54 protein-coding genes (1 of these 54 running past the window's edge) are annotated in these 56,264 nt (G+C 70.4%); 24 read left to right on the top strand and 30 right to left on the bottom strand.

The window, feature by feature from the left end; all coding sequences use genetic code 11:
- Positions 1-381: 381 nt before the first annotated feature.
- From ACFRKB_RS26155 to ACFRKB_RS26165, 3 genes are all read right to left on the bottom strand, one after another.
- Positions 382-504: a hypothetical protein gene (locus tag ACFRKB_RS26155; protein ID WP_383108874.1), complete on the bottom strand. Its 123-nt coding sequence runs from the start codon at positions 502-504 to the stop codon at positions 382-384.
- Positions 505-701: 197 nt separating this feature from the next.
- Entirely contained in the window at positions 702-1,034 is a 333-nt protein-coding gene (gene trxA / locus ACFRKB_RS26160; RefSeq protein WP_383108876.1) for a thioredoxin, read from the bottom strand.
- Between the two features lie 88 nt (positions 1,035-1,122).
- Positions 1,123-1,551, bottom strand: a complete 429-nt coding sequence (locus tag ACFRKB_RS26165) for a MerR family transcriptional regulator (RefSeq protein ID WP_365977615.1) — start codon at positions 1,549-1,551, stop codon at positions 1,123-1,125.
- Between the two features lie 199 nt (positions 1,552-1,750).
- Between ACFRKB_RS26165 and ACFRKB_RS26170 the strand changes: the two genes are divergently transcribed.
- Positions 1,751-3,223: a glycoside hydrolase family 16 protein gene (locus tag ACFRKB_RS26170; RefSeq protein ID WP_383108877.1), complete on the top strand. Its 1,473-nt coding sequence runs from the start codon at positions 1,751-1,753 to the stop codon at positions 3,221-3,223.
- Positions 3,224-3,482: 259 nt separating this feature from the next.
- Positions 3,483-3,770: a hypothetical protein gene (locus tag ACFRKB_RS26175; RefSeq protein ID WP_383108878.1), complete on the top strand. Its 288-nt coding sequence runs from the start codon at positions 3,483-3,485 to the stop codon at positions 3,768-3,770.
- Between the two features lie 611 nt (positions 3,771-4,381).
- Here ACFRKB_RS26175 and ACFRKB_RS26180 read toward each other — a convergent pair.
- Positions 4,382-4,540, bottom strand: a complete 159-nt coding sequence (locus ACFRKB_RS26180) for a hypothetical protein (RefSeq protein WP_383108879.1) — start codon at positions 4,538-4,540, stop codon at positions 4,382-4,384.
- A 210-nt stretch (positions 4,541-4,750) separates the two neighbouring features.
- Between ACFRKB_RS26180 and ACFRKB_RS26185 the strand changes: the two genes are divergently transcribed.
- Both ACFRKB_RS26185 and ACFRKB_RS26190 read left to right on the top strand, forming a co-directional pair.
- The gene (locus tag ACFRKB_RS26185; protein ID WP_383108881.1) at positions 4,751-5,224 is read left to right on the top strand and encodes an SUKH-3 domain-containing protein; all 474 of its coding nucleotides are present in this window, start codon (positions 4,751-4,753) and stop codon (positions 5,222-5,224) included.
- Positions 5,225-5,311: 87 nt separating this feature from the next.
- A complete protein-coding gene (locus tag ACFRKB_RS26190) occupies positions 5,312-6,289 on the top strand; it encodes an AraC-like ligand-binding domain-containing protein (RefSeq protein WP_383108882.1) in 978 nt (325 codons plus the stop codon).
- Between the two features lie 249 nt (positions 6,290-6,538).
- Here the strand turns inward: ACFRKB_RS26190 and ACFRKB_RS26195 are convergent, their stop codons facing one another.
- Both ACFRKB_RS26195 and ACFRKB_RS26200 read right to left on the bottom strand, forming a co-directional pair.
- A complete protein-coding gene (locus tag ACFRKB_RS26195) occupies positions 6,539-6,709 on the bottom strand; it encodes a hypothetical protein (protein ID WP_383108883.1) in 171 nt (56 codons plus the stop codon).
- A gap of 21 nt (positions 6,710-6,730) precedes the next feature.
- On the bottom strand, positions 6,731-7,177 hold the full coding sequence (locus ACFRKB_RS26200; protein ID WP_383108884.1) for a methyltransferase domain-containing protein: 447 nt from the start codon (positions 7,175-7,177) through the stop codon (positions 6,731-6,733).
- Between the two features lie 157 nt (positions 7,178-7,334).
- Between ACFRKB_RS26200 and ACFRKB_RS26205 the strand changes: the two genes are divergently transcribed.
- Positions 7,335-8,540, top strand: a complete 1,206-nt coding sequence (locus ACFRKB_RS26205) for a cytochrome P450 (RefSeq protein ID WP_383108886.1) — start codon at positions 7,335-7,337, stop codon at positions 8,538-8,540.
- Positions 8,541-8,714: 174 nt separating this feature from the next.
- Here the strand turns inward: ACFRKB_RS26205 and ACFRKB_RS26210 are convergent, their stop codons facing one another.
- The 3 genes from ACFRKB_RS26210 to ACFRKB_RS26220 form a co-directional block, all read right to left on the bottom strand.
- Positions 8,715-10,073, bottom strand: coding sequence for an MFS transporter (locus ACFRKB_RS26210; RefSeq protein WP_383109004.1), 1,359 nt, complete (start codon positions 10,071-10,073; stop codon positions 8,715-8,717).
- A 250-nt stretch (positions 10,074-10,323) separates the two neighbouring features.
- Positions 10,324-11,760, bottom strand: a complete 1,437-nt coding sequence (locus tag ACFRKB_RS26215; protein WP_383108887.1) for a glucarate dehydratase family protein — start codon at positions 11,758-11,760, stop codon at positions 10,324-10,326.
- The gene (locus tag ACFRKB_RS26220) at positions 11,757-12,728 is read right to left on the bottom strand and encodes a 5-dehydro-4-deoxyglucarate dehydratase (RefSeq protein ID WP_383108888.1); all 972 of its coding nucleotides are present in this window, start codon (positions 12,726-12,728) and stop codon (positions 11,757-11,759) included. The genes ACFRKB_RS26215 and ACFRKB_RS26220 overlap by 4 nt, the downstream gene beginning before the upstream one ends.
- Before the next feature lie 160 nt (positions 12,729-12,888).
- Here ACFRKB_RS26220 and ACFRKB_RS26225 point away from each other — a divergent pair, with 160 nt between their 5' ends.
- Positions 12,889-13,683, top strand: a complete 795-nt coding sequence (locus tag ACFRKB_RS26225) for an IclR family transcriptional regulator (RefSeq protein WP_383108890.1) — start codon at positions 12,889-12,891, stop codon at positions 13,681-13,683.
- A 194-nt stretch (positions 13,684-13,877) separates the two neighbouring features.
- Here the strand turns inward: ACFRKB_RS26225 and ACFRKB_RS26230 are convergent, their stop codons facing one another.
- Positions 13,878-15,248 (bottom strand): cation:dicarboxylate symporter family transporter, encoded by a 1,371-nt coding sequence (locus tag ACFRKB_RS26230; RefSeq protein ID WP_383108891.1) that lies wholly within the window; start codon positions 15,246-15,248, stop codon positions 13,878-13,880.
- Between the two features lie 136 nt (positions 15,249-15,384).
- On the opposite strand from ACFRKB_RS26230, the gene ACFRKB_RS26235 reads away from it, so the two are divergent.
- The 5 genes from ACFRKB_RS26235 (at position 15,385) to ACFRKB_RS26255 (ending at position 20,946) form a co-directional block, all read left to right on the top strand.
- Positions 15,385-17,010 (top strand): sensor histidine kinase, encoded by a 1,626-nt coding sequence (locus tag ACFRKB_RS26235; protein ID WP_383108892.1) that lies wholly within the window; start codon positions 15,385-15,387, stop codon positions 17,008-17,010.
- Entirely contained in the window at positions 17,007-17,732 is a 726-nt protein-coding gene (locus ACFRKB_RS26240; RefSeq protein ID WP_383108894.1) for a response regulator, read from the top strand. Before ACFRKB_RS26235 ends, ACFRKB_RS26240 begins: the two co-directional genes overlap by 4 nt.
- 97 nt (positions 17,733-17,829) lie before the next feature.
- Positions 17,830-19,239, top strand: coding sequence for an ABC transporter substrate-binding protein (locus ACFRKB_RS26245; protein WP_383108895.1), 1,410 nt, complete (start codon positions 17,830-17,832; stop codon positions 19,237-19,239).
- Positions 19,236-20,117 carry a carbohydrate ABC transporter permease gene (locus ACFRKB_RS26250; RefSeq protein ID WP_365977592.1) on the top strand — a complete coding sequence of 294 codons (882 nt, stop codon included), beginning with the start codon at positions 19,236-19,238 and terminating at the stop codon, positions 20,115-20,117. The genes ACFRKB_RS26245 and ACFRKB_RS26250 overlap by 4 nt, the downstream gene beginning before the upstream one ends.
- A 1-nt stretch (position 20,118) precedes the next feature.
- Positions 20,119-20,946: a carbohydrate ABC transporter permease gene (locus ACFRKB_RS26255; protein WP_365977591.1), complete on the top strand. Its 828-nt coding sequence runs from the start codon at positions 20,119-20,121 to the stop codon at positions 20,944-20,946.
- A gap of 307 nt (positions 20,947-21,253) precedes the next feature.
- On the opposite strand, the gene ACFRKB_RS26260 is transcribed toward ACFRKB_RS26255, so the two are convergent.
- Positions 21,254-22,279: an ATP-dependent 6-phosphofructokinase gene (locus tag ACFRKB_RS26260; protein WP_383108896.1), complete on the bottom strand. Its 1,026-nt coding sequence runs from the start codon at positions 22,277-22,279 to the stop codon at positions 21,254-21,256.
- Between the two features lie 394 nt (positions 22,280-22,673).
- Between ACFRKB_RS26260 and pta the strand changes: the two genes are divergently transcribed.
- The 3 genes from pta to pyk all read left to right on the top strand — a co-directional run bounded on the left by pta (position 22,674) and on the right by pyk (position 27,552).
- On the top strand, positions 22,674-24,749 hold the full coding sequence (gene pta / locus ACFRKB_RS26265; protein ID WP_383108898.1) for a phosphate acetyltransferase: 2,076 nt from the start codon (positions 22,674-22,676) through the stop codon (positions 24,747-24,749).
- Between the two features lie 32 nt (positions 24,750-24,781).
- Positions 24,782-26,047, top strand: a complete 1,266-nt coding sequence (locus ACFRKB_RS26270) for an acetate kinase (RefSeq protein ID WP_383108899.1) — start codon at positions 24,782-24,784, stop codon at positions 26,045-26,047.
- A gap of 74 nt (positions 26,048-26,121) precedes the next feature.
- Entirely contained in the window at positions 26,122-27,552 is a 1,431-nt protein-coding gene (gene pyk, locus ACFRKB_RS26275) for a pyruvate kinase (protein ID WP_365975093.1), read from the top strand.
- Between the two features lie 106 nt (positions 27,553-27,658).
- On the opposite strand, the gene ACFRKB_RS26280 is transcribed toward pyk, so the two are convergent.
- From ACFRKB_RS26280 to ACFRKB_RS26295, 4 genes are all read right to left on the bottom strand, one after another.
- Complete coding sequence (locus ACFRKB_RS26280) at positions 27,659-28,993, bottom strand: hypothetical protein (protein ID WP_383108900.1); 1,335 nt, start codon at positions 28,991-28,993, stop codon at positions 27,659-27,661.
- A complete protein-coding gene (locus ACFRKB_RS26285; RefSeq protein ID WP_383108901.1) occupies positions 28,983-29,528 on the bottom strand; it encodes a DUF6114 domain-containing protein in 546 nt (181 codons plus the stop codon). Before ACFRKB_RS26285 ends, ACFRKB_RS26280 begins: the two co-directional genes overlap by 11 nt.
- A 108-nt stretch (positions 29,529-29,636) precedes the next feature.
- A complete protein-coding gene (locus tag ACFRKB_RS26290; protein WP_383108903.1) occupies positions 29,637-30,275 on the bottom strand; it encodes a DUF6230 family protein in 639 nt (212 codons plus the stop codon).
- Positions 30,276-30,893: 618 nt separating this feature from the next.
- The gene (locus tag ACFRKB_RS26295; protein ID WP_383108904.1) at positions 30,894-31,877 is read right to left on the bottom strand and encodes a tetratricopeptide repeat protein; all 984 of its coding nucleotides are present in this window, start codon (positions 31,875-31,877) and stop codon (positions 30,894-30,896) included.
- Positions 31,878-32,060: 183 nt separating this feature from the next.
- Between ACFRKB_RS26295 and ACFRKB_RS26300 the strand changes: the two genes are divergently transcribed.
- Complete coding sequence (locus ACFRKB_RS26300) at positions 32,061-32,666, top strand: TetR/AcrR family transcriptional regulator (RefSeq protein ID WP_383108905.1); 606 nt, start codon at positions 32,061-32,063, stop codon at positions 32,664-32,666.
- Between the two features lie 66 nt (positions 32,667-32,732).
- Here the strand turns inward: ACFRKB_RS26300 and ACFRKB_RS26305 are convergent, their stop codons facing one another.
- The 7 genes from ACFRKB_RS26305 to ACFRKB_RS26335 form a co-directional block, all read right to left on the bottom strand.
- The gene (locus ACFRKB_RS26305; protein ID WP_383108906.1) at positions 32,733-33,593 is read right to left on the bottom strand and encodes an ABC transporter permease; all 861 of its coding nucleotides are present in this window, start codon (positions 33,591-33,593) and stop codon (positions 32,733-32,735) included.
- On the bottom strand, positions 33,553-34,482 hold the full coding sequence (locus ACFRKB_RS26310; protein WP_383108908.1) for an ATP-binding cassette domain-containing protein: 930 nt from the start codon (positions 34,480-34,482) through the stop codon (positions 33,553-33,555). The genes ACFRKB_RS26305 and ACFRKB_RS26310 overlap by 41 nt, the downstream gene beginning before the upstream one ends.
- Positions 34,479-34,997 (bottom strand): MarR family winged helix-turn-helix transcriptional regulator, encoded by a 519-nt coding sequence (locus tag ACFRKB_RS26315; RefSeq protein WP_383108909.1) that lies wholly within the window; start codon positions 34,995-34,997, stop codon positions 34,479-34,481. The genes ACFRKB_RS26310 and ACFRKB_RS26315 overlap by 4 nt, the downstream gene beginning before the upstream one ends.
- 112 nt (positions 34,998-35,109) lie before the next feature.
- Positions 35,110-36,804 carry an acyl-CoA mutase large subunit family protein gene (locus ACFRKB_RS26320; RefSeq protein ID WP_383108910.1) on the bottom strand — a complete coding sequence of 565 codons (1,695 nt, stop codon included), beginning with the start codon at positions 36,802-36,804 and terminating at the stop codon, positions 35,110-35,112.
- Between the two features lie 101 nt (positions 36,805-36,905).
- Positions 36,906-37,226: a DUF3817 domain-containing protein gene (locus tag ACFRKB_RS26325; protein WP_365975106.1), complete on the bottom strand. Its 321-nt coding sequence runs from the start codon at positions 37,224-37,226 to the stop codon at positions 36,906-36,908.
- A 64-nt stretch (positions 37,227-37,290) separates the two neighbouring features.
- Positions 37,291-37,803, bottom strand: a complete 513-nt coding sequence (locus ACFRKB_RS26330; protein ID WP_383108912.1) for a MarR family winged helix-turn-helix transcriptional regulator — start codon at positions 37,801-37,803, stop codon at positions 37,291-37,293.
- Between the two features lie 10 nt (positions 37,804-37,813).
- A complete protein-coding gene (locus tag ACFRKB_RS26335) occupies positions 37,814-39,121 on the bottom strand; it encodes an MFS transporter (RefSeq protein WP_383108913.1) in 1,308 nt (435 codons plus the stop codon).
- Positions 39,122-39,258: 137 nt separating this feature from the next.
- Between ACFRKB_RS26335 and ACFRKB_RS26340 the strand changes: the two genes are divergently transcribed.
- Positions 39,259-40,257 (top strand): ArsR/SmtB family transcription factor, encoded by a 999-nt coding sequence (locus ACFRKB_RS26340; protein ID WP_383108914.1) that lies wholly within the window; start codon positions 39,259-39,261, stop codon positions 40,255-40,257.
- A gap of 67 nt (positions 40,258-40,324) precedes the next feature.
- Complete coding sequence (locus tag ACFRKB_RS26345; RefSeq protein WP_383108916.1) at positions 40,325-41,452, top strand: glycoside hydrolase family 6 protein; 1,128 nt, start codon at positions 40,325-40,327, stop codon at positions 41,450-41,452.
- A gap of 32 nt (positions 41,453-41,484) precedes the next feature.
- On the opposite strand, the gene glxA is transcribed toward ACFRKB_RS26345, so the two are convergent.
- The 4 genes from glxA to ACFRKB_RS26365 form a co-directional block, all read right to left on the bottom strand.
- Complete coding sequence (glxA, locus tag ACFRKB_RS26350) at positions 41,485-43,464, bottom strand: radical copper oxidase GlxA (protein WP_383108917.1); 1,980 nt, start codon at positions 43,462-43,464, stop codon at positions 41,485-41,487.
- Between the two features lie 3 nt (positions 43,465-43,467).
- Positions 43,468-45,291 (bottom strand): glycosyltransferase family 2 protein, encoded by a 1,824-nt coding sequence (locus ACFRKB_RS26355; RefSeq protein WP_383108918.1) that lies wholly within the window; start codon positions 45,289-45,291, stop codon positions 43,468-43,470.
- 116 nt (positions 45,292-45,407) lie between these two features.
- Positions 45,408-45,701, bottom strand: coding sequence for an MTH1187 family thiamine-binding protein (locus tag ACFRKB_RS26360; RefSeq protein WP_031091528.1), 294 nt, complete (start codon positions 45,699-45,701; stop codon positions 45,408-45,410).
- Positions 45,698-46,042 (bottom strand): DUF3817 domain-containing protein, encoded by a 345-nt coding sequence (locus ACFRKB_RS26365; protein ID WP_249953461.1) that lies wholly within the window; start codon positions 46,040-46,042, stop codon positions 45,698-45,700. Before ACFRKB_RS26365 ends, ACFRKB_RS26360 begins: the two co-directional genes overlap by 4 nt.
- 210 nt (positions 46,043-46,252) lie before the next feature.
- Between ACFRKB_RS26365 and ACFRKB_RS26370 the strand changes: the two genes are divergently transcribed.
- The 4 genes from ACFRKB_RS26370 (at position 46,253) to ACFRKB_RS26385 (ending at position 48,876) form a co-directional block, all read left to right on the top strand.
- Positions 46,253-46,846 carry an AIM24 family protein gene (locus tag ACFRKB_RS26370; protein WP_383109006.1) on the top strand — a complete coding sequence of 198 codons (594 nt, stop codon included), beginning with the start codon at positions 46,253-46,255 and terminating at the stop codon, positions 46,844-46,846.
- Positions 46,846-47,496, top strand: a complete 651-nt coding sequence (locus tag ACFRKB_RS26375; protein WP_383108920.1) for an AIM24 family protein — start codon at positions 46,846-46,848, stop codon at positions 47,494-47,496. The genes ACFRKB_RS26370 and ACFRKB_RS26375 overlap by 1 nt, the downstream gene beginning before the upstream one ends.
- Positions 47,493-48,284, top strand: coding sequence for an AIM24 family protein (locus tag ACFRKB_RS26380; RefSeq protein WP_383108921.1), 792 nt, complete (start codon positions 47,493-47,495; stop codon positions 48,282-48,284). The genes ACFRKB_RS26375 and ACFRKB_RS26380 overlap by 4 nt, the downstream gene beginning before the upstream one ends.
- A 115-nt stretch (positions 48,285-48,399) precedes the next feature.
- On the top strand, positions 48,400-48,876 hold the full coding sequence (locus ACFRKB_RS26385) for a MarR family winged helix-turn-helix transcriptional regulator (protein WP_383108922.1): 477 nt from the start codon (positions 48,400-48,402) through the stop codon (positions 48,874-48,876).
- 259 nt (positions 48,877-49,135) lie between these two features.
- Here the strand turns inward: ACFRKB_RS26385 and ACFRKB_RS26390 are convergent, their stop codons facing one another.
- Positions 49,136-50,683 (bottom strand): sensor histidine kinase, encoded by a 1,548-nt coding sequence (locus ACFRKB_RS26390; RefSeq protein ID WP_383108923.1) that lies wholly within the window; start codon positions 50,681-50,683, stop codon positions 49,136-49,138.
- On the bottom strand, positions 50,680-51,342 hold the full coding sequence (locus ACFRKB_RS26395; protein WP_383108925.1) for a response regulator transcription factor: 663 nt from the start codon (positions 51,340-51,342) through the stop codon (positions 50,680-50,682). The genes ACFRKB_RS26390 and ACFRKB_RS26395 overlap by 4 nt, the downstream gene beginning before the upstream one ends.
- Positions 51,343-51,465: 123 nt before the next feature.
- Here ACFRKB_RS26395 and ACFRKB_RS26400 point away from each other — a divergent pair, with 123 nt between their 5' ends.
- A complete protein-coding gene (locus ACFRKB_RS26400) occupies positions 51,466-52,272 on the top strand; it encodes a PepSY domain-containing protein (RefSeq protein WP_383108926.1) in 807 nt (268 codons plus the stop codon).
- A gap of 127 nt (positions 52,273-52,399) precedes the next feature.
- On the opposite strand, the gene meaB is transcribed toward ACFRKB_RS26400, so the two are convergent.
- Together meaB and ACFRKB_RS26410 are read right to left on the bottom strand one after the other, a co-directional pair.
- Positions 52,400-53,359, bottom strand: a complete 960-nt coding sequence (gene meaB / locus ACFRKB_RS26405) for a methylmalonyl Co-A mutase-associated GTPase MeaB (protein WP_383109007.1) — start codon at positions 53,357-53,359, stop codon at positions 52,400-52,402.
- Positions 53,360-53,417: 58 nt separating this feature from the next.
- Complete coding sequence (locus ACFRKB_RS26410) at positions 53,418-54,617, bottom strand: acetyl-CoA C-acetyltransferase (RefSeq protein ID WP_383108927.1); 1,200 nt, start codon at positions 54,615-54,617, stop codon at positions 53,418-53,420.
- Between the two features lie 144 nt (positions 54,618-54,761).
- Between ACFRKB_RS26410 and mce the strand changes: the two genes are divergently transcribed.
- Both mce and scy read left to right on the top strand, forming a co-directional pair.
- A complete protein-coding gene (gene mce / locus ACFRKB_RS26415) occupies positions 54,762-55,190 on the top strand; it encodes a methylmalonyl-CoA epimerase (protein ID WP_365752275.1) in 429 nt (142 codons plus the stop codon).
- A gap of 159 nt (positions 55,191-55,349) precedes the next feature.
- Positions 55,350-56,264, top strand: partial view of a polarized growth protein Scy gene (gene scy / locus ACFRKB_RS26420; protein ID WP_383108928.1) — the 5' end (the start) only. It continues 2,805 nt past the right edge of the window; the window shows 915 of its 3,720 coding nt (coding positions 1-915); it begins with the start codon at positions 55,350-55,352; the stop codon falls past the right edge of the window.

Consider the following 56,264-nt stretch of genomic DNA (forward strand, 5'->3'; position numbering starts at 1 on the left):
GCGGCCAGCACCACACAGACACACACCAGCACCAGCCAACGACGATCACCCCAGGTCAACGGCCAGAACCGAGCAAACGCGACCCGAGCCGTGAGAGTGGGAGCCGTAGGACGGGCGGGGTCGGCGAGGGGCGTAGGGCGGTCGAGGGGCGTAGGGCGGTCGAGGGGCGTGGGGCGGTCGAGGGGCGTGGGGCGGTCGAGGGGCGTGGGGGTGGCGCGGCGTCTGTGCCGGCCACGGCGCGGCCTCGGGGTGGGCTGGTCTTCGTACGAGGTCACTGTCGCTCCCGTTGAGGCCGGGCCGGATGGCGAGGGGCCGGATGGGGCAAGGCTGTGGGCCCGCGGCCGGATGCCGCGAGCCCACCGACGGTGCCGGGATCGGCCGTCAGCCACCGATCGGGCGGCGCTCGGGACGCCTCGGCGTCCGCCGCTTCGCGGAGACCGGCTTCCGCTCCGTTTCGCTGTCCTTGGAAACGCGCTTCAGCGGGGTGATCTTGCGCAGACTCATGGAATTCTCCCTCTACTCGTTCTCTCTCTTCACCGGAGCCGTTGTCCGGCTTCGATGAACAAGAACCTAAGGAGGGTCCCTGGGCGCGAAATAGAGATCAGCTGTGCTCGACCTGTCGGGAACATGAGAGATTTTTAAGGCGTTTTCGGGAACCGCCACGCCAATTGCTGTAGGAATTCGCCGCCCTACGCGACGCGTCAGACCACCTCTTCCAGTTCCTGGAGCAGCTTGCGCTTCGGCCGGGCTCCGACCATGGACTTCACCGGCTCGCCGGCCCGGAACACCATCAGTGTCGGCATCGCGAGGACCCCGTACCGCGCCGTGACCTCGGGGTTGCTGTCCACGTCGAGCTGGACGACCTTGAGCCGGCCGGCCTGCTCACCGGCCACGTCGCTCAGCACCGGCGCGAGCTGCCGGCAGGGGCCGCACCAGTCGGCGGTGAATTCCACGAGGACCGGGAGCCCGGCCTTGAGCACCTCGTTGTCGAAGTCCGCGTCCGTCACGGCGTCGACACCCTCTATCGCGATCATTTCTCTGTCTCTCCTCGATTGATGCGACTGAATTCCCGCGCGCTTTTGTGCGGCAGCAGCATTACGCGCCATCAGTTTGTGTGCGGCGTCAGTTTGTGTGCGGCGTCAGCTCGCACCGCGGTTCCGGACCGCCCGGCACCTCCGCTTCGGCCGCCAGCCCGGCGCGCGCCGCCTCCGCCTGGGCGAGCTGCGCCCCGACCTGGGCACGTACCGACTGAAGGTCACCGATCAGCCCGTCCAGCTCGGCGAGCTTGCGGCGGTAGACGGCGAGCGAGGCGGGGCAGGAGTCCCCGGCCGGATGCCCGGCGCGCAGGCACTCCACGAACGGCCGCGTCTCCTCCAGGTCGAACCCGAAGTCCTGAAGGGTCCTGATCTGCCGGAGGAGCCGCAGATCGCTCTCGTCGTATGTGCGGTAGCCGTTCACCGCGCGCCGGGCGGGCAGCAGCCCGCGTGACTCGTAGTAACGCAGCGTCCGCGTGGTCGTCCCCGCCCGCTCCGCAAGCTCGCCGATTCGCATGTCTTCGACCGTAATCCTTGACGCCGAGGTCAAGGCAAGGAGCGAGCCGGAAGGCATGGAGCGAGGCATTGACGGTGCGCCCGGGTGCCGTTACAAGACGTACTGAGAGCGCTCTCAGTCCCTTCCTCTCAGTCCCTTCCTCTCAGCCCCCTCAGTCTTCCTCAGTCCCCTCGGCACCATCCGCACCGGAGGTGTTTCCTTGAGAACGAGCCGCATCAGACGTACTTCCCGCACCGCTCCCCGCACCCCGCTCGTCGCCGCGATCCTCGCCATGGCCGTCGCACTGGCCGGCTTCATCGGCGTCACCGGCGCCGGCACCGCCCAGGGCGCGATACCGCCCGCACCCGGCTGGAACCTCCAGTGGGGCGACGACTTCAACGGCGCCGACCGCACCCCGCCCTCCGCCGCCAACTGGCAGACCGACACCGGCCATGGCTACCCCGGCGGGCCGGGCAACTGGGGCACCGGCGAGATCCAGAACTACACCGCCAGCCCCGACAACCTGAGCCTCGACGGCAATGGAAACCTCCGGATCACCCCGCTCAGGGACGGCGCGGGCAACTGGACCTCGGGCCGGATCGAGACCCGGCGCGCCGACTTCAAGGCTCCGGCGGGCGGCACCCTCCGTATCGAGGGCCGTATCCAGATGCCGAACGTGACGGGCGACGCCGCGCTCGGCTACTGGCCCGCCTTCTGGACCCTCGGCTCGCCGTACCGGGGCAACTACTGGAACTGGCCGGGCATCGGTGAGTTCGACATCATGGAGAACGTCAACGGGATCAACTCCGTCTGGGGCGTGCTGCACTGCGGGGTGAACCCGGGCGGCCCCTGCAACGAGACCACCGGACTCGGCGCCAGCCGCGCCTGCCCCGGGGCCAGTTGCCAGTCCGCGTTCCACACCTACCGCTTCGAGTGGGACCGTGCGGTCACCCCCAACGAGCTGCGCTGGTACGTGGACGACCAGCTCTTCCACACCGTGCGGCAGAACCAGATGGACGCCGGCACCTGGGCCAATATGACCGACCACGCCGGGTACTTCATCCTCCTCAACGTGGCGATCGGCGGCGCGTTTCCCGACGCGCTCGGCGGCCGGACCCCGACCGCCGCGACCGTCCCGGGCCGCCCCATGCTCGTCGACTACGTGGCCGTCTGGACCCGTGGCGGCACACCGACGGATCCTCCGACGGACCCGCCGCCCTCGGGCTCCTCGACGCTGTACGCGCGTACGGGCGCCGGTCTCGGCGACTCCACCGGTTCGGCCGCGTCGGCCACACTCGCCACGGCGGGCGGCGCCAACTACGACGGCACGCCGCACACCCCACAGGTCTTCACCTCCGGCGGGATCACCCGTACGTACAACGGCGGCGCCACCCAGTTCGACCTGTTCGTGGACGCGGGCACGTCGGTCGGCAACGGGCAGCAGGTGCGGGTGAGTTACGACCGTACGGGCGACGGCACCTGGGACCGTACGGAGACGTACGAGTACTTCGCGACCGACCCCGTCCCCGGCTATGAGCACTACACGCAGGCCAGGGGGCTGAAGTCGGCCACCGGATCGCACGGCGATCTGGTCAACGGGAAGGTACGGATCGAGGTCTGGAACGCCATCGGCACCGGCGCGAGCACGCTGGGCATCGGCAACCAGTCGGTGATCCGGATCCCGTTCGGCTGACGCGACGCGGGGTGGTCGGCCGGTACGGATCGTCGCATCCGTACCGGCCGGGCGCGGGGCTGAACTCGACGACAGGGCGCGGCGACAGGAGTCAGCCGCCGGAGCGCGGGGCGGTGATCCGTGCTTCGACCGGGATGTTCCGGTACCAGAAGCGGCACAGCCCTTCCCACAGCTCGCGTTCGGCCGCGCTGCCGAGCGCGTCGGGCGCGCCGCATCCAGGAGCAGCCCCCGGTAGAGGATGAGCAGGGAGTAGTCGGGGGTGCCGGGCGTCTTGGGCGACCGGCGCTCGCGCGTCCTGGCGATGAGCCGGTCCGCCGCCCAGGAGTGCACGAGGGCGTCCCCGAGCCGGGACCACAACGTCGGCATCGTCACCGAGTGGACCACCAGTGCTCCGACGTCGTTCAGCCACCACCGCACCGTCAGCGCGACGACGAGTTCGGCGACGATCACCACCAGGGCGGCCCGGACCAGCTCGGGCCTCGGTGCGCCGACTCCGGCCAGGAAGAGCGGGAGAGTACCGGCGCAGCAGGCGACGCGAGCCAGATGAAGGAGCATCAGAAGAACGGTCAACCCGACCACACACCCGCTCGGGCCGAACCGGGCACCGGTCGTCGGCTGCGGCCAGAACGCGGTCACGGATCCCAGCTCCTGCGGTGCGACCAGGGCGGCCAGCAGAGTCAGTCCGGCCAGCAGCAGCCCGCCCGCCCATCCGGTGAGCCATGGCCGCTCCAGCCACTGCGCCACCAGCCACTCGCCGGCGGAGCTGTGCGCGAACACGACGGCCCCCACGAGTGGCCCGGCCTGCGTGAGTCCGTGGATGCTGCGCCCGAAGGGCGGCAGATGCCGTCCGGCGTCGCTCCGTACCAGGCCAAGGACCATCAGCAGCCCGACAGCGAGCGGGAACGGACCGCGGGCGGAACCCGGAATGCCGTCCACCGCGGTGATCAGCAGAAGCGGCGCCAGAACCGCGAAGCCCCTGGCCGGCCAGGCCAGAAACCCCTGGCACCCCAGCACCTGAACATCCTCCTCGGGCGGCAGCCGATCCGTGGATCGCCGCGAAGCAGACATACCCTTCCCTGCCCTACGAGCCCCATCCGAGCCGGCCCAACAGCCACCACCCGCGCCCGCCCGCGATCCACCGCTCCGTCGGGGGCCGCATCACTCCCCCTTCATCCAGCTGGAGGCCCCGAAGAGAACGGTGACCCCGCCCACCGCCAAGGTCCACACGCTCAGCCACACCGGCGCGTCCATGACGAAATTCCCTACGCCCATCACGACGAGCCCGAACCCCTGAAGTAAGTGCTGCTTCGACGACATGCCGTTCCCCCGACCATGAGCCACCCCGGCCCACTCTGAACTCGTTGCGAATGAGGTCTTGTTGAGGCCCTGGTTGATGCCTTGTCGAGGCCTTGTTGGCCCGAGAATCACAGACAGCACCACAGCGCGCGGCAGGAACGCACAACAACCACCCCATCGGGCCCGGGGCGGTGGGCACGCCCCCCGGTCCCGATCTCGTGAGGACAGACGATGCCGATACTTTCCACAGCCGAAGAAGTGGACACGTGGCTGACAGAAGCCGGATGGCACCCGGGGCGTGACGTCGCGGAGGAAGCGGCCGCGGCGATCGCGGCCGTGGTCGAGCGTTACCGCTCTTACGGTGTGGACATCGAGCCTTCCGCGCCCGCCCTCGCTTTCATCCGGGAGCACGCGTTCCTTCGCGCCGTCATCGACACCGCTCCGGAGAACTTCGCGGTATTCACGCCGCGTCTCGTCTTCAAGGGAGACGCCGAGGAGGTCTCCGACCTTGCCGGAGATCTCGGCACGAAGCTCTTCCCGGTCGGATACGACACGTACGACGGCTCAACCCTGCTCATGGACGAAACCGGCCGGTTCTTCCTTTCGCACCACACCGGGGCATATCACCTCGGGTGCGAAAAGTACGAGGCACTGGTGAGCTTGACGAGCGGTGAACTGGAAGACGCAGAGGACCGCTTTGTCTGATCTTGTTCCCGGCGTGGCCGGAAGGGGGTCTTCCGTTGCGCCCGCTGTCGGTTCTGGCGGCTACGGTATCGCCGGGGAGGAGGCACCATGATGGAGACGGTTTTTCACAGCGATGACCTGCCGCCGACGGAGCGGCTGGCCCGCTTCGACGCGTTTCAGGTCGACAGTCCGCACCCGATGCGGGTGGAGAGCGGTGAGGCGGCGCGGTTCAGTGCCACGGCGCGGGCGCTGGACATCGCGGCCGTGAACGTCGTCGAGCTGACCTGCTCGCCTTCGGACGTACGGCGCACCCCGCGGCTGATCCGGCGGTGCGACCCCGAGCTGTACTCGGTCGTCTTCGCCCTGCGCGGCGGGATCGGTGTCGTCCAGTACGCCCGCGAGGCGGAGTTGGGACCGTTCGACTTCGCGCTGTACGACAGCTCGCGCCCCTTCGACGTGAAGATCGCCGCCAACCAGGGCACGGCCGCGCTCGTACGGGCCCACGTACCCCGCGCGCTGCTGCCCCTGCCGGCGGACCGGAGCGCGGAGCTGATGGCGGTGCCGCTTCCCGGCCGGGCGGGCATGGGGGCGCTGCTCACCCACTTCCTCACCAGCCTGACGACCGACTCCACCGCCTACCGGCCGGACGACGCCCCCCGGCTGGGTACGGTCGCCCTCGACCTGCTGACCGCGGTGCTCGCCCACCACCTCGAAGCCGAGGAGCGAGTGCCGGACGACTCCCGGCAGCGCGCGCTGCTGCTGCGCATCGAGGCGTTCGTACAGCAGCATCTGCACGACCCCGAGCTGTCACCCGGCGCCATAGCCGCCGCCCACCACATCTCCGTCAGTTACCTGCACCGCCTCTTCCGCACGCGCGACAGCACCGTCGCGGCCTGGATCCGCGACCAGCGCCTGGAACGCGCCCGCCGTGACCTCACCGACGGGACGCTGCGGACCGTACCAGTCCACCGGATCGCGGCCCGCTGGGGCTTCCCCGACCACGCCACCTTCACCCGCGCCTTCCGCGCCGCCTACGACCTCCCGCCCCGGGACTACCGCCACCGGGCCCTCGCGTCCCCGGCGTAGCCGGCCCGCACGTGGCCGCCGCCTCCCCCGTGGACGGCGGCCACGGAGGCCGGCACGCGACAGCGCGACCGTCGGCTGCCTCAACAAGGATGCGCGACGCAGCCGTTGCGGTCTTTGACGTGTGGTGGACAACTACTTGACGAAGCGTTCACTCCGGCGCGTGCCCCTCCCTAGAACTGCTCGCCGTTGTCAACGACGAAGGCGGGCCCGTGCGGGTTCTTGGAGGGCGGGTTCGGCCGCGTGATGGGTTTATTCCGGCGCGGTGTCCCGTACGACGGCGTACAGGCCGCGCCTCTTGGCGCCGTCCGGCAGGAGCCAGTCGGCGGTGACGTGACCCAGGGGCGGTGCGGCATGGGAGATCGGCTCGGCCTGCTCGGGGCGCAGCACGCGGATCAACCGGATGGTCAGCGGCCGGGCCAAGTCCACAGCTGCGGCACGGGGTCAGGTGAGGAAGGGTCCGGCCCCACGACCGTCCGCGCCGACGGTCAGCCGGACCAGCGCGCCTTGGTTGCTGTAGTGGGTGCCCCAGGGGGCAAGGACGATCCCGCCGGGTCGCGTCTGTTCCAGCCATGCGGCCGGGAAGCTCCGTACCCCCGCCGTGACGATCACCCGGTCGTACGGGGCCCCGGGCGGCCAGCCCTCCCGGCCGTCCCCCTCGATCAGTCGCGGGCCGAGTCCGGCACGGGTGAGCGCGGCCGAGGCGCTTGCCGCGACCGCCGGGGCGATCTCGACGCTCACCACGTTCCCGTTGCCCAGACGGTGCGCGAGGAGCCCGGCGTTCCAGCCGGTGCCAGTGCCCACCTCCAGCACCCGCGTACCGTCACTCACGTCCGAAGCGCCTCTCAGCAATTGAAGCAATCGCAGGTCGTCGGCACGAGGCGTTGGCAACTTCTCGCCGCCCGTCGGGGCGCGAACGGCCCCCGCCGCACGCCCCGCGCACGCCCGGCGCGGCTCGTACCCATTTGCCGCGCAGTAGGCATATCCCCGAAATGGGCGAGGTACTTATCCCTCGGCCACAACGTCCGCGCTCGTCCTGGAGTACGTGATGACCGAAATCGGGGAAACGACCACCTGTCCGTTCGACTTCAGCAAGGACCTGGACTTCGACCCCTCGCTCGGTGACCTCATGTCCCAGGGGCCCGTCACCCGGATCCGGCTGCCCTACGGCGAGGCGGACGCCTGGCTCGTCACGAACTTCGACGGGGTACGGCAGGTGACGACCGATCCCCGGTTCAGCCGCGCGGGGATCATGAGCCACAACTACCCCAGGATGACCCCGGAGCCGATCGTCTCCCCCGAGTCGGTCAATGTGATGGACCCGCCCGTCAGCAGCCGGCTGCGGCGGCTGGCCTCGCAGGCGTTCACGCCGCGGCATGTGGACCGGATGCGGCCCGCCGTCGAGGACATCGTCGATCAGCTCCTCGACGAGATGGCCGCGGACGGCCCGCCGGCCGATCTGGTCGGGCATCTGTCGAACAAGCTCCCCCAGCACACCATCTGCGAGTTGCTGGGCATCGCGGCGCCGGACAGGCCGCGCATGCAGGAGTACGCGCATCAGCTGCTGTCCACGGCCCCCGAGTCGCGTCAGGCGGCGGCGAATGCCAAGGCACAGCTGCGTGAGTACTTCGGCAGGCTGGTCGCGGAGCGGCGGCGCACGCCCGGGGACGATCTGATCAGCGCGCTGGCCGCCGCCAAGGACGGCGACGACGTCCTGGACGACAAGGACCTCGCGGTCATGTCGCTGACGCTCATGCTGAGCGGCCATGACACGGCGACCTGCCAGATCAGCAATATCGCGTACCTCCTGCTCACCCGCCCGGAGCTGATGGACCTGGTGCGCGGCCGGCCCGAGTCGCTCACGCAGGTACTGGATGAACTCCTCCGGTACATCCCCTTCCGCAAGGGCGTGGGCATCCCGCGCGTCGCCTTGGAAGACGTGGAGCTGGGCGGGGTGCAGATCAGGGCCGGTGACTTCGTCCATGTGTCGTATCTGACGGCGAACCGCGATCCGGAGCGGTTCGCCGACCCCGATGTCATCGACCCGCACCGTCCGCCCACTCCTCACATGACGTTCGGCTGGGGCGGGCACCGCTGTATCGCCGCCCCGCTGGCCATGGCGGAGCTGGAGGCCGCCATCGGACGTCTGGTGGTCCGCTTCCCGGGGCTGCGGCTCGCGGTGCCGGCCGAGGAGCTGCGCTGGGACACGGAGACGATCCGGCGCTTCCCGCACGAGCTGCCGGTGGCCTGGTAGGCAGCCCGCCCGGCCCGCCTGTTCCCGGCTCGCCTGTTCCCGGACCGCCCGTCCGTGCCACCGCCCCTTCCGTGCCGCTGCCGTCCGTACCGATGTCCGATCACATCGGTACGGACGGCAGGGGTACGGACGGCAGCGAGGCACGGACGGCAGCGGAGGCACGGACAGCAGGGGCTACGTCCCGATCGGCTCCGGGCCCGGCTTCGGTCCTGTCTTCGGTCCCGGCTCCGGACCCGGCCCCGGCTTCGGTCCCGGCTCAGGACCGAGCCGCGGACGGGCCGCCGCCTCCTCCCCCTCCCCCGTACGTCGCCGCCGTCGCGGGTCGTTGCGCCCGCCGCCCCGTACGAGCGCCACCGTCACCGCCGCGATGATCCCGACCACCGACAGACCGATCAGCCCGCCCTCGGTGCTGCCGGTCGTGTCCTCCAGGACACCGAAGACCGTCGGTGAGACGAATCCGCCCAGATTGCCGATGGAGTTGATGAGGGCGATCGCCGGGGCCGCGACCCGCGCGTCCAGATAGCTCTGCGGAATGGTCCAGAAGATGGGCGAGGACGTCTTGAAGCCCATCGCGGCGATACTCAGCGCGGCCAGGCCCAGCCAGGGCGACACGACCGTCGCCAGGAACGTGCCGACCGAGCCCGTGATCAGCGCGGCGACCAGGAACGGCCGACGTCTGCCCGTACGGTCCGAGGCGCGGCCCGATACGTACACCGCGCCGATCGCGCACAGCCACGGCACCGCGACCAGCAGGCCGACCTCGAAGTCCGAGAGCCCGCCGATGTCGTTCACGATGCTCGGCAGCCAGAACGTGACCGCGTACAGCGCGAGCGAGATCGCGAAGTAGATCCAGCAGAAGAGCAGCATCTGCGGATCCGCGAGCAGCTTCCACCGGGAGACGCGCTCGGTGCCGCGGCCGGCGGACCGGGCCGACTGCTCGGCGTCGACCGCGGCGGTCAGGGCCGTCTTCTCCGTGTCGGTGAGCCAGGTGGCGTCCTCGACCCGGGAGTCCAGGAAGCGGAAGACGACGAAGCCCAGCACGACGGAGGCCATGCCCTCGATGAAGAACATCCACTGCCAGCCGCTGTGCCCGGCGAGCCCGTGCATCTCCAGCAGCGCGCCCGACAGCGGTCCGGCGATGACGGAGGCGGTGCCCGAGCCCATGAGGAAGATCGCGGTGGCCCGGCCCCGGTCGGCGTCGGGCAGCCAGCGCGTGAAGTAGTAGATGACGGCCGGGAAGAATCCGGCCTCGGCGACACCGAGCAGGAAGCGCAGTACGTAGAACATCTCGGCGCTGTTGACGAAGGCCATCGCCGAGGCGACCAGCCCCCACGTGATCATGATCCGGGTGAGCCAGACCTTGGCGCCGAACCGTTCCAGCAGCATGTTGCTGGGCACTTCGAAGACCGCGTACGCGACGAAGAAGAGCCCGGCACCGAAGCCGAAGGCCCCGGCGGAGAGACCGACGTCGGCACGCAACTGGTCCTGTGCGAAGCCGATGTTGACGCGGTCGATGTAGTTGGCGACGAACATCACGAAGAAGAGCGGGACGACGCGCCGGAAGATCTTGTGGACGGCGGTCCTGACCGCTGGATCCTGTGGCACGGAGGGATCGGAGGAGGAGGGATCGGGGGCGGACTCGGGGACGGGGACTGGAGATGCGGTCACGTACGGCTCCGTAACGTGAGGGACAGGTGGGACAGCTGGGGCATACGAGGATGAGGGGATCAGGGGATGAGCGGAGATGCGGAGATGGGGAGCGGAGGCAGCAGCAGAGCGCGCGTTACCAGCGCGGGACCGAGGGCGTCACCCAGTCCGGGTCGGCCACCCGCATCGCGGCGGCGTCGTCGCGCTCGCGCATCGTGCCGTCGTCGTCCAGCCAGCGGCGGTGGAGTACGGCGAGCCGCTCACGGTCGAGTTCGACGCCGAGTCCCGGCGCGTCCGGCACGTCCAGGCAGCCGTCGGTGAAGGTCAGGCGCGCCTTCGCGCTGTCCGTGATGACGTCCTCGGTCTGCCAGGGGTAGTGGCTGTCGCAGGCGTAGTCGAGGTTGGGGACGGTGGCGGCGACATGGGTCATCGCGGCCAGGCTGATGCCCAGATGGGTGTTGGAGTGCATGGACAGGCCCACGCCGAAGGCGCGGCAGATGGCCGCCAGTTCGCGGGTGTTGCGCAGGCCGCCCCAGTAGTGGTGATCGCTCAGCACCACCTGGACGGCGCCGCGCGTGAACGCCTCACGGATCTCACCGAAGGTGGTCACACACATGTTGGTGGCCAGTGGGACACCGGCCCGGCCCGCGACCTCGGCCATGTTCGGCGTGGTGCTGGTGGGGTCCTCCAGATACTCCAGGACATCGCGCAGCTCGTCGGCGACCTTGAGCGATGTCTCCACGGACCAGGCGCCGTTGGGGTCGAGCCGCAGCGGCTGCCCGGGGAAGCGCTCGGCCAGGGCGCGGACGGCGGCGATCTCCTCGGCAGGCTCGTACACCCCGCCCTTGAGCTTGAAGGAGGTGAAGCCGTAGTCGCGGGAGAAGCGTTCGGCCTGGGCGACCACCCCGGCCGGGTCGACGGCGGCGTCCCAGTCGTCGGGCTCGCCCGCGCCGTCCGGGTGCCCGGCCCAGCGGTAGAAGAGGTACGCGCTGTACTCGACGCGGTCGCGGACCTTGCCGCCGAGCAGTGCGTGTACGGGCAGACCGACGGCCTTGCCCCAGGCGTCCAGGCAGGCGACCTCGAAGCCGGAGACGACCGAGAGCCGCAGCTTGTCGGCGGTCTGCACGCCGCGCAGACCGCCGACGTCCACGGAGTCCTCCACCCGCGAGGAGTCGACCGTGATCCGGCCGGCGAGGGTGAGAAGCCCGTTCAGGTCGGTGACGCTGCGCCCGGGGAGCTGTTCGGCGAACGGCCGTGCCAGCTCCAGGTACTTCGTGTCGCCATAGGTCTCGCCGACGCCGGTCACACCGTCGGCGGTCACCACCTCCACGATCAGCCGGGGGGTGTAGGGCTGGTGCACGCCCTGGGTGTTGAGGAGCGGCGGGTCGGAGACGAGGATCGGGGTGAGCCGTACCTCGGCGATCGTGAGATCTGCGGGTGTCGCGACGGCGGAGGTCCCGGCGGACACATCTGTCACGGTGGTCTCAGCCGCCTCGGTCGCCTCTGTCACCTCTGCCACCTCTGTCGTCTCGGTCGCCTCTGTCGTCTCGGTCATCGCGGTCGTCTCGGTCATCGCGTCGTCGCTCCTACGAGGTCGAGTCCGGTGGCGAGCAGTTCTTCGAGGGCCGCGAGATCGTCCGGTCCCGGGTCCGTGAGCGGTGCCCGCACCGGTCCGACCGGCCGCCCGCGCAGCCGCGCCGCGGCCTTGACCAGCGAGACCGCGTAACCGGTGGCGCGGTCGCGCAGCTCGACGAGCGGCACGTAGAAGTCCCGCAACAGCCGCTCGACAGCCGCGTCGTCGCCGTCCCGCAGCGCGGCGAAGAAGGCGTTGGCGATCTCGGGCGCGAAGGCGTGGACGGCGGAGGAGTACGCGGTGATGCCGATGCTCGCGTACGGCCTCGCCTGGACCTCGGCGGTGGCGGCGCCGTTGAAGAAGAGGAAGTCCTCCGGCACGGCCAGCTTGAGGCGTTGCAGCCGGTCGAGGTCGCTATGGCCGTCCTTGAGGCCGATGACCCCGGGGATCGCGGCCAGTTCGCGGACGCTGTCGACGCCGAAGGCGACCTGGTCGCGCTGGTAGGCGATGAGCGGCAGCCGGGTACGGGCCGCGATCTGGCGCAGCTGCGCCACCAGGCCGGCCCGCGGCGCCTTGACCAGGTAGTGCGGCAGGACGAGCGCGGCGTCCGCGCCGGCCTCCTCCGCGATCCGGGCGAAGCGCGCGGCCTGCGCCCAGCCGTAACCGATCCCGGCGACGACCGGCAGCCGGCCGCCGGCCTCCCGCACGGACGCGGTGATCACCTGCCGGTACTCGTCCTCGTCGAGGGAGAAGAACTCCCCGGTGCCGCACGCGGGGAAGAGCGCCCCGGGGCCCGTCTCGATCTGGGCGGCGAGGTAGTCGCGGAACGCGCGCAGATCGAGCGCCGGGCCGCCGGGCCCGCCCCGTTCGCCGGTGAAGCTGGTGAGCGGGAAGGAGAGCACCCCCTTCGCCATGCCGTCGCGCAGCCGCGCCGTCGTCGTCGCCGCGTCGGCCGTGAGGGCCACCATGCGATCGTCTCCCTATGTAGATGATGTCTACGTATGAAGATGGAGGTTAGGGAGGTGGACCAGGGCCGTCAATACCTCCGACGGAAGAGGCTGAGCGCCGGCCGAAGAGGCCGAGCCGGTGCCGATAGAGGCCGAGCCGGTGCCGATTACGATCTGAGCCATGTCCGACGACAGCGGCGGCGTACGCGAAGTGAAGTCGGCGGCCCGCACCGTCGAGCTGCTGGAAGTCCTCGCGGCCCGGGGCGACCGCCCCGCCCGGCTGCGCGAGCTCGCCGAGGAGCTGGGCGTACCGCGCAGCAGCATGTACGCCCTGCTCCAGACGCTGATCGACCATGGCTGGGTCCGTACGGACACCACCGGATCGCTGTACGGCATCGGTATCCGGGCGCTGCTCACGGGCACCAGCTATCTCGACGCCGACCCGCGCGTGCGCGCCGCGCGCCCGTTCCTGGACGAGGCGTCCGACGCGCTCGGCGAGACGATTCACCTCGCCCGGCTGGACGGCGGCGATGTCGTCTATCTCGCCACCCGCGAGTCGCACGAGTATCTGCGCCCGGTCAGCCGGGTCGGCCGCAGACTGCCGGCGCACGCCGGGGCGCTCGGCAAGGCGCTGCTCGCGGAACGCGACCCGGACGGGTTGCCGCTGCCGGAGGGCCCGCTGAAGCGGCTGACCCCCAATACCCACCCCGACCGCGCGTCACTCACCGAGGATCTGGCGCGGGTACGGAAGCGCGGCTTCGCGATCGACCGGGAGGAGGGCATGGCGGGCATCACGGGCTTCGGCTTCGCGCTGCGCTACGACGTACCCGCCACGGACGCCGTCAGCTGTTCGGTGCCGACGACGCGTCTGACGGAGGAGCACGAGCGGCGGATCGTCGCGGTCATGCGGGAGATCAGGGCCAAGATCGAGGCGGCGGCACCGAGGGCGGCGGGCTCGGCGCCGCAGTGGCGGTAGGGCCAGCACTCACGCCGCCATACAAACGAGCCGCCCCTCAGGCCCCCACCCCCCATGCCCCTCACGCCCCCAGAACGACAGACCGGCCGCACGGAAGCGTCTCCGTACGGCCGGTCTTCGTGGGGCCGGGGTGATGGGGGAAGACCCCGGCCGGGATCATGGTGCGAGAGGTGCGAGAGGTGCGAGAGGGGGGATCAGACCCCCGCCTTGTCCGCCTTCTCCAGGCCGCGCTGCTCGGGCACGTCCTGCGCTCCGTCCCCGGACGTGTCCGCCGGAGCGTGGTCGTCCACGAGGGTCTTCTCGTCGAACGGGATGTTTCCGGCCAGCACCTCGTCCACGCGGCCCTTGTCGATCTCCTTGGTCCACGTACCGATCAGGACCGTGGCGACCGCGTTGCCCGCGAAGTTCGTCATGGCACGCGCCTCGCTCATGAAGCGGTCGATACCGACGATCAGACCGACACCGTCGACCAGCTCGGGCCGGTGCGACTGGAGGCCGCCGGCCAGCGTCGCCAGACCCGCGCCGGTGACACCCGCCGCACCCTTCGACGCGATGATCATGAAGAGGAGCAGCGAGATCTGCTCGGCGATCGAGAGCGGGTTGCCCATGCCCTCGGCGATGAAGAGCGAGGCCATCGTCAGATAGATGGCCGTGCCGTCCAGGTTGAAGGAGTAGCCGGTCGGGACGGTGATACCGACGACGGGCTTGCTGACACCCAGGTGCTCCATCTTCGCGATGAGGCGCGGCAGCGCCGACTCGGAGGACGAGGTCGAGAGGATCAGCAGGAACTCGCGGCCCAGGTACTTCAGCAGCGAGAAGATGTTCACGCCCGCGACCACCCGCAGCAGCGCGCCGAGGACGAGGAAGACGAAGAGCGCGCAGGTGATGTAGAAGCCGATCATGATGATCGCGAGCGACTTCAGCGCGTCGAGGCCGGTCTCGCCGACCACCGCCGCGATGGCACCGAAGGCACCCACCGGCGCGGCCCACATGATCATCGCGAGCATCCGGAAGACCAGGCGCTGGATGTGCCCGATACCGCGCAGCACCGGCTCGCCCGCGGAGCCCATGGCCTGGAGCGCGAAGCCCGCCAGCAGCGCGACCATCAGCGTCTGGAGGACCGAGCCCTCGGTGAAGGCCGAGACGATCGTCGTGGGGATGATGCCGAGCAGGAAGTCCGCGGTGGACTCGCTCGCACCGGTCGCCTGGGCCGCGCCCGCTTCACGGGTGGCCTCGGTGAGGTGGAGACCCGAACCGGGCTCCAGGATGTTGCCGACGACCAGGCCGATGGCCAGGGCCATGGTCGACATCACCATGAAGTAGCCGAGGGCGAGCCCGCCGACCGCGCCGACCTTGGCGGCCTTCCTGACCGACCCGACCCCCAGCACGATGGTGCAGAAGATCACGGGCGAGATCATCATCTTGATGAGATTCACGAAGCCGGTACCGATCGGCTTCAGTTCGACGGCCACACCAGGAGCCGCGAAGCCCACCAGAATGCCGAGCGCGACGGCGACGATCACCGCGATGTACAGATAGTGGGTACGGTCCCGCCTTGCGGCCACGGGTCCTCCTCGACTCGTCTCCTGCGTATCCCCCGTCCCTGTCCCGAGGGGTCCCGGTGACTATCCACCACCGTGTGACACCGGTCACCCTTACGTTCATTTCGTTCATATGAATCCGGCCAGGCATTCTTGTTTCATGCATCTGCCGCGCCCCCGCAGTCTCGCCGCCCAGCTCTTCGCGATGCAGGTCGTGCTGGTCGCGGCCGTCGTCGCGGGCTGCGCGGTCTTCGCGTTCGTCACCGGCCGCGCCCATGCGGACGAGACCGCGCGCAAGCAGGTTCTGGCCACGGCGCACGCGCTCGCCGACTCTCCGTCGGTACGCGAGGCGATCCGTACCCCCGATCCGAGCGCCGCACTCCAGCCGTACGCGGAGCGCGTGCGGCTGGACACCGGCATCGACTTCATCACGATCATGAACCCGAAGGGGATCCGCTGGACGCACCCCGACCCGGCGCAGATCGGGATGCCCTTCCTGGGCCGTACGGCGCCGGCGCTGCGCGGGCAGACGTTCACCGAGACCTACACGGGCACGCTCGGCCCCTCGGTCCGGGCGGTCACTCCCGTACGGGACGGCGACCGGATCACCGGTCTGGTCAGCGTCGGGATCACCGTGGACCGGATCTCCAGCGAGGTCACCGAGCAGGTCAGGGTGCTGGCCCTGGCGGCGGGCGCGGCCCTGGTGCTCGGCGGCCTGGGTACGTATGTGATCAACGCGCGGCTGCGCCGGCACACCCACGGGATGAACGCGGCGGAGCTGAGCCGGATGCACGACTACCACGAGGCGGCGCTGCACGCCGTGAGCGAGGGACTGCTGATGCTCGACGGCGGGCGCAGGATCGCGCTGATGAACGACGGCGGGCGCGAGCTGCTCGGTCTGGACGACTCCGCGGTGGGCCGTCCCATCGCGGAGCTGGGGCTGCCCGTACCGCTCACCGGCGCGCTGCTGGCCTCGGAGCCCCGGGTGGACGAGGTGCATATGACCGCCGACCGGGTGGTGGTCGTGAATACGCGCCCGGTGGTCGGCGGGGAGCAGCGCGGTACGGTCGTCACCTTGCGCGACCACACCGAACTCCAGGCGCTGTCGGGCGAGTTGGACTCGGAGCGGGGCTTCACCCAGGCCCTGCGCTCACAGGCGCACGAGGCGGCCAACCGGCTGCACACGGTGGTCTCGCTGATCGAACTGGGACGGGTGGAGCAGGCGGTGGAGTTCGCCACGGCGGAGCTTGAGCTGGCGCAGGCGCTCACCGACCGGGTGGTCGGAGCGGTCGGCGAGCCGGTCCTCGCGGCCCTCCTGCTGGGGAAGGCGGCGCAGGCCAATGAACGCGGTGTGGAGCTGGAGCTCGCCGAGAACAGCCGGATCGACGACGGCGTCCTCCCCTCGACGCTGTCGGCCCGCGATCTGGTGACCATCCTGGGCAATCTGATCGACAACGCGATGGACGCGGCACAGGGCGGCGAGGGCGCGCGGATCACCGTGACGGCGCTGGTGGAGGACGGCGAACTGCTGCTGGGCGTACGGGACACCGGCGCCGGGGTGGCCCCCGGCGACATGGACGAGGTGTTCCGGCGCGGCTGGTCGACCCGGGGCCCCGGGCGCGGTCTCGGCCTGGCGCTCGTACGGCAGGCGGTGCACCGCGCGAACGGGACGGTGCGGCTCGCGGAGGGCCCGGAGGGCGGCGCGGAGTTCACCGTACGGCTGCCGCTGGCCGGACGGCCGCCCGCCGCCAGAAGCGCCCACGACGGGATGGAGGCGGCCCGGTGAGCCCCAGCCCCACAGGCCCCACCGGTCCAGGAGACCCCGGTGGTACGGCGATCCGTGTCCTCGTGGTCGAGGACGATCCGGTCGCGGCGGACGCCCATCAGCTGTACGTCGGCCGGGTGCCCGGGTTCTCCGTCGCGGGCGTCGCCCACTCGCGGGTGGAGGCCGGCCGGCTGCTGGAGCGTACGGACATCGATCTGATCCTCCTCGATCTGTACCTCCCGGACGGGCACGGCCTCCAGCTCCTGCGCAGCCTGCGGGCCGGCGGGCACCACGCGGATGTCATCGCGGTCACCTCGGCGCGCGATCTCGCGGTGGTACGGGAGGGCGTGTCGCTCGGGGTCGTCCAGTACGTACTGAAGCCCTTCACCTTCGCGACCCTCCGCGACCGGCTCGTCCGGTACGCCGAGTTCCGGGCCGCGGCCGGCGAGGCGAGCGGCCAGGAGGAGGTGGACCGGGCGCTCGGCGCGCTCCGGGCGCCGCAGCCCTCCTCGCTGCCGAAGGGGCTGAGCGCCCCGACGCTGGAGGCGGTGACCCGTACGCTGCGCGCGTCGGCCACGGGTCTCACCGCCGCCGAGGCCGGGGCGGAGGTGGGGATCTCCCGGATCACCGCGCGCCGCTATCTGGAGCACCTGGTCACCAACGGGCGGGCGCAGCGCAGTCCGCAGTACGGCCAGGTGGGGCGCCCCGAGCTCCAGTACCGCTGGCTCTCCTCGGCCCGCTGACCGGCCCGCGATCCGGGCGGGCCGTACCGGCCGCGACCCCCGTCACCGTACGCCGGGGCGCCAACTAATCGACCCTGCACGGGGATTGACCTTGGTAATGGCCCAGTCCTACGGTCGCCGGGCAGCCCACCGCGGCTCAAAGGAGGTCGTGCCCGTGCGCCCCACCGCCCCGCTGATCCTCGTCGCCGTGCTCGCCGCCGGTTCGCTCACGGCGTGCGGCGGCGGTTCAGGCAGCGATCCCGACACCGTCAAGGTCGCCTACAACCGCTCCACCGACAACAAGATCCGCTTCAAGGACAACTATCTGGAGTCCGTGAAGAAGCAGTTCGAGAAGGCCAACCCGGGCAAGAAGGTCGAACTCATCCCGATCCAGGCCCCGGACAACGACTACGCCACCAAGGCGCAGCAGATGATGCGCTCCCCGAAGACCGCCCCGGACCTGGTCTACGAGGACACCTTCCGGATCAACTCCGACATCAAGGCCGGCTATCTGCGCCCGCTGGACGACTACCTGTCGAAGTGGGCCGACTGGGACCAGTTCGTCGACACGGCGAAGACGGCGGCCAAGGCGGAGGACGGCAAGACGTACGGGGTCCCCGACGGCACCGACACCCGCGGCCTCTGGTTCAACAAGGAGATCTTCGCCAAGGCGGGCCTGCCCGCCGACTGGCAGCCCAAGAACTGGGCGGAGATCCTGGACGCGGCCCGTACCGTCAAGCGGAAGGTCCCCGGGGTCATCCCGCTGAACGTCTACACCGGCAAGGGCCCCGGCGAGGCCGCCGTGATGCAGGGCTTCGAGATGCTCCTGTACGGCACGGGCGCCGACCCGCTCTACGACCCCTCCGCGAAGAAGTGGGTGGCGGGCGGTCAGGGCTTCCAGGACGCGCTGGGCTTCGTACGGACGGTGTACGGCGAGAAGCTCGGTCCCGATGTCTCCGACGCCCTCGACCCCAACATCGGCACGCGCGTCGCCACGGAGTGGTTCCCGGAAGGGAAGCTGGCGATCTCCCTGGACGGATCCTGGATGGGCCAGAACTGGATCAACAAGGGCCCCAAGGAGTGGCCGGACTGGTCAAAGGATCTCGGGCAGACACCGATGCCGACACAGCACGGGCAGGCGCCGGGCAAGGTGTCGATGTCGGGCGGCTGGACGTGGGCGATCCCGTCGAAGGCCAAGAACCCCGATCTGGCCTGGGAGTTCATCAAGACCCAGCAGACCAGGGAGAACGCGGTCGAGTGGGACGTCGTCGGCGCGCAGATCGCCGTACGGAAGGACGTGGCGGCCGATCCGCGCTACCTCAAGTCCATGCCGGGCATCGCGTTCTTCACCGGGCTGGTGGAGTTCACGCACTACCGCCCGGCGCTGCCCGTCTATCCGCAGGTCTCCACGGCGATCGGCGAGGCGATGGAGACGGTGACCACGGGTGACGGCTCACCGCAGCAGGCGGCGCAGGAGTACGACGCCCAGCTGAAGACCCTCACCGACGGCGCGGTGGTCAGCAGGTGAGCACCGCGCACGCGGGGCGCCAGCAGGGCCGGCTGTGGCGCTGGGTGCCGCTGGCTCCCGCCACGCTCCTGCTGGTGCTCTTCCTGGCCGGCCCCATCGCCTACTGCGTCTGGATCGCCTTCACCAACACACAGCTGACCGGCTCGTCCTCCTCGGACTTCGTGGGCCTGGCGAACTTCCGCCGGGCCTTCGCCGACGAGAACTTCCGTAACGCCGTCTGGCTGACGCTGGTCTTCACCTTCGTCTCCTCCATCGTCGGCCAGAACACCCTGGGACTCGCCCTCGCCGGCCTGATGCGGGCCGCGTCCCGGCCGGTCCGTACGCTCACCGGCGCCCTCGTCATCGCCGCGTGGGTACTGCCGGAGATCGTCGCGGCGTTCCTGCTCTACGCGTTCTTCCGGCGCGAGGGAACGCTCAACGCGATCCTGGACTGGCTCCAGCTCCCCTCCCAGAACTGGCTGTACACGCTGCCGATCCTGGCGGTGTCCTTCGCCAACGTCTGGCGCGGCACGGCGTTCTCGATGCTGATCTACTCCGCCGCGCTCTCCGAGATCCCCAAGGACATCACGGAGGCGGCGCAGGTCGACGGCGCGAGCGGGGTGCGCAGGCTGTGGCACATCACCCTGCCGATGATCCGCCGCTCCATCGGCACGAACCTGATGCTCAACACGCTCTCCACCCTCTCCGTCTTCGGCCTGATCTGGGCGATGACGCGCGGCGGCCCCGGCAACCGCAGCCAGACCCTGCCGGTCTTCATGTACGACCAGGCGTTCCAGAAGAGCCTGATCGGTTACGGAACGGCGGTCGCGCTGCTGCTCCTGCTGGTCGGCTCGCTCTTCTCCCTCGTCTATCTGCGCCTGATGAGGGTGGAGGTGTGACGTGCTGAACCGACGCGCCCGCACCCGCCTCTCGGCGGACGCCGCCCTCCTCCTGACCGCCGCCGCGTTCGCCCTGCCGCTGCTCTGGCTGGCCCTCGCCTCGGTCGACGCCGACGCGGATCTGCGGGTACGGGCCCCCTCGTCACTCACCGGCGACAACTTCACCGCGGTCCTCACCGACGAGATCACCTTCACGCCGATGCTCAACAGCCTGCTGCTGTGCGGCAGCGCGACGATCCTGACCGTGATCTGCGCGGCGCTCGCGGCGTACCCGCTCTCGCGCTACCGCTCCCGCTTCAACCGGCCCTACCTGCTGACGATCCTGTTCACGACCTGCCTCCCGATCACGGCGATCATGGTGCCGGTGTACGGGCTGTTCGTCCAGGTCGACCTGATCGACACCACGTACGGCACGTCCCTGTTCCTCGCCACGTCCCAACTGCCGTTCTCCATCTGGCTGATGAAGAACTTCATGGACGGGGTACCGACGGTCCTCGAAGAGGCGGCCTGGACGGACGGGGCGTCGAACTTCCAGACGCTGACGCGGGTGGTGCTGCCGCTGATGGGGCCGGGGGTGACCGTGGTGACGATCTACACCTTCATCCAGCTGTGGGGGAACTTCTTCGTCCCCTTCATGCTGCTGCTGACTCCGGACCAACTGCCCGCGTCCGTTTCGATCTTCACGTTCTTCGGGAACTACGGGTCGGTGATCTACGGTCAGCTGGCGGCGTTCTCGATCTTGTACTCGGCGCCGGTGCTGATCTTGTACGTGCTGATCTCGCGGCGGCTGGGGGGAGGGTTCGCGCTGGGCGGCGCGGTTAAGGGGTAGCGGCGGTGGGGTGCGGTCTCGTTGTCGCGGGCCGTGGGCCCGCTCGCCCCCGCACACGGCCGGGCCGGGCCGGGCCGGTCCGTGACGGGCGGTGAAGGGGGGCGCGCAGGGGTCGTGTCCGGGACACCAAAGCGTGATGTGTGGCGCGCGACCGCCCGCCTTCTGACTGTGGCCAGATCCGCGCCGTACGGGGGTCCGGGGGTGTCCCCCGGGAAAGCACAGCATGCCGTCCCGGGCGCGAGCCCCGGAGCGCACCCCGGCGACAACCCGCACCGCACCACCGGCCCGAGCCGAAACGTACCCCTCCTCAGAACACGGACTCCGCTTCGAACATTCTGTTCTCCGGCACCGTCTTCAGCTGCGTCACCGCCTCCGCCAGCGGCACCATCTCCACCGTCGTCCCCCGCAGCGCCGTCATCCGCCCGAACTCCCCCCGGTGCGCCGCCTCCACCGCGTGCCAGCCGAACCTCGTCGCCAGCACCCTGTCGTACGCCGTCGGCGTACCCCCGCGCTGGACGTGGCCCAGGATGACCGGCCTTGCCTCCTTGCCCAGGCGGCGTTCCAGTTCGCCCGCCAGTACGTTGCCGATGCCCCGGAAGCGCTCGTGGCCGAACTGGTCGATCTCGCCCTTGGCGTACTCCATGGAGCCCTGCGCGGGATGCGCGCCCTCCGCGACGCAGATGACCGCGAACTTCTTGCCGCGCGAGAACCTCGCCTCGACCATCTTGACCAGGCTGTCGACCTCGAAGGGCCGCTCCGGCAGGCAGATCCCGTGCGCGCCGCCCGCCATCCCGGATTCCAGCGCGATCCAGCCCGCGTGCCGGCCCATGACCTCGACGACCATGACCCGCTGGTGGGACTCGGCGGTGGTCTTGAGCCGGTCGATCGCTTCCGTGGCGACCATCACCGCGGTGTCGAAGCCGAAGGTGCGGTCCGTGGAGTAGATGTCGTTGTCGATGGTCTTGGGGACGCCGACGACGGGCATCCCGGCGTCGGAGAGCAGCCGCGCCGCGGTCAGTGTGCCCTCGCCGCCGATGGGGATGAGCGCGTCGATGCCGTACCGGCGGGCCAACTCGGCGCAGTTCTCCGCCGCTTCGCGGAGCCGGCCGCGCTCCAGCCTGGCCGAGCCGAGGATCGTACCGCCACGGGCCAGAATGCCGCTGACGGCGTTCAGGTCCAGTGGCCGGAAGTGGCCGTCGAGCAGCCCCTTGAAGCCGTCCTCGAAGCCGATGACCTCATCTCCGTGCCCGGTCATGGCCCGGTGCACGACCGAACGGATCACTGCGTTGAGGCCCGGACAGTCGCCGCCTGCGGTGAGAACTCCGATACGCATCGTGCTGTGTCTCCTGCTCGCTAGTGCTCGCCAGTGCTGTGCTTGTCCGGGAAAGGAGAGCCCCGGGCTTGAGCGGTCCGATCCTCCCACGCGTGATCGGGGCCACGTGCCGACCGCTCGGGCGGCGATCGCGGCTCCGGCGGTTTCGCCGGGCGGTGCCCGGATACCCGGTCAGGGGGGTCCGTTCGGCCGGTAGGACGGGTCCGACCTGCGGTTTTCCGGCGCCGGGCGGTGTCCCGTACTCCCCGGGCGACGTAACCACCCCCGGAGGTATTGTCAAGAGGGCATTGCCACCCTAACGGGAATTGTTGTGCACAGGAGCCGGGACCTCCTACGGCCCGCGGGGCCGCCCCGTCGGGGTGGGACGTCCCCTGAGCAGGGACGGAGAGCACGCGTGACGCGCAGCGTGTACGTGACCGGGATCGACCGCGGGGACGGCCGCCAGGTCGTGGAGCTGGGAGTCATGGAGCTACTGACCCGCCAGGTGGACCGGGTGGGGGTGTTCCGTCCGCTGGTCCATGACGGCCCCGACCGGCTCTTCGAGCTGTTGCGGTCCCGCTACCGGCTGTCACAGGATCCGGCGACGGTGTACGGGCTCGACTATCACGAGGCGTCCGCGCTCCAGGCGGAGCGGGGCACCGACGAGTTGGTCTCGCGGCTGGTCGAGCGGTTCCACCGGGTGGCGCGGGAGTACGAGGTCGTGCTCGTGCTCGGTACGGACTTCGCGGCGACGCAGCTGCCCGACGAGCTGTCGCTCAACGCCCGGCTCGCGAACGAGTTCGGCGCGTCCGTGATACCCGTGGTGGGCGGCAAGGGGCAGACGGCCGAGTCCGTACGGGCCGAGGCGCGCAACGCCCACCGCGCGTACCAGGTGCTGGGCTGCGATGTGCTGACCATGGTCGTCAACCGTGTGGCCGCCGAGGACCGCGAGGCGATCGCCGAAGGGCTGGCGGCCCAGCTCCCGGTCCCCTGCTATGTGCTGCCGGACGAGCCGGCGCTGGCGGCTCCGACGGTCGCGCAGATCACGGCGGCCCTGGGGGGCACGGTGCTGCTCGGGGACGACTCGGGCCTGGCGAGGGACGCGCTGGACTTCGTCTTCGGCGGCGCGATGCTGCCGAACTTCCTGGGCGCGCTGACCCCCGGCTGCATGGTGGTCACCCCCGGCGACCGCGCCGATCTGGTCGTGGGGGCGCTCGCCGCCCACTCCGCGGGCACGCCGCCCATAGCGGGGGTGCTGCTCACGCTCGACGAGCGTCCCGGGGACTCCATACTGACCCTGGCCGCGCGGCTCGCGCCCGGTACGCCGGTGGTCTCGGTACCCGGCCGCTCCTTCCCCACGGCCGCCGAACTCTTCGGCCTGGAAGGGAAGTTGAACGCCGCGACGCCACGCAAGGCGGAGACCGCGCTCGGCCTGTTCGAGCGGCATGTGGACACCGCCGCGCTGCTGGCCCGGATGTCGGTGGCCCGCAGCGGCCGGGTGACGCCGATGATGTTCGAGCACGAACTGCTGGAGCAGGCCCGCGCGCACCGCCGTCGTGTCGTACTGCCCGAGGGCACCGAGGAGCGGGTGCTGCGCGCCGCCGATGTGCTGCGGCGCCGCGATGTGTGCGAGCTGACGCTCCTCGGCGATACGGACATCATCCGGAAGAAGGCGGCCGATCTCGGTATCGATCTCTCCGCGACACAGCTGATCGACCCGGCCACCTCGGAGCTGCGCCAGCGCTTCGCCGAGCGCTACGCGGAACTGCGCGCCCACAAGGGTGTGTCGGTGGAGCTGGCGTACGACGTGGTGGCGGACGTCAACTACTTCGGCACACTGATGGTGCGGGAGGGGCTGGCCGACGGCATGGTCTCGGGCTCCGTGCACTCGACGGCCGCGACCATCCGCCCCGCCTTCGAGATCATCAAGACCCGCACGGACGCCTCCATCGTCTCGTCGGTCTTCTTCATGTGCCTCGCCGACAAGGTGCTGGTGTACGGCGACTGCGCGGTGAACCCGGATCCGGACGCGGCGCAGCTCTCGGACATCGCCGTCCAGTCCGCCGCCACCGCCGCCCGCTTCGGGGTCGAGCCGCGGATCGCGATGCTCTCGTACTCCACGGGCACGTCGGGCTCGGGCGCGGATGTCGACAAGGTGCGCGAGGCCACGGAGCTGGTGCGCGGGGCGCGGCCGGATCTGCGGATCGAGGGGCCGATCCAGTACGACGCGGCGGTCGAGCCGTCCGTCGCGGCGACCAAGCTGCCGGAGTCGGAGGTGGCGGGCCGGGCGACGGTGCTGATCTTCCCGGACCTGAACACCGGTAACAACACCTACAAGGCCGTGCAGCGCTCGGCCGGCGCCGTGGCCGTGGGCCCGGTGCTCCAGGGGCTGCGCAAGCCGGTCAACGACCTGTCGCGCGGAGCGCTCGTGCAGGACATTGTGAATACGGTGGCGATCACCGCGATCCAGGCGCAGGGCGAGGGCGTGTGAGCCCCGCCGCACACCGCGCCGACCACGACTCCATGACTACGACAGAAGGCCGACAGCCCGTGACCGCGCACACCTCCGCCACCCGTGTCCTCGTCCTCAACTCCGGTTCCTCGTCGGTGAAGTACCAGCTGCTGGAGATGCGGGACGGCTCCCGGCTCGCGGCCGGTCTGGTGGAGCGCATCGGTGAGGAGACCTCCCGTCTGGTGCACACCCCGCTGACCGAGGGGCTCGGCGGCAGGCGTGAGCGTACGGGGAGGATCGCCGACCACGCGGCGGCGCTGGAGGCGGTCGCGGAGGAACTGGCGCACGACGGGCTGGGGATCGATGCGCCTGATCTGGCGGCCATCGGCCACCGGGTCGTCCACGGCGGGCTGAAGTTCAGCGAGCCGACGATCGTCGACGACGCCGTGCTCAAGGAGATCGAGCGGTTGGTGCCGGTGGCGCCGCTGCACAATCCGGCGAACCTCACCGGGATCCGTACGGCGCGGCGGCTCCGTCCCGATCTGCCGCAGGTCGCGGTCTTCGACACCGCGTTCCACACGACGATGCCGGAGTACGCGGCGCGGTACGCGATCGACACGGCGACGGCCGACGCGCACCGTATCCGCCGCTACGGATTCCACGGCACGTCGCACGCGTATGTCTCCCGGAAGACCGCCGAGTTGCTCGGCAAGGATCCGTCCGAGGTGAATGTGATCGTCCTGCATCTCGGCAACGGCGCGTCGGCGTCCGCGGTCGAGGGCGGGCGGTGCGTGGACACCTCGATGGGGCTGACTCCGCTGGAGGGCCTGGTGATGGGGACGCGTTCCGGGGACATCGATCCCGCGGTCACGTTCCATCTGAAGCGTGTGGCCGGAATGTCCGTTGACGAGATCGATGAACTTCTGAACAAGAAGAGCGGTCTGGTCGGCCTCTGCGGGGACAACGACATGCGGGAGATCCGGCGCAGGGTCGACGCGGGCGACGAGCGGGCGGCGCTCGCGTTCGACATCTATATCCACCGGTTGAAGAAGTACATCGGCGCCTATACCGCGGTGCTCGGCCGGGTGGACGCGGTGGTCTTCACGGCGGGTGTGGGTGAGAACGCGGCGCCGGTGCGGGAAGCTGCCGTAGCGGGTCTGGAGAATCTGGGCCTGGCGGTGGACCCGGAGCGCAATACCGTACGTTCCGACAGGCCGCGAATCATCTCGCCGGAGTCCGCGGGGACCGTGGTGGCCGTGGTCCCGACGGACGAGGAACTGGAGATCGCCCGGCAGACCTTCGCACTGGTCGGCGAGGGTCGAACGGTCGACGCCTGAGCGGCCACCCGCCCATTTGTACTTTCCACCAGACGGAATATTCCGCATAGAAACAAACCGATAGGATCCGCCTCATGCGCCGTTCCAAAATCGTCTGCACACTGGGCCCCGCCGTCGACTCGTACGAGCAGCTGAAGTCGCTCATCGAGGCCGGTATGAACGTGGCCCGACTCAACATGAGCCACGGAAGCCACCCGGAGCACCAGGAGCGGTACAACCGCGTGCGGAAGGCGGCCAAGGACACCGGCCGCGCCGTGGGTGTCCTCGTCGACCTCCAGGGCCCCAAGATCCGTCTGGAGACCTTCGCCGAGGGCCCGGTCGAGCTGGTGCGCGGTGACGAGTTCACCATCACCACCGAGGATGTCGCCGGCGACAAGTCCATCTGCGGCACCACCTACAAGGGCCTGCCCGGCGATGTCTCCAAGGGCGACCAGATCCTGATCAATGACGGCAATGTCGAGCTGCGGGTGGTCGAGGTCGACGGCCCGCAGGTCAAGTCCATCGTCATCGAGGGCGGGGTGATCTCCGACCACAAGGGCATCAACCTGCCTGGCGCGGCGGTCAATGTCCCCGCCCTGTCCGAGAAGGACATCGAGGATCTGCGCTTCGGGCTGCGGATGGGCTGCGACATGGTCGCGCTCTCGTTCGTCCGGGACGCGCACGACGTGCTGGACGTGCACAAGATCATGGACGAGGAGGGCCGCCGGGTCCCCGTCATCGCCAAGGTCGAGAAGCCGCAGGCGGTCGCCAACATGGAGGCCGTGGTCGCGGCCTTCGACAGCGTCATGGTGGCGCGCGGTGACCTGGCCGTCGAGTACCCGCTCGAAAAGGTGCCGATGGTGCAGAAGCGGCTGATCGAGCTGTGCCGCCGCAACGCCAAGCCGGTGATCGTGGCGACCCAGATGATGGAGTCGATGATCACCAACTCCCGTCCCACCCGCGCCGAGGCGTCCGATGTCGCGAACGCGATCCTGGACGGCGCGGACGCGGTCATGCTCTCCGCCGAGTCCTCGGTGGGCGCGTACCCGGTCGAGACGGTCAAGACGATGTCGAAGATCGTGGCCGCGGCCGAGGAGGAGCTGCTCTCCAAGGGCCTCCAGCCGCTGGTCCCGGGCAAGAAGCCGCGTACCCAGGGCGGTTCGGTGGCCCGCGCCGCCTGTGAGATCGCGGACTTCCTGGGCGGCAAGGCGCTGGTCGCCTTCACCCAGTCCGGCGACACGGCCCGCCGCCTCTCCCGCTATCGCGCGGCCCAGCCGATCCTGGCCTTCACGACGGACGAGTCGACCCGCAACCAGCTGACCCTGAGCTGGGGCGTGGAGTCCTTCATCGTGCGCTGGGTGAGCAGCACGGACGAGATGGTCGAGCTGGTGGACGAGGAGCTGCTGAAGCTCCAGCGCTACAGCGAGGGCGACGCCATGATCATCACGGCGGGCTCCCCTCCCGGCGTCCCGGGCACCACGAACATGGTCCGTGTGCACCACTTGGGCGGCGGTGGCCGCGACTGACGACACCGTCGCTCCGGCCCCTGAACGACCATGGCCCGCACCGCCCCTCGGATCGAGGGGGATCGGTGCGGGCCACGGTCTTTCCCGCGGCTCCCGGGGATCCGTGTCAGTTCGTGAGGTAGTTCTGGAGGCCGGGGACCGTGAGCGTGCCGCCGAACTGGCCCGCCTGGGTCACCTCGACGTCGGTGAAGAAGGCGAACGGGACGTTCAGCGGGGGCGGGGTCTCCGGGCTGAAGGTGATCGGGATGAGGCCGAAGAGGTTGCCCTTCAGCCGCTCCGTGTACATCGTCACCTCGCCGTTGCGGATCGTGGACGTGGAGCCCTCGCGCGCCTGCACATGGGCCGTCCTGCCCTCGGGGTAGACAACGGTCTGGTGCAGGTCCTTGATGTCCAGCGAGGTGGAGGTGAACTTCAGCACCTTCTTGACCTTGCCGCCACTCGTCCGCACCTCGACGATGCCCTTGTAGTCCAGGCCCCGCAGGGTCAGCAGTGAACTGTGCAGCGTCCACGGGTCGTCGGGCAGGAGCGGGATGCCCTGCTCCTCCTCGGCCGCGGCCAGGGCCTCGGGGTCGGCCGTCGGGCACGGGAAGCGCTCCTTGCCGTCCGCGCCCGCGGGGATGTCGTCGTCCTTACGGGCGTCGAGCCCCTTCGCGTCCTCGTCCAGCTCCTCGACCTGGGCGCCGACCTTGTCCGCCGCCTCCTTGATGGCGTCCTTGGTGCCGTCGACCGCCTCGCCGGCCGTGGAACCGTCCGCCTGGCCGTCCGGCCCGGCACTCTCCCGCCGGGAACTCCCCGGCTCGGACGTCGGTTTCGTGGACGGTTCGGTGTCCGGCTTCTCCGTGGCGGAGGCGCTCGGCGCCGGGCTGCTCGTCGCGTCCTTGTCCGGTACGCCGAGCAGGTCTCCCAGCGCGTCGCCCAGCCCCAGCGGGTCCAGCGGGTTCTTGGACTTCGAGGGGGCCGGAGTCGTCCCCGCCCCGGATGACGTGTCGCCGGGCTCCCTGGAGTCCGCCGTCCCGGAGTCCGGGGAACCGGAGTCCGAGGAACCTGAATCCTCGTCTCCCGGCGCCGAACTCCCGCTCGCCGACGGCCCCGGTGTCCCCGACGCCGACGGTGACGTGTCCGGCTCCGGCGACACCGACTCCGACGCGGACGGCGTGGGAGTGGGCGATTCGGACGCCGACGCGGACGGTTCGTCCGAGCGGGTCACGCACGGCCCCGGGGCGAAGGGGATGTCCTTGCTGTCGTCGGCCAGCGCGAGCCGGGGCGTGAGCCCCATGCCCACGAAGACGGCCGTCGGCATCGCCGCCAGCGCCATCGCCTTGCCCGCGGGTATCTGAAGCTTGGTCAGGAGCGACTTTCTGGGGGCCGCGTGACGCGGCCCTCTTCTCACCCGGGAATCATCGCCTCCGGCCTCGACTCGCTGTGTGCTGTCACCCCGCACTGTTCCTCCCGCCGTTGGCATGGGCAGTCGTATCCGTCACGTTCGGGTCCTCCCCGTCGCGCGGACCGGGGAAGAAGGGGTCACCGTCGCCGTCGGGCTCCGGCGCCTCGTGGGGGGTGTCGGGCTCGGCGGCCTGCCTGACCCACTTGTCCGGTGCCCAGGAGATCGAGAGCGCGCCGCCCAGCATGGCGAGCAGGAAGCCCAGCAGGAAGCCGCCGATGTTGGAGACCGGGATCGATACCAGCGCCAGCAGAATGGCGGCGACACCGGCGAAGACCCGGACGATGCTCTGGAACCACATCGTCAGGCCCAGGGTCACCAGCAGTACGCCGATGATCAGCGAACCCGCGCCGGCCGTGGTGGACATGGCCAGTGTCAGGTTGCCGAGATGGAGCTGGGCGTAGGGGAAATAGGCGATCGGCAGTCCGCCGAGAAGAGTGAACAGGCCCGCCCAGAACGGCCGGGCGCCACGCCAGGCGCGGAACCGAAGCCGCCAGTAGGTGAATCCGCGGGAACCTGTGGACTCGGCGCTCATGGAAAACAGCTCCCTGGAAAGCGGTATGCGGTATTGCGATCAAAGATCAAAGGCAGGGGGACGAGCGGGCCGAACAGTCCGGGGACCGCCCGACCCACCCGGCATGCCCTAGTAGCACTCGTATTTCTTGGGGTCGCCGACCTTGAGCCGCAGACTGAGGTCAGGAAGCTTGAACGTGCCCGCGGTGGTCGCCCACGCGGTCTGCTTCACGTCCCTCAGAATGGCCTCATCGGCCTGCTGGGCGAAGCCGTTCGGGTCCGCCTTCGTCCCCGGCTGGATACCGGGAGACTTGGTGGAGCCGGCCGCCACACCGATGTCGATGTTCTTGAACTCCGCGTCGGCGTCGAGCGATTCGACGTCGAGGTAGAGGTTCTCCGCCCTGATCTTCGTGCCCTTGTTACCGGCGTTGAGCACCAGCGTCACACTGGTGCCGAGCATCGGCAGCGGGGTGACCACGGACTGGCACATGTTCGTGATCTGGGCGGTCTTGAAGCCGGAGACGGCCACCGGGTGTGTGGCCTTGTTCCCCTTGGGGTCCACGCCCTCGGCAACGCCGCCGTACTGCACGAAGTTCTGGCCGACCAGCTTGTCGGCCTTCACCTTGAAACTCTGTCCCGACACGCTGAACGACGCGGCCAGCGCCCCCTGTGCGAGGGCGACACCTATCGCTGCCGTCGCGGCCACGCTCGGCACCATGACGACGGCGAACCGCTTCCATCTGGTCCCGCCACGAACTTGGGACTCCATGAATATCCTCCTTCTCGGACGTACATCTCCGGATCGGGTGGGAGCCCGTCCTGGGATGGGAGAAGTGCTACGTCCTCGGTAAGGAGAGCGCCCGTGCCCGAGGCGCCAACCGCGTCCGGAACCACCGGCGATCACCCCCGAGCGACAACCACTGGCCACGCCTTCGCGCAACCTCTGGACAGGCCCTGCCGGGTAGGCAGGAACCCCCCTGTCCGGGCCGGCGGTCGCTGCCGCCGGTCCGCTCGGTGGGGACCCAGTCCCGACGGCGCGGCTGGCTGCCGTGCTGGTGCGGAATTGGACCGAGCGTCGCCGATCGTGGTGCATTCGCGCCCGGGACACAAGGGGGTTCGTTACTGGCTAGTAACGGCCCGATAACCAGCGGGCGACCCGCCGGTACCGGGCGGCCACACAGGGTGCGACCCAACGGTGCGGCAGAAGCGGCGATTGCCACTCATAGCGGGACAGAACAAGGGGGTCGATTTACTGCGAGTAACAGCAGTCGCTTTTACCAAGTTTTGGTAAAGCGCGACCGCCGTCATCGCTGTGCCGCCAAATCCCCGGGCACACCGTGGAGTCGGCGGCCGGGAAAGCGGCGAATACCTCAACTACCGCAACACGTCAGAAAAGAACCCGTGCCAGAGCCGACCGCGCCGCGGTCACCCTGGGGTCGTCCCCGCCGATCACTTCGAACAGCTCCAGCAGCCGCACCCGCGCCGCCTCCCGGTCGTCCCCGGCCGTCCGGCGCACGGCCTCGACCAGCCGGCCGAAGGCGTCCTCCACATGTCCGCCGACCAGGTCGAGGTCGGCCGCGGCGATCTGCGCCTGGACATCGCCGGGCTTGTCCGCCGCGACCTTGCGTACCCGCGCCTGGTCCATGTCCTGTACGCGCGTGAGCAGTTCGGCCTGCGCGAGGCCGAGCCTGGCCTCCGAGTTGCCGGGGTCGTCGGCCAGTACGTCGCGGTACGCCCGCGAGGCGCCGGCGAAGTCATTGGCGTCCAGCGCGCGTACGGCCGCTTCCAGCTGGGCGTCGTACGGTCCGGCCGGCTCGACGGCCTCCTGTCCGGCGCCGTCCGCCGCGTCCGCCTCCGCGCCGGGGTCGACCGCGATGCCGGTCAGCCCGAAGCGCTCCTCGCCGACCTGGATCAACTGGTCCAGGGTCTGCCGGATCTGGGTCTCGGGGGCCGCGCCCTGGAAGAGCGGCAGCGCCTGTCCCGCCACCACCGCGAAGACCGCGGGGATGCCCTGGATCCCGAACTGCTGCATCAGCATCTGATTGGCGTCGACATCGATCTTGGCGAGGACGAACCGGCCGTTGTACTCGCGCGCCAGCCGCTCGAGTACCGGGCTGAGCTGCTTGCACGGCTCGCACCACTCGGCCCAGAAGTCGATGACGACCGGGACCTCGGTGGAACGCTGGAGGACATCGCGCTCGAAGCCCGCCTCATCGACGTCGATCACCAGGCTGGAGGGGGGTACGGCACCGGTGCCGCCCTGACGGGCCGCCTCGGCGCGGGCCTGCTCCGCCTTCGCCTTGGCCTCACCGGCCGCCTTCACCGCGGCGAGGTCGACGACGCCGCTCATGGACATGTTCCTAGGCTGCATGAGTACATCCTCCCCCCTCCGCGCACACTTCTGAAAAGCGGTACGCGCACCGCCGCGTGACGGGCACGCCGGTCGCCGCTTCCGCTACGACCCGTAGCGTAACTGCCGGGTGGTGCGACAGGGAAGATCCATCCGGTGAACTGACTCACAGCACCCGCGCTACCGGCCGGTATGGTCGCCGTCATGTGCAGTCGAAAGGGGCGCCCCCGCAGCGCCGAGGCCGACTCCGCCATCCTGGAGGCGACCCGGGCCGCGCTGGGTGAGCTGGGCTGGTCCAAGCTGACGATGGGCGAGGTGGCGACCCGGGCGGGCGTCGCCAAGACCACGCTCTACCGGCGGTGGACGGCCAAGAGCGAGCTGGTCGTGGACGCGGTCGCGGTCCTCTTCGACGAGCTGGAACTGCCGGACCGGGGCAGCCTGGCGGCCGATGTCGAGGGCGTGGTGGTCCAGTTCGCGGCGCTGCTGGAACGGCCCGAGACCAAGACGGCCCTGATGGCGGTGGTCGCGGAGGCCACCCGGGACGAGGCGCTGCGGGCCCGTATCCGCGCCTCGATCGTGGACCGCCAGAAACGGCTGGTGCTGCTGGGCCGCGAGCGCGCGGAGAGCCGCGGTGAACTCCCCCGCGAGCCGGACACCGCGAAGGCGGCCCGTACCGCGGATCTGATCTTCGACGTCATCGCCGGTGCGGTGGTGCACCGCACCCTGGTCAGCGCGGAGCCGGTCGACGAGGAGTGGGCGCGTACGTTCACGGCCCTGCTGCTCGGCGGTCTGACCGCCGTACGGAGCTGACCGCCGTACGGAGCCGACCGCCGTACGGCGCCGGGGTCCGGTCGACGTACGGCGACGCGTGCCGCGTCACCGCGCCAGCCGTCCCAGCAGCGACGAGGCCGCCGCGATCCCCAGCACCGCCGCCACCAGCAGCACCCCGAAGTCGAGCGGCAGATGGGACGGCGTACCGAGCAACAGCCCGCGCAGCGCGTCGACTTGGTAGCTCAGCGGATTGATCTTGCTGACCACCTGGAGCCAGCCGGGCATGATCGCCACCGGATACAGGGCGTTCGAGGCGAAGAAGAGCGGCATGGTGATGGCCTGGCCGATCCCCATCAGCCGGTCGCGCGTCAGCACGATCCCCGCGATCGTCATCGACAGACAGGAGAAGAACGCCGAGCCGAGGACCACCACGACGGCCACCCCCAGCAGCCGCAGCGGGTTCCAGGTCAGACCGACGCCCAGGGCTGCCGCGATGACGATCACCACCACCGCCTGGATCAGCGCCTTCACCCCGGAGGCGAACGCCTTGCCGCTGATGAGCGCGGCTCTCGGGGTCGGGGTGACCAGCAGTTTGGTCAGAATGCCGGCGTCACGTTCCCAGATGATCATGATGCCGTAGAAGATCGCGATGAACATCGCGGACTGCGCGATGATGCCGGGCGCGAGGAAGTCGATATACGGAATGCCGCCGGTGGGGATGGCCTTGATCCGGGTGAAGGTCTCACCGAAGATCAGCAGCCAGAGCGCGGGCTGAACGGCCCGTGTGTACAGCTCGGTCCGGTCGTGGCGCAGCTTCTGCAGCTCGACCACGCACATCGCGACGACCCTGGCGGGCAGCACACGCCAGCCGGTACGGGCGCGGGGCGGCTGGAGCAGCAGTTCCAGCCGGGCGGGGCCGGTCCCCTCAGCCGACGCGGGACGCGGTGCGGCGGGTGCTCCTGACATCGCGGAAGTCGCCTCCCTCTTCGTCGAGACCGCTGCCTGCGACGTCCCTGAAGACGTCCTCCAGCGTCGGCAGCGCGCCCTTCTCCCCCGAATCCGCCCGGCGCTCGCCCAGTTCGGCCCTCAGCTCACCGGGGGTACCGAGCGCGTGAATCCGCCCGTGATGCATCAGCGCGACGCGGTCGCAGTACTGATCGGCCTCGTCCATGTAGTGCGTGGTCACCAGCACGGTCATGCCCGTGGCCTGCCGTACGGCGTTGATGTGCTCCCAGACGCTGGTACGGGCGATCGGGTCGAGGCCGATCGTCGGCTCGTCGAGCATGAGCAGTCGCGGCGCGCTGACCAGCGCCTGGGCGAGTTCGAGCCGGCGGATCATGCCGCCGGAGTATGTCTTGGCCATCCGGTCGGCCGCGCCGGTCAGATCGACGGCCGCCAGCGCCTGCGCGACACGTTCGGAGCGTTCGCGGCGCGGGACGTCGAAGACGCGGGCGAACAGCGTCACGTTCTCGCGGCCCGTCAGCGCGGCGTCGGCGGACAGTTGCTGGGGTACGTAGCCCAGCAGGCGGCGTACCGCCATCTTCTCCCTCGCCGCGTCGTGCCCGAACACCCGCACCATGCCCGCCGGTACGGGCAGCAGGGTGGTGATGCAGCGGATCGCGGTGGTCTTGCCCGCGCCGTTCGGACCGAGCAGCCCGAAGACCTCGCCCGCGCCGACCGCGAGATCGACGTCCTGCACGGCCTTGGTCTCGCCGAACGCGTAGTCCAGTCCGCGGCAGCTGACGGCGTCGGGCCCGGCGGGGTCCACCGGGCCGGCGCCGTCCGGCCGGGCGCCGTCCGGGCCGGTAAACGGTGCGCCGGTGAACGGTGTGTCGGTGAACGGTGTGTCGGTCATGGTCCCTCCACTCTCTGTCCCCCCACTCGCTCGCCCCCCGCTCCGTCACCCCCCGCTCCTCGCGGTTCGGTGATCCCCTCGTGCAGGTTCCCGGCGAGCCTGCGCAGCGCCGGAAGGGCCGCCGCCAGCGCCGCGCGGTCCTCGTCCGACAGCCGGTCCACCTGCTCACGCATGAGCGCGCGCCGACGGGCCTCCCATTCGCTCAGCCGCGCCCCTGCCTCCAGCGTGGGCAGCAGCCGCGCCGAGCGCCGGTCGTCCGGATCGGTCTCACGGAGGAGATAACCGGCCCGGCTGAGCTGATTGACCAGGGTCGAGACCGAGTTGCCGGCGAGATACAGCTCCTTGGCGGCGTCCGACACCCGGATCCCCGGACGCGCCGCGACCAGCCGTAGCAGCTCGATCTGCGCGCCGCGCAGCGGCGGCGCGGGGAAGCCCTCGCGCAGCCGCCGCCGGATCATCCGCTGGACGCCCGCGAGGACGACGGCGAGCGAGTCGGGGAACTCCTGCGTGGCCATGCCCCCATTTTAGCTCTCACTCAGAGGTATTCACGAACAGGCGGATACGCGGAGGGAAGGGCGAACGGCCGCCCCCTCACCGGGGACGGCCGTCGGTCCTGCGCGGAAATGACTAGAAGCCGGGCGGCTCCGTGTACGTCCCCCACTCGTCGCGCAGCGCGCCACAGATCTCGCCGAGCGTCGCCTCGGCCCGTACCGCCTCCAGCATCGGCGCGATCATGTTCGAGCCGTCGCGTGCGGCGCTCAGCATGGCCTCCAGCGCCGTACGGACCCGGGCGTCGTCCCGGGCGCTCCTGCGCTCGGCGAGGACCTGGACCTGGTCGCGCTCGACCTCATGGCTGACCCGCAGGATCTCCAGATCGCCGGTGACCGAGCCATGGTGCGCGTTGACGCCGACGACCCGCTTGTCGCCCTTCTCCAGCGACCGCTGGTAGCGGAACGCGGACTCGGCGATCTCGCCGGTGAACCAGCCGTCCTCGATGCCGCGCAGAATGCCGGAGGTGACGGGCCCGATCGGGTGCTGCCCGTCCGGGTGGGCCCGCAGACCGCGCTCCTTGATCTGCTCGAAGATCTTCTCGGCGTCGGCCTCGATCCGGTCGGTCAGCTGCTCGATGAACCAGGAGCCGCCGAGCGGGTCGGCCACATTGGCGACGCCCGTCTCCTCCATCAGCACCTGCTGGGTACGGAGCGCGATCTCGGCGGCCTGCTCGCTCGGCAGGGCGAGGGTCTCGTCCAGCGCGTTCGTGTGCAGGGAGTTCGTACCGCCGAGGACGGCCGCCAGCGCCTCCACCGCCGTCCGTACGACGTTGTTGTACGGCTGCTGCGCGGTGAGCGAGACGCCCGCCGTCTGGGTGTGGAAGCGCAGCCACTGCGCCTTGTCGGTCCGCGCTCCGTACACCTCCTTCATCCAGCGCGCCCAGATCCGGCGGGCCGCGCGGAACTTGGCGATCTCCTCGAAGAAGTCGAGATGGGCGTCGAAGAAGAAGGAGAGACCGGGCGCGAAGACGTCCACGTCCAGCCCCCGGCTCAGCCCCAGCTCCACATAGCCGAAGCCGTCAGCGAGGGTGTACGCGAGCTCCTGCGCGGCCGTCGCCCCGGCCTCGCGGATGTGGTAGCCGGAGACCGAGAGCGGCTTGTACGCGGGGATGGAGGTGGCGCAGTGCTCCATCAGATCGCCGATCAGACGCAGATGCGGCTCGGGCTGGAAGAGCCACTCCTTCTGCGCGATGTACTCCTTGAAGATGTCGGTCTGGAGCGTGCCGTTGAGGACGGCCGGATCGACGCCCTGGCGCTCGGCCGCGACCAGATACATGCAGAAGACCGGGACCGCGGGGCCGCTGATGGTCATGGAGGTGGTGACATCCCCGAGCGGGATGTCACCGAAGAGGATCTCCATGTCGGCGGCGGAGTCGATGGCGACCCCGCAGTGGCCGACCTCGCCGAGCGAGCGCGGGTCGTCGGAGTCGCGGCCCATGAGTGTCGGCATGTCGAAGGCGACGGAGAGCCCGCCGCCGCCGTTGGCCAGGATCGTCTTGTAGCGCTCATTGGTCTGCTGGGCGTTGCCGAATCCGGCGAACTGGCGGATGGTCCAGGTCCGGCCGCGGTACCCGGTGGGGTACAGCCCCCGGGTGAAGGGGTACTCCCCCGGCCAGCCGATCCGCTCGAACCCCTCATAGGTGTCCCCGGGCCGGGGCCCGTAGACCGGCTCCACCGGATCACCGGAGAGCGTGCTGAAGTCCGCGTCGCGCTTGCGGGCCTTGTCGTAGCGGGCCTGCCAGCGCAGGCGGCCCTCCTCCATGGCGTCCATGCCTTCAAATTTACTAGGACGTCCAAGTAAATGTCGATGCCAATCCGCCCACACCTCGTGCGGGCGGGGCTCCGGGGCGGGAGCAGGCGACCGGACGGGGCCTAGGCGGTGGCGGGCTCGCGGTCCGTGACCAGCGTCCGGGCCTCGCGGGTGATCTTCGGTTCGACGAAGAACGACGCGACCGGGATACAGCCCGCGGCCAGCACCCACAGCAGCTTGCCGAAGGGCCACTTCGCCTTGGTGCCCAGGTCGAAGGCGAAGATGACGTACACGATGAACAGCACACCGTGGATCTGGGAGATCAGCATCGTGTCGCCGGTGTCGAATCCGTACTTCAGGATGATCGCCACGGTGAAGACCAGCAGCCATACGGCGGTGACGTACGCCATCACCCGGTAGCGGGACAGCACGCTTTGTTTCATGGCACCGAGCGTATCCCGGGCCCTTTCTGCGCCTGCGGGGAGCCCATGCACTCACCGCCGGCGCTCAGCCCGCGTCGTCGAAGTCCCTGGCCGCCACCCGCAGCGGGCGGAGCATCGCGAAGATCTCGGCGCACTCCTCGGCGTCGTACGCCCCGAGCCCGAAGTCCATCTCCACCAGATCGCGGGTGGCCGCCTCCACCACCTCACGGCCCTTGTCCGTGATGGACGCGAGCGTGCCGCGGCCGTCGTTCGGATTGGGCCGCTTGTCGACCAGACCGGATCTCACCAGCCGGTCCACGGTGTTGGTGACCGATGTCGGGTGGACCATCAGCCGCTCGCCGATCTTGGACATCGGCAGCTCGCCCGCCTTGGAGAAGGTGAGCAGCACCAGCGCCTCGTACCGGGCGAACGTCAGCCCGTACGGCTTGACCACCGCGTCCACGCCGGCCAGCAGGATCTGCTGCGCCCGCATGATCGAGGTGATCGCCGCCATGGCCGGCGTGGGCCCCCAGCGCTGCTGCCAGAGCTCGTCGGCGCGGGCGATGGGATCGAAGGGAAGGCTGAGCGGTTTCGGCACGGCTCCGACCCTACCCAGAGGCCACTTGCCGGACTGCCCCGTCTCGCACTTCGGTCGTACCGTCCGGTTCCGTCGCCCGTCCCCGCGGTCCGTGCGGCCCGGTGCGGTGGACCTCCCGTACCAGGACGAGACAGCAGAGCGTGCCGATCGCCCCCGCCCCGGCGACGACCTGATGTACGGGCAGGAACTCGGCGGCCAGTCCCGCGCCGGCCATGCCGAGCCCCTGGATCGTCATCAGACCGGCCGTGAGCAGCGTCATCGCCCGGCCTCGCAGCTCCTCGGGGACGGCCGCGACGAACCACTGGTCGAGGCCGATGACGTACGCGGCCCCCGCCCCGGCGAGGACGAGCGCGGCCAGCGCCCAGCCGAGGCCGGGCCCGGCCCCGTACACCAGCAGGGGTAGCAGGCCGACGGCGGCGACCGGCAGGACGACGCGGGAGCGGGCGCGCGGGGAGAGCGCCGTACCGGCGTACAGCTCCGCCACGATGTGCCCCACGGGCATCGCGCACATCAGCAGCCCCAGCGCGGCGGGGCCGAGGCCGAGGGAGTCGGCGTACGGGGCGGCCAGGGCCTCGGGCGCGACGACGAACATCGCGGGCACCCAGAAGAGCAGCAGCAGCGCCCGCGTACGCCGGTCGCCGAGCAGCAGCCGGGCCCCGCCGAGCGAATCCCTCAGCAGCGCGCCGCTCCGCCCGGTCTCCCGTCCGGCGACGCGGGCGGGCCGGTCACGGGTCCCGAAGCGCAGCAGCGCGGCCGAGCAGAGGAACGTACCGACGGTGACGCAGATCGCGCCCCGCGCGGGGACGACGGCGAGCAGCACCCCGCCCACCCCGAATCCGGCGAGCTGCGCGCTCTGCGAGACGATGCGCAGCAGGGAGCGGCCGAGTACGTACAGATCGCCCTCGCCGAGGATGTCGGTCAGCGCGGCCATCCTGGTCCCGGTGAAGACGGGCGCGATCGCGGCGACGACGCAGCGCAGGGCCAGCAGTCCGGCGATCGGCGTGCCGGGCAGCACCATCACCCCGACGCACACGGCGCAGAGCAGATCGCAGACCACCAGCACCCGCCGGGCGGGGTAGCGGTCGGCGACCCCGGCGAGGAGGGTCCCGCCGACGAGGTACGGGAGCAGGCCGAGCGCGAAGGTGAGGGCGCTGAGCAGCGGGGAGCCGGTGAGGTCGTAGACGAGGAAGGTCAGCGCGATCTCGCTGACGACCACGCCGAGCAGTGACAGGAGGTGCGCGGCGAAGACGAACCGGAACTCGCGGACGGCGAAGACGGCGCCGTACCCCCGGGAACCCCGGGAAGCGTTCTTGGGCATGGAGGCAGACTGACGGGGTTAGTGTGCCGGAGACAGACATTCGGATCAGTCCGAATCTCCGGCCGTGAAGTCCCGGAAATCCTGGGAATGCCGGAAATCCACCGCCGGGTCTTCGGTACAGGGGGGCCGCCCGCGTCATGCCGTTCCAGCTCCACTTCGACGAGAGTGATCTGCTCCGCTGCCGGTTCGCCGTCTCGCCGCTCTGGGAGACGCAGGAGGCGGTACGCACCCTCGCGCGCCCCGAGCGGCATGGCTACCACCTGCCGTGGCTGCGCGGGATCCGGACCGCGAGAGCGGCGATCGACCTCGCGCCGTTGCATCTCCTGATGCCCGAGCGCGGGCACAACCCGGACTTCCTCAGCCGCCCGCCGTCGGTCCCCCTCCCCACCTTCGAGGAGGAGATCGCGGCTGTACGCGCCACCGACCCGGAGCTGGTCAGGACCGACATCACGCTGGCGCTCGCCGACACCCCGGGCGCCGCGGCGAGCCCCGAGGGCCGGGCGATGGCGGCGGATCCGGCCCGTGCCCTGCGGAAGCTGGCCGGGCTGCTGGAGCGGGTGTGGCACGAGCTGGTCGAGCCCGACTGGCCCCGGCTGCGCACCCTGCTGGAGGCCGATGTGGCGTACCACTCGCGGCGGTTGGCGGAGAACGGACTGCAAGGGCTGCTGGGCGAGCTGAGTCCGCAGCTCGGCTGGACGGACGCGGCCACGCTGACGATCACGGGGACGAACGGCAGCCATACGCGGGTCCTCGGCGGCGAGGGGCTGGTCCTGATGCCGAGCGTGTTCTGCTGGCCGAACGTCGTCAGCGGTTATCTGCCGCCGTGGCAGCCGGCCGTCATCTATCCGGTGCGTGGCATCGGCGGCCTGTGGACACGGCCCTCGGACCGTACGCCCGACGCGCTGGCCCGGCTGCTGGGCCGGGCGCGGGCGGACGTGCTGTGCGCGCTGGACGAGCCGGCCGGGACGACGGCGCTCGCGCGACTGCTCGGCCTGGCCCCGTCCTCCGTGTCGGCGCACCTGTCGGCGCTGCGCGGGGCGGGGCTGCTGACGTCGCGGCGGTACGGACACCAGGTGCTGTACGAGCGGACGCCGCTCGGTATCGCGCTGTCGGTGTCGCAGAGTGCCACTGCTTGAACATTATGTAACGATATGCCGGTCTTGCCATTCCCATCGTCGCCCAGTCGTCTTCCGAGGGGCCTGGATGTCCGGCCGCAGACCACACCGCCCGCACGCGCCGCACCGCTGCCCGCACGCGCCGCACCGCTGCCCGCACGCGCCGCGCCGCCGCCCCTGCCCGCTCGCCTCCGCCGCCCTCGCGGCGGTGCTCGCGCTGACGGCCGCCGGCTGCTCCGCCGAGTCCCGCCAGGACTCCGTCGAGCGGACCGAACGGGCCGGCCGTACCGGCCCCTCCGCGCTCCGGGGCGAAGCCGACCCCACCGCGTCCTCGCCCTTCTGGATCGATCCCGAGAGCGACGCGGCCCGTCAGGTCACGGAGTGGGAGAAGCAGGGGCGTACGGACGACGCGAAGGCTCTGCGGCGGATCTCCGAGCGCGCGGTGGCCGACTGGCCGGCCGGTGACAATCCCGAGCCCGGGATCCGGCGGGCGGTACGCGGTGCGCAGGCCGCCAAGCGCACGGCCGTCTTCGTCGCGTACAACATCCCCCACCGCGACTGCGGGCTCTACTCCGCGGGCGGCGCCCATGACGCGCAGTCCTACCGCGACTGGATCGGCTCCTTCGCCGCCGCCCTCGGGAACGCCGAGGCCATCGTGATCCTGGAGCCGGACGCCATTCCGCATCTGACGGACGGCTGCACCCCCGCGGAGCACCACGACGAGCGGTACGAGCTGCTCGCCCACGCCATCAGCAGGCTCAAGCAGCAGCCGCGCACCCGCGTCTATCTGGACGCCGGCAACCCGGACTGGATTGCCGACCCCGCCAAGCTCACCGAGCCGCTGCGGCGGGCCGGGATCGCCTCGGCCGACGGCTTCTCGCTCAATGTGTCCAACTTCCAGACGAACGACGCGGTCAAGGCGTACGGCACCCGGCTCTCCGGACTGCTCGGCGATGTCCACTTCACCATCGACACCAGCAGGAACGGCGCCGGCCCGCTGCGGGGCGACCGGGACGAGGCGTGGTGCAACCCGCCGGGCCGGGCGCTCGGCTCGCCGCCCACCACCAACACCGGCAACGAGCTGCTGGACGCCTATCTCTGGATCAAGCGCCCCGGCGACTCGGACGGCCCCTGCCGCGGCGGCCCGGCGGCCGGCACCTGGTGGCCCGACTACGCGCTGGGCCTCGCCCGCAGAAGCAAGGACGCGATCGCGTAGTCCGGTACGTCCGAGGCGGACGCGTCCCGGGCTCACTCCACGCGGATCCACTTCGCCTCGGAGGGGACACCCGCGGCGTCGGCGACGAAGAGCATGTACCAGCCGGGCGGTACCAGCGCCCGGTCCTTCGGCACCTCGACCGTCACGGCGTCCTTGGTCTTCGTGAGGTCCAGCTCGATCGAGCGCTGCTCGACATCCGTCGTGTGGGTCACGGCGCTCGGCCGCATCAGCCGTGCCTTCGCGATCCGGTCGGGACGGGCGGCGCGGAAGGTGGCCCGGCCGTTCCGGTCGACCTCCTGCGGTCCCTTCCCCAGCGCCGGCCGGTTCTCGCCGGCCCCGTCACCCTGGAGATAGGGCGGCGTGTAGATCTCCACACGCTGTTCGAAGGTCCCGAGTCTGGTGTTGTCGGCGTCGCGGAAGAGCGGGTCCGAGCCGAAGGTGACCACCCGGCCGTCGGGCAGCAGCAGCGCCTCCGAGTGGTAGTTGCGCCCCACGGTCGGGTCGGCGGCCGGCCGGAACGTATTGGTCCTCGGCTCGTAGAACTGCGCCTTGAGGATGTCGCTGGCGCTGCGCCCCCGGTAGTCGGAGGAGCCGCCGGTGGTGAACACCGTGTCGTCCGGGAGCAGCACACTGCTCAGATAGCGGGTGCCCTGCGGCAGCCTGGGCCCTTCCCGGAAGACCGGGCTGTCCTGTGTGAGGTCGACGATCGCCGTACGGCTGGTGGCCTTCGAGGACTCACCGACGCCCCCGCCGCCGAGCACCATCACCCGCTGGTCCTGGGCCGGCGGCAGCATCAGGGAGGCCGAGGTCTCCGTCTGGTCCTGATCGGTGAGCCCGCCGACCTCGGTGAAGGTGTTCTTGGTGAGGTCCCAGAGACCCGGCTGCCGGCCCTTCTCGGCGGGCCCGTACCCCGCGTTGGAGCCCGAGTAGAAGAGCTTGCCACCCTTGGTGAGGAAGAGCGCGGGATACGTCGGGAAGTAGCGAGTGGGGCCCTTGGACCACTCCTTGGTCTCCGGGTCGTAGAGCTCGTTGTCCCCGGTGAGTACGGCGCCGACGTCGTCGAGGCCGGAGACGGCGAGCACCTTCCCGTCGTCGAGGGTCACCAGCGTGGGGTACCAGCGGGCTTCCTTCATCGGGTTCACCGGGATGTACTTCTCGGCCCTGGGGTCGAACTCGTAGGCGGATCTGATGCCCTGGAAGTCCTGCTTCTCCGTGGTGAGTTTCTGTGCGAGGCCATAGAGGTTGTCCGCGTCCTTGCCCGTGAGCCCGACGATCTCGTACTGCGCGGCCTGGGTGGTCAGCCCGCGCGGGCCCTTCTCGGCCGCCTCCACGAAGACCCGGGCCTCGCCGGCCGTCACCTTCGTACGCCAGGGCAGCATCCGGCCGCCCTTCCCGTATCCGACCTTGAGCTCCTTCTTCGCCCTGGGCACGGTGACATCGAACTTGCTGATGAACTCGACGCCCGAGGGGGAGCGGAAGCGGGTGCCCTTCTTGAAGGTGTGGGCCCGGTCCGGGTTCTCGTTCTTGACCCGCATCCGGCCGCCGGCCCGCTCCACCTCGCCGTCGAGGACCTCGTAGCGCGCCGTGCCGCCCGCCACCAGGAGCCGCCCGTCGGCGAGCTGGGAGTGACCCGAGCAGAAGAAGTCCTCCGGGGTGGGGATCTTCTTGAAGGAGTTGTCGGCCGGGTTCCAGAGGATCGTGTCGAACGACCCCTCGTCGAACTTCTTCTGGTTGTTGCCGGAGCCCGCGATGATCAGCACCTTGCCGGTGTGCAGCAGGGCCGCGTGGATCGCGTTCGTACGGAACTCCTTCGGGACGTCGAGGATCTCCCAGGAGCCGTACTGCCGTTTGTAGCCCGGCTGCGCGATCTTGTACGCGTGGTACCTCTCCTCGGCGAAGGTGAAGGCCGCGGGGGCGTTGAGGGCGGCCAGTACCAGCAGCGCCCCGCCGCCGAGCAGTGTCCTCTTGAATTTCTCCGACGGCCTGTGGCGCGGCCGGTACCGCTGGGGCATGGGTCAGTTCCCTCCTGTCGTCGTCACAGGCGTCACGTGCGTCAAGGCCACCGCGGCGAACGCGGGCTCGGGGGCCGGCTCCGGGGCCGGGCCTTCGGCGGCGTCCGCGGCGGTACGTTCGGAGGCCGGTACGGCATCGGGGCCGGCCCGCTCGTCCAGCAGTGTCCAGACCCAGACGCCGACCGGCGCGAGCGCGATCGCCAGCGCCAGGACCGCCCAGGTGCGCATCGCCGCGTGGGTGTGGCCGAGGATCACCGACGCGACGAGCGAGGCGATCAGTACGGCGGCCCAGAAGAGATGGAGCCGGAAGGTCAGCAGCCGGTCGGCGCTCGCCCGGCCGCCCTTGGGGGTGACCACGAAGCGCCCGCGCGTACGGAGCAGCGCCGAGATCAGCGACCTCAGATAGACCGGCGCGGAGAGCGCGGACATCACCATTCCGGCGAGACCGCCCGAGCCGCGCGGCTCGTGGGGCGAGACATTGTGCCGCCGGTTCCAGAGATAGAGCCCGATCTGGAGGGCGGCGGCGTCGCTGTAGAGCATCAGCAGGACCGAGGACGAGACCTGTGTGCCGGAGGCGCCGAACCAGAGGAAGAGAACGCAACTGAGAATGCCGAGGAACCAGTTGACGGCGGTCATCGGGTAGTAGACGAGCATCAGCGTGTAGCTGAGCAGCCGTCCGGGCGGCAGCCGGAACGGTGCCTTCCAGTACTGCTTGAGCAGCGTCTCGTACGTCCCCCGCGACCAGCGCAGCTGCTGGGTGAAGAAGTCGGTCCAGGAGGCGGGGCCCTCGCCCACGGCCAGGACGTCGGGGGTGTAGACGGAGCGCCAGAACCGGCCGGTGACGGGGTTCCTGGTGCGGTGCAGCTCGAACCCGGTGGCCATGTCCTCGGTGATCGAGTCGTACAGCCCGCCGATCTGGAGGACCGCCCTGATCCGGACGACATTGTTCGTACCGACGAACATCGGGGCGTGGTAGCGGTTGCCGGCCCGCTGGATCAGGGCGTGGAACAGGAACTGCTGGGACTCGGCGGCCTTGGTGACCGGTGAGCTGTAGTTGCCGTACACCTGGGGGCCGACGACGAAGGCGGTGTCCGGGTCGCGGAAGTAGCCCATCATCCGCTCCAGGAAGTTCGGGAGCGGGACGTGGTCGGTGTCGACGGAGGCGAAGAAGTCGTAGTCCTCGCCGTGCATGGCGAGCCAGGCGTTGTAGTTGCCGTGCTTGGTGCGCGCCTTGTGCACGCCCCGCGGGCGGTTCCACTCCGGTATGCCGTGCCGGGTGAAGTGGCGCACCCCGAGCTCCTCGCAGAGCGCCCTGGCCTCGCCGTCGTCGCCCTCGTCCAGCAGCCAGATGTCGAGCGGGCCGCTGTGGCGCAGCCGTACGGCCCCTTCGAGCGTGGCCCGCACCATGGCGAGGGGTTCCTTGCCCGGGACGTACGTGGTGAGGAACGCGACGCGGGTGCCCGGTTCCGCGGGGACGGGTATGGGGTCCCTGGCGACCATCGTGGCGTGGGCGACCGACGTGACGTTGACGAGCGTGAAGAGGGCGATGAGCCCGATCGACCCGAGCATCACGTGGTCGAGGACCACCAGCCAGCGGGCGGCGCCGTCGCGCTCGGTGCGGTGGGTGGGCCAGACCAGATAGACCAGCAGGGCGCCGGAGAGCAGCGGCGCCAGGGCCATCAGCAGGACGGCTCTTATTCGGTGGGGCTCGCGGGCGAGCAGACTCCGGTAGCGCACCCGGTAGGCCGCGGCCCGGTCCGGTTCGCTGAGCGGGCCGGCCAGGCAGCTGTGGACGTCGTAGTCGTACTCGAAAACCTCCGGCCGCACGGATGCCTCCAGCTGTCGCACCAGATTGATATCCCTACAAAAAGGGACATTTACCGGCGTGTCGACTGGAGGCGTCCGTGCGGGCGGTACTCAGCGCGGAGGTTACCGCGTACGGCTCAGCCGGCGAGGTGGCGCTCCACCGTCTCCACCTTCGAGGTGAGACCGTCCGTGACCCCCGGCCGGATGTCGGCCTTGAGGACGAGCGAGACGCGCCCGGCGCGGGCCTCGACCGCGGCGACGGCCCGCTTCACGACGTCCATCACCTCGTCCCACTCCCCCTCGACCGAGGTGAACATGGCGTCCGTACGGTTGGGCAGCCCGGACTCGCGGACGACACGGACGGCGTCGGCGACGTACTCCCCGACGTCCTCCCCCACGCCCAGCGGGCTCACCGAGAAGGCGACGATCACGCGTTCACCGTGCCCTCGCGGCGCGCCCGGGAGGCGATGACCTCGTCGTCGGCGGCGCGCTTGAGCTTGCGCTCGGCGAAGAAACCGCCGGCCGGCAGGACGGAGAGGACGAAGTAGAGGGCCGCGGTGCCGAAGGACCACTTGGTGCGGTTCCAGGCGTCCAGCCAGAAGACCACGTACAGCACGAAGAGCAGGCCGTGGACGGCGCCCATCACGGGGACCGCGTTGAAGTCCGTCGTGCGCTTGAGCACCGAGCAGACGAGGAGCAGCAGGAACGACACGGCCTCCGGGGCGGAGACCAGACGGAGGCGATGGAGGGAGGAGGCGGTCTTGATGTCCACGAGGAGGCACCTTCGGCATCGGGGGCAGCGATCTTGTGAATGTGCGCACAAGCGCGCTCTCATTGTGGCAGCCCGGCTTTGCCCGACCGTTATCAGGGTCCGGTCGGGGGCGATCGCGGACCATGGGCCCTGTTCGCTGTCGGTGCCGCCCGTTACCTTCGATCCGTGGCTCAGTTCCGACTGCAAGGCAGCAAGGTGCTCGCCGTCGACATGACCGGCGACGCCGTCAAGGCGAAGAACGGCTCGATGGTCGCGTACGACGGCCGGATGGCGTTCAAGAAGATGACCGGCGGCGGTGAGGGTCTGCGGGGGATGGTGACCCGCCGGCTCACCGGCGAACAGATGACCGTGATGGAGGTGAAGGGTCAGGGCACCTGCTATTTCGCCGACCGCGCGAGCGAGATCAGCCTTGTCTCGCTGCATGGCGACAAGCTCTTCGTCGAGGCGAGCAATCTGCTCTGTGTCGACGCGGGGCTGCGTACCGGCACCTCGTTCACGGGGCTGCGGGGCGGGGCGTCCGGCAATGGCCTGTTCACGACGACCGTCGAGGGCATGGGCCAGGCCGCGATCATGTCGGACGGCGAGGCGGTGATCCTGCGGGTGACACCGCAGTACCCGCTCTTCGTCGACCCCGGCGCGTACATCGCGCATCAGGGCAGCCTCCAGCAGAAGTTCCAGTCCGGCGTCAACTTCCGTACGTTCATGGGCGAGGGCTCGGGTGAGGCCTTCCAGATCCGCTTCGAGGGCGACGGGCTCGTCTACGTACAGCCCAGCGAGCGGAACACGATCGGGGGCGATGTCTGATGCCGTTCCGTGAGATCAATTCGAGGATGGTCGAGGCGACGGTCCTGCCCGGCCAGAAGATGTTCAGCCAGCGCGGCGCGATGCTCGCGTACCGCGGCGAGGTCAGCTTCACCCCCAACATCCAGGGCGGCCAGGGCGGTCTGATGTCCATGATCGGCCGGCGGGTCGCCAACGAGGCGACCCCGCTGATGACGGTCGAGGGGAGCGGCACGGTGATGTTCGGCCATGGCGGCCATCACATCCAGGTCATCAATCTGGCGGGCGACACCCTGTATGTGGAGGCGGACCGGCTGCTGGCCTTCGACGGGACGCTTCAGCAGGGCACGATGTTCATGGGCTCGCAGGGCGGGGTCATGGGCATGGTGCGCGGACAGGTGACCGGCCAGGGCCTGTTCACCACCACGCTCAAGGGCCATGGCGCGGTCGCGGTGATGGCGCACGGCGGGGTGATCGAGGTGCCCATCGCCCCCGGCCGGGAGGTCCATGTGGACCCGCAGGCGTATGTCGCGCACCACGGCGACGTACGGAACAAGCTGTCCACGGCGCTCGGCTGGCGCGACATGGTCGGACGCGGCTCCGGCGAGGCGTTCCAGCTGGAGCTGAGCGGCAGTGGCGCGGTGTACGTCCAGGCGTCGGAGGAGAAGCTGTGAGCGCGCCCGTGATCCATGACCCGATGACGCTGCCGAGCGACGACAACGTCAACGCGTACACCTTCTGTGTGGAGTTGAAGGGGAGCCAGTGGTTCCTTCAGAAGGGGAAGATGATCGCCTACTACGGGCAGATCAACTTCGACGGCATCGGCCACGGCCGGTTCGAGCGGCTGGTGCGTTCGAGCTTCCACTCACCTCTGCACGCCAGTGACTGGGTGGTGGCGGAGGGCAGCGGCAAGATGCTGCTCGCCGACCGCGCCTTCGACGTCAACTCGTTCGACCTGGAGGACGGCAATCTGACGATCCGGTCCGGGAATCTGCTGGCGTACCAGCCGACGCTGGCGCTGAAGCAGTCGATCGTGCCGGGCTTTCTGACGCTGATCGGTACGGGGAAGTTCGTGGCCGCGTCCAACGGGCCCGTGGTCTTCATGGAGCCACCCCTGCGGGTGGATCCGCAGGCGCTGGTGGGCTGGGCGGACTGCCCGTCCCCCTGCCACCACTACGATCATGGCTATATGTCCGGAGTGCTGGGCGGTATCCGGTCGTTGACGGGGATCGGTGGTACGTCGGGCGAGGAGCATCAGTTCGAGTTCGTCGGGGCCGGGACGGTGCTGTTGCAGTCGACGGAGCAGCTGATGGCCGAACAGCCGGTGGGCGCGGTCACCTCGGAGCCCGGGGTGCCGGGCGGGGGTGGTTCCTCGGGACACTCCGGGCATCAGGGGTCACAGGGGTCCACGCCCCGGATGCCGGGGCAGCTCGGCGATCTCCAGCGTCGCTTCGGTCTGTGAGCGGTAGTCTGCGGAGTGTGACGTCGAACTCCTGCGCCCCTGGCGGGTGATCGGGTGCGCGGTGTCACATCCGGAGGCTTCGTACAGATTTCAACTTCTTAGGTAGAATCCATACATGGAGACCGAGACCGCAACCCGCTGGCTGACCGACGCGGAGCAGTGCGCCTGGCGCACCCATCTGGATGTCAACAAACTGCTGACGCACCAGTTGGAGAAAGACCTTCAGCCGTTCGGCCTGACCATGAACGACTACGAGATCCTGGTGAACCTCTCGGAGTCGGCGGAACGGCGCATGCGGATGAGTGACCTCGCGGCCACCACACTTCAGTCCAAGAGCCGACTTTCCCATCAGATCACCAGGATGGAGACCGCGGGGCTGGTCCGCCGCGAGAACTGCGAGTCCGACCGGCGCGGGCTCTACGCCGTCCTGACGGACCAGGGCATGGAGACCATGCGGAAGGTCGCGCCGCACCATGTCGAGTCCGTGCGGAAGCACTTCATCGATCTGCTGACGCCCGAGGCGCTGGCGGAGCTGCGGGCGTCGCTGACGCCGGTGGCCGAGCAGCTGCGCGGACGGCGCGGCAAGAGCTGAGCCGATACGGGCGTGGGGGGCGGGGCCCCCCCCCCGGGGCCCGCCGGCCCCCCCCCCCCCCCCCGCCCCGGGCCGCCCCCCCCCCCGCCCCACCCCCCCCCGCCCCCCCCCCGCGGGCGCCCCGCGGCCGGGGCGGGCGCTCCATTCGCTCCGCCTAGCGGGGGGGCCCGGCGCCCCCCGCGGCGGCGGCCCGGCGCCCCACCCCGCCGCCCGGCTGCCGGCTGCCTCACCGCCAGCTGCCTCACCGCCGGCTGCCCGCTCAGGCGTCGGCCTCGGCCTCGGCGGTGTCCGCGCCGGCCGCCCGGGGCAGGCGCAGCTCGAACAGGGCGCCGCCCTCCGGAGCCCCGCCGACCGTGAGCGTGCCGTCATGGCGCGCGGCCACATCGCGCGCGATGGCCAGCCCCAGACCGGCGCCGCCGTCGTCACGGCTGCGCGCGTCGTCGAGCCGTACGAACCGCTCGAAGATCCGCTCGCGCTCCGCCTCCGGCACCCCGGAGCCGTCGTCGGCGACCGCCAGCACCACCTGACCGCCCGCCCGGTACACGGACGCGGTGACCGACGCGTGCGCGTGCCGCTGGGCGTTGTCGAGGAGATTCCCCAGCACCCGCGCCAACTGACCGCGTGAACCCGCCACTTCGAGCCCCGGCCGGACATCGAGCGTGACCGGGACACGGTCCGTGGTCCGCTGCGAGACCTCCTCGCGGACCATCGCGCCCAGGTCGAACCGCGCCCGGCCCGGCCGCTCCCCCGCGTCCAGCCTGGCCAGCAGCAGCAGATCCGCGGCGAGCTGCTGGAGCCGTACGGTGTCCGCGACCGCGCCCGGCACATCCAGCAACTCCGGGTGGGCGTCGCCCACTTCGAGCTGGGTACGGAGCGAGGCGATGGGGCTGCGCAGTTCGTGCGAGGCGTCCGCGACGAAGCGGCGCTGCCGCTCGACGGCGGCCTCCAGCGCGGTGAGGGTCTCGTTGGTCGTACGGGCGAGCCTGGCCACCTCGTCGTCCGAGGCGGGCTCGGGCACCCGCCGGGAGAGATCCGTCGAGGCGGTGATGGCCGCCATCTCGCGCCGGATGCCCTCCACGGGCCGGAACGCGCGCCGGGTCACCAGCCAGGTCACTCCCCCGACGACCAGCAGCAGGACGGGGAGCCCCAGCAGCATGGAGGCGGTGGTCGTGTTGACCGCGGTCTGCCGGTCCGCGAGCGAGGCGCCCGCATGGACGACGACCGTCTCCCCCGCGCGGTCGGTCACCTCGACCCTGGCGAAGCGGTAGTCACCGGTCCTGCCGTCGACCGTCGCGCTGCCGTCGGTGTAGGTGGTGCGGTCGCCGATCTCGCCGACGGCGGGGTCGTCGTCATCGCCACCGCTGTCGTCCCCGCCCTTGTCGTCGCCCCCGTGGTCGTCACCGGATCCGTTGTCGTCATCGTCGTCACCGGGCGCGGCCGGTGACCCCGGGGCGGGGCTCTTCGCGGGGGTCACCGCGGACACTCCCGTACCGCCGATCCGCTGGAGGTCCTCGCTCGCGGCGAGCAGCCGGCCGCCCTCGTCGGTGACCTGTACGGGATGTCCGGCGTCGTCCGGCAGGCCGAGCCCGGCGTACGACGTCTGGTCGGGCACCAGGGAGGCGATGTCCAGGGCGACTTCGCGCGCCGCCGCGTCGGCGCTCCGGTCGGCCTGCCCGGTGAGGTTCGAGCGGAGCGAGAGGACGACCGCGATCCCGGCGGCCACCAGCGCGACCGCCACGACGGCCGTCGCGCCGAGCGAGGCCCTGGCCCGTACGGAGGACGCGAACCGGCGTCCGCCCGCGCTCATGACGCGACCAGCCGGTACCCGGCGCCGCGCACCGTCTGGATGGCCGAGGCACCGAGCTTGCGCCGCAGGGCGCTGATGTAGACCTCGATGATGTTGGGGTCGCCGTCATAGGCGAAGTCCCAGACGTGCTCCAGGATCTCGGGCTTTCCGACCACCTCGCCGGCCCGGACGGCGAGCTGTTCCAGTACGGCGAACTCCTTGGCCGTGAGCGCCACTTCGGTCCCGTCGCGGAAGACCCGGCGGGCGGCGGTGTCGACGCTGAGACCGCCGATCCGCAGCACGGGCGAGGGGCCGGCCGAACCACGGCGGCGCAGCAGGGCCTTGACCCGGGCGACGAGCACGACGTACGAGAACGGCTTGGTCAGATAGTCGTCGGCGCCGGTGTCCAGCCCCTCCGCCTCGTCGTACTCGCCGTCCTTCGCGGTGAGCATCAGGATCGGTACGTCATGACCGGCCGCGCGCAGGGCGGCGCAGACGCGGTAGCCGTTCATGCCGGGCAGCATGATGTCGAGCACGACCAGGTCGTACACGCCCTCGCCCGCCCGGTGCAGCCCTTCGAGGCCGTCGTGGACGACATCGACGGCGAAGCCCTCGGCCCTCAGCCCCTTGGCGAGCGACACCGCGAGCCGCTTCTCGTCCTCCACGATCAACAAACGCATGCGCCCAGCTTCCCAAACGGAACCTGAAGATCACTTCAGCCGGCTTCAGGCTGGCTTCAGCTTCCCTCCGCCACATTGAAGTCGTTCCACCAGGGACACGGACCGACTCGGGGAGGACCCCTCATGAAGCGCAATCTCGTCATCGCAGCCATCACCGCGGCGGCACTGATCGGCGGCGGCACCTACACGGCGGTCGCCATGGGAGGCGACGACAGCCGGGCGGCCACGGGTACGGCGACACCGCCCGCGCCGGTCGCGCAGCTGGGGACGGGGTCGGACGACTCCGGGAACGACATCCTGGACGACTCGCAGGACGGATCCCGGGACGGGTCCCAGGACATGGGGAAGGACTCCACGGTGAAGCGGCAGCCGGCCGCCGGTGGCGGTACGGGCCTGACCGCGAGCGAGGCCGCGGTCGCGGCCCTGAAGGAGTACCCGGGCGCCGTGGCCTCCGTCGAGCGGGACGACGACAGCGACGGCCGCTGGGAGATCGACCTGTTCGGCACGGACGGCCGCTGGTACGAACTGCGGGTCGACGCGGCCACCGGCACGGTACGGGTGGACCGCGACGACGACAGGGACGACGACCGCGACGACGACCACCGCGACGACCGTGCCGCGCTGCGCGCCGCCTCCGTGGACGTCCAGCGCGCGACGGCCGCCGCCCTCGCCTCCGTACCCGGCACGGTGACCTCCGCCGAGATCGACGACGACCACAACGGGCGCTGGGAGGTCGACGTACGGGGCGAGGACGGCCGTACGCACGAACTGAACGTCCACGCCAAGACCGGCAAGGTCACCGTGGACCGCGACGACGACAGCCGGGACGACCACGGTGACGACGACGGCCGTGGCGGACGCGACGACCGCGACGACCGCGACGACCGCGACGACCGCGACGACCACCACGACGACCGTTACGACGACTGAGCCCGCGGACGCCCACCCGCACACCGCCCGGCCACCACGGCCGGGCGGTTCGGTGCGTCGGGCCCCACCCGTCAGGCCCCACCCGTCAGGCCCCGTCCGTCAGGCCCCGTCCGTCACGCCCCGTCCGTCACGCCCCGTCCGTCAGCCCCGCCACCAGTTCGTCCGCCGCCGTGTACGGGTCCAGCTCCCCCGCCACGATCCGCTCCGCCAGCGCGCCGAGCCGCCGGTCGCCGTGCAGATCGCCGATGCGCTCGCGGAGCGTGGTGACGGCGATGGTCTCCACCTCATGGGCGGCGCGGCGGGCCCGGCGCCGGGTGAGGGCGTCGTGCTCCTCCAGCCAGGCGCGGTGCTTCTCCAGGGCCTCCACCACCTCGTCGATGCCCTCGCCCCGCGCGGCGACGGTCTTGATGATGGGCGGCCGCCAGTCGCCGGGGCCCCGGGATTCACCGAGGCCCAGCATGTGGTTCAGCTCACGGGCCGTCGCGTCGGCGCCGTCGCGGTCCGCCTTGTTGACCACGTACACATCGCCGATCTCCAGGATCCCGGCCTTCGCGGCCTGGATGCCGTCGCCCATGCCGGGTGCGAGCAGCACCACGGAGGTGTCGGCCTGGGAGGCGATCTCGACCTCCGACTGACCGACCCCGACGGTCTCCACCAGGATCACGTCGCAGCCCGCCGCGTCCAGCACCCGGATCGCCTGCGGGGCGGCCCAGGCCAGGCCGCCGAGATGGCCGCGGGTGGCCATGGAGCGGATATAGACGCCGGGGTCGGAGGCGTGCTCGGACATCCGGACGCGGTCACCGAGCAGCGCCCCGCCGGAGAAGGGGGACGAGGGGTCGACGGCCAGCACCGCGACCCGCTTGCCCGCCTTGCGGTACGCGGCGACCAGCGCGGAGGTCGAGGTCGACTTGCCGACCCCGGGCGATCCGGTCACGCCGATCACGTAGGCGTTGCCCGCGAGCGGTGCCAGCGCCGCCATCACCTCGCGCAGCTGCGGGGACGCCCCCTCCACCAGTGAGATCAGCCGGGCCACGGCCCGCGGCCGGCCCTCCCGTGCCTGAGCCACCAGCTCGGGGACGTCCTGCATCACAGCTCCGTTCCTTCGGTCCGTATCCGCACCCGCACCGCTTCGTCCCGCTCGGTTCCTACTTGGCGACGCGCAGGATCAGCGCGTCGCCCTGGCCGCCGCCACCGCACAGCGCCGCCGCGCCGGTCCCGCCGCCGCGCCGCTTCAGCTCCAGCGCGAGATGGAGGACCAGGCGGGCGCCGGACATGCCGATGGGGTGTCCGAGGGCGATCGCGCCGCCGTTCACATTCACCTTTTCCGGGGAAACCCCGAGGTCCTTCATTGACTGCACCGCGACCGCCGCGAACGCCTCGTTGATCTCGATGAGATCGAGGTCCTCGACGCCGAGGCCCTCCTTCTTCAGGGCGTGCTGGATCGCGTTCGACGGCTGGGACTGGAGCGAGTTGTCCGGCCCCGCCACATTTCCGTGCGCGCCGATCTCCGCGATCCACTCAAGGCCCAGCTCCTGGGCCTTGGCCTTGCTCATCACCACGACCGCCGCCGCGCCGTCGGAGATCTGCGAGGACGTGCCGGCCGTGATCGTGCCGTCCTTGGCGAACGCGGGCCGCAGCTTGGCCAGGGACTCCACGGTCGTCTCCGGGCGGATGCCCTCGTCCTGTGCGAAGAGCACCGGGTCGCCCTTGCGCTGCGGGATCTCCACGGGCGCGATCTCGGCCTCGAAGACCCCGTTCTTCTGGGCCGCCGCCGCCCGCTGGTGGGAGAGCGCGCCGAACTCGTCCTGCGGGGCGCGCGTGATGCCCAGCCGGGTGTTGTGCTTCTCCGTCGAGGCGCCCATGGCGATCCCCTCGAACGAGTCGGTCAGTCCGTCGTACGCCATGGAGTCGAGCATCTCGATCGCCCCGTACTTGTACCCCTCACGGGACTTGGGGAGCAGATGCGGGGCGTTGGTCATCGACTCCTGGCCGCCCGCGACCACCACCTCGAACTCGCCGGCCCGGATCAGCTGGTCGGCCAGCGCGATCGCGTCGAGTCCGGAGAGACAGACCTTGTTGACGGTGAGCGCGGGGACGTTCATCGGGATGCCGCCGTTGACGGCGGCCTGACGTGCCGGGATCTGCCCTGCCCCGGCCTGCAGTACCTGGCCCATGATCACGTACTGCACCTGGTCGCCGCTGATCCCGGCCCGGTCCAGCGCCGCCTTGATCGCGAAGCCGCCCAGCTCCGCGCCGGAGAAGGACTTCAGCGAGCCCAGGAGCCGCCCCATGGGGGTGCGGGCGCCCGCGACGATCACAGACGTGGTGGTGTTCGTATCCGACATGAGACGCGATCCCCTTTGCGTACAGCTGAGGAGTGAACGAGGGTTTACTTTCAATGTACTGAGCGGCTCTCCCGTGGGTCATCAGGCAGCGCGTGTGATCGCGCGCACGTTGCGTAATCACCTCGGTGGCGCTGCACTGTCCCCATGCTGACGCGAATCGACCACATCGGAATCGCCTGCTTCGACCTCGACACGACCGTCGAGTTCTACCGGGCGACCTACGGCTTCGAGGTCTTCCACACCGAGGTCAACGAGGAGCAGGGCGTCCGGGAGGCCATGCTCAAGATCAACGAGACGTCCGACGGCGGGGCTTCGTACCTTCAGCTCCTCGAACCGATCCGGGAGGATTCGGCCGTCGGGAAATGGCTGGCGAAGAACGGCGAGGGCGTTCACCACATCGCGTTCGGTACGGCGGATGTCGACGGTGACGCCCAGTCGGTCCGTGACAAGGGCGTACGCGTTCTGTACGACGAGCCGCGCACCGGCTCCATGGGCTCCCGCATCACGTTCCTCCACCCCAAGGACTGCCACGGCGTACTCACAGAACTGGTCACCTCCCGCCCGGAGCACTGACCTTAAGGATTCCCGGCCCGGTAGAGTGGGGCGCTCCGGGCCGGGGCCGGGCCGGGGCCGCGCCCCTGCCGTAGATCTGTCACCATTCCCCGGGGGGCCGTTCGCCGCGAACGGTGCTCAATTGGGCAGTTGCGACCAGGGGACGGATGGGACCGCGCAGTGCGGGGCTACGAACGCCAGGAGAGCCACCGAGCTGACGACGACCACCTCTCGCGGTTCGAAGCCGAGATGGACCGGCTGAAGACCGCGCGGGAGAAGGCCGTCCAGCACGCCGAGGACCTCGGTTACCAGGTCGAGGTCTTGCGCGCCAAGCTCCACGAGGCACGCCGTACGCTGGCGACCCGTCCCTCGTCGTACGACAGCGGGGACCTCGGCTATCAGGCCGAACAGCACCTGCGCAACGCCCAGATGCAGGCGGAGCAGATGCGCGCGGACGCCGAGCGCGAGCTGCGGGACGCGCGCGCCCAGACGCAGCGCATCCTCCAGGAGCACGCCGAGCACCAGGCCAGGCTCCAGGCCGAGCTGCACGCCGAGGCCGTCCAGCGCAGGCAGCGGCTCGACCAGGAGCTGGCGGAGCGCCGGCAGACCGTCGAGTCGCATGTCAACGAGAACGTCGCCTGGGCCGAACAGCTGCGCGCCCGTACCGAGTCCCAGGCCCGGCGGCTGCTCGACGAGTCCCGCGGCGAGGCCGAGCAGTCCCTGGCCGCCGCCCGCGCGGAGGCCGCCCGGGTCACCGAGGAGGCACGGCGGCGGCTGGGCGCGGAGTCCGAGACGGCCCGCTCGGAAGCGGAAGCGATCCTGCTGCGGGCCCGCAGGGACGCCGAGCGGCTGCTGAACGCCGCCTCCTCGCAGGCGCAGGAGGCCACCACCCACGCCGAGCAGCTGCGTACGTCCACGACCGCCGAGACCGACCAGGCCCGCCAGCAGGCCGCCGAGCTGGGCCGCGCGGCCGAGCAGCGGATGCAGGAGGCGCAGGAGCGGCTTCGGGAGGCCCGCGCCGAGGCGGAGAAGGTCGCCGCGGAGGCCAAGGAGACCGCGGTCAAGCGGCTGGCCGCCGCCGAGTCGCAGAACGAG

Source organism: Streptomyces scopuliridis, assembly GCF_042790125.1.
Classification (GTDB): domain Bacteria; phylum Actinomycetota; class Actinomycetes; order Streptomycetales; family Streptomycetaceae; genus Streptomyces; species Streptomyces scopuliridis_A.

Bases quoted from the DNA above. Each gene is read 5' to 3' on its own strand.
- ACFRKB_RS26155 (WP_383108874.1), bottom strand. From the start codon at position 504: ATGAGTCTGCGCAAGATCACCCCGCTGAAGCGCGTTTCCAAGGACAGC.
- trxA (WP_383108876.1), bottom strand. From the start codon at position 1,034: ATGATCGCGATAGAGGGTGTCGACGCCGTGACGGACGCGGACTTCGAC.
- ACFRKB_RS26165 (WP_365977615.1), bottom strand. From the start codon at position 1,551: ATGCGAATCGGCGAGCTTGCGGAGCGGGCGGGGACGACCACGCGGACG.
- ACFRKB_RS26180 (WP_383108879.1), bottom strand. From the start codon at position 4,540: ATGTCGTCGAAGCAGCACTTACTTCAGGGGTTCGGGCTCGTCGTGATG.
- ACFRKB_RS26185 (WP_383108881.1), top strand. From the start codon at position 4,751: ATGCCGATACTTTCCACAGCCGAAGAAGTGGACACGTGGCTGACAGAA.
- ACFRKB_RS26190 (WP_383108882.1), top strand. From the start codon at position 5,312: ATGATGGAGACGGTTTTTCACAGCGATGACCTGCCGCCGACGGAGCGG.
- ACFRKB_RS26205 (WP_383108886.1), top strand. From the start codon at position 7,335: ATGACCGAAATCGGGGAAACGACCACCTGTCCGTTCGACTTCAGCAAG.
- ACFRKB_RS26210 (WP_383109004.1), bottom strand. From the start codon at position 10,073: ATGTTCGTCGCCAACTACATCGACCGCGTCAACATCGGCTTCGCACAG.
- ACFRKB_RS26215 (WP_383108887.1), bottom strand. From the start codon at position 11,760: ATGACCGAGACGACCGCGATGACCGAGACGACAGAGGCGACCGAGACG.
- ACFRKB_RS26220 (WP_383108888.1), bottom strand. From the start codon at position 12,728: ATGGTGGCCCTCACGGCCGACGCGGCGACGACGACGGCGCGGCTGCGC.
- ACFRKB_RS26225 (WP_383108890.1), top strand. From the start codon at position 12,889: ATGTCCGACGACAGCGGCGGCGTACGCGAAGTGAAGTCGGCGGCCCGC.
- ACFRKB_RS26235 (WP_383108892.1), top strand. From the start codon at position 15,385: ATGCATCTGCCGCGCCCCCGCAGTCTCGCCGCCCAGCTCTTCGCGATG.
- ACFRKB_RS26245 (WP_383108895.1), top strand. From the start codon at position 17,830: ATGGCCCAGTCCTACGGTCGCCGGGCAGCCCACCGCGGCTCAAAGGAG.
- ACFRKB_RS26260 (WP_383108896.1), bottom strand. From the start codon at position 22,279: ATGCGTATCGGAGTTCTCACCGCAGGCGGCGACTGTCCGGGCCTCAAC.
- ACFRKB_RS26270 (WP_383108899.1), top strand. From the start codon at position 24,782: ATGACTACGACAGAAGGCCGACAGCCCGTGACCGCGCACACCTCCGCC.
- pyk (WP_365975093.1), top strand. From the start codon at position 26,122: ATGCGCCGTTCCAAAATCGTCTGCACACTGGGCCCCGCCGTCGACTCG.
- ACFRKB_RS26285 (WP_383108901.1), bottom strand. From the start codon at position 29,528: ATGAGCGCCGAGTCCACAGGTTCCCGCGGATTCACCTACTGGCGGCTT.
- ACFRKB_RS26290 (WP_383108903.1), bottom strand. From the start codon at position 30,275: ATGGAGTCCCAAGTTCGTGGCGGGACCAGATGGAAGCGGTTCGCCGTC.
- ACFRKB_RS26295 (WP_383108904.1), bottom strand. From the start codon at position 31,877: ATGCAGCCTAGGAACATGTCCATGAGCGGCGTCGTCGACCTCGCCGCG.
- ACFRKB_RS26300 (WP_383108905.1), top strand. From the start codon at position 32,061: ATGTGCAGTCGAAAGGGGCGCCCCCGCAGCGCCGAGGCCGACTCCGCC.
- ACFRKB_RS26305 (WP_383108906.1), bottom strand. From the start codon at position 33,593: ATGTCAGGAGCACCCGCCGCACCGCGTCCCGCGTCGGCTGAGGGGACC.
- ACFRKB_RS26310 (WP_383108908.1), bottom strand. From the start codon at position 34,482: ATGACCGACACACCGTTCACCGACACACCGTTCACCGGCGCACCGTTT.
- ACFRKB_RS26315 (WP_383108909.1), bottom strand. From the start codon at position 34,997: ATGGCCACGCAGGAGTTCCCCGACTCGCTCGCCGTCGTCCTCGCGGGC.
- ACFRKB_RS26320 (WP_383108910.1), bottom strand. From the start codon at position 36,804: ATGGACGCCATGGAGGAGGGCCGCCTGCGCTGGCAGGCCCGCTACGAC.
- ACFRKB_RS26325 (WP_365975106.1), bottom strand. From the start codon at position 37,226: ATGAAACAAAGCGTGCTGTCCCGCTACCGGGTGATGGCGTACGTCACC.
- ACFRKB_RS26335 (WP_383108913.1), bottom strand. From the start codon at position 39,121: ATGCCCAAGAACGCTTCCCGGGGTTCCCGGGGGTACGGCGCCGTCTTC.
- ACFRKB_RS26340 (WP_383108914.1), top strand. From the start codon at position 39,259: ATGCCGTTCCAGCTCCACTTCGACGAGAGTGATCTGCTCCGCTGCCGG.
- ACFRKB_RS26345 (WP_383108916.1), top strand. From the start codon at position 40,325: ATGTCCGGCCGCAGACCACACCGCCCGCACGCGCCGCACCGCTGCCCG.
- glxA (WP_383108917.1), bottom strand. From the start codon at position 43,464: ATGCCCCAGCGGTACCGGCCGCGCCACAGGCCGTCGGAGAAATTCAAG.
- ACFRKB_RS26370 (WP_383109006.1), top strand. From the start codon at position 46,253: ATGACCGGCGACGCCGTCAAGGCGAAGAACGGCTCGATGGTCGCGTAC.
- ACFRKB_RS26375 (WP_383108920.1), top strand. From the start codon at position 46,846: ATGCCGTTCCGTGAGATCAATTCGAGGATGGTCGAGGCGACGGTCCTG.
- ACFRKB_RS26385 (WP_383108922.1), top strand. From the start codon at position 48,400: ATGGAGACCGAGACCGCAACCCGCTGGCTGACCGACGCGGAGCAGTGC.
- ACFRKB_RS26390 (WP_383108923.1), bottom strand. From the start codon at position 50,683: ATGAGCGCGGGCGGACGCCGGTTCGCGTCCTCCGTACGGGCCAGGGCC.
- ACFRKB_RS26395 (WP_383108925.1), bottom strand. From the start codon at position 51,342: ATGCGTTTGTTGATCGTGGAGGACGAGAAGCGGCTCGCGGTGTCGCTC.
- ACFRKB_RS26400 (WP_383108926.1), top strand. From the start codon at position 51,466: ATGAAGCGCAATCTCGTCATCGCAGCCATCACCGCGGCGGCACTGATC.
- meaB (WP_383109007.1), bottom strand. From the start codon at position 53,359: ATGCAGGACGTCCCCGAGCTGGTGGCTCAGGCACGGGAGGGCCGGCCG.
- ACFRKB_RS26410 (WP_383108927.1), bottom strand. From the start codon at position 54,617: ATGTCGGATACGAACACCACCACGTCTGTGATCGTCGCGGGCGCCCGC.
- mce (WP_365752275.1), top strand. From the start codon at position 54,762: ATGCTGACGCGAATCGACCACATCGGAATCGCCTGCTTCGACCTCGAC.